Source organism: Sporosarcina thermotolerans, from assembly GCF_042658975.1.
GTDB classification, from domain to species: domain Bacteria; phylum Bacillota; class Bacilli; order Bacillales_A; family Planococcaceae; genus Sporosarcina; species Sporosarcina thermotolerans.
Genome location: NZ_JBHSRM010000002.1, coordinates 345,870 through 387,027, shown reverse-complemented (window position 1 = coordinate 387,027; position 41,158 = coordinate 345,870). Strand labels below are relative to the sequence as shown.

Below are 41,158 nucleotides of genomic sequence, written 5' to 3'. Positions count from 1 at the left end.
AGTATTGCCAAATATATTTATGTCTTAAAAAGAGATGAACGAAAACATTGAAAAGGGAATTTACACAAGAATAAGGACTTGACTTAAGAATACGCCTCCCGCGCTCAAGAAAGCCGTGCCGCGCTCAAGAATATGCCTTCTGCGCCCAAGAAAGCCGTGCCGCGCTCAAGAATACGCCTCCCGCGCTCAAGAAAGCCGTGCCGCGCTCAAGAATACGCCTTCCGCGCTCAAGAAAGCTGCCTCGCGCTCAAGCCTTCTATAGATTGATAGGTTTAGTCCTCTACGTTAATAGGAATAGAGATTAATAAATTACCTATTGAATGGAGGACGCGGAATGTACAGAGATATGTATTTTACGAATATGCTAAGCTATCTGCCTGAGTTGATTCTTGGACTCATCGTATTGCTCATCGGCTTCTTCATTGCAAAAGCGGTCGAGAACGCAGTTAGCAAACGTTTGAAGAAATCGAGAGTCAATGAAAGATTGAACGTTAAAGAAGGAAAATGGAATGTCGAGAAGATCATCAGTAAAGTAGTCTTCTTCGGTATTCTTTTACTGGCATTCCTTCTCTTCTTTAACATCATGAATGCATCCATGATCGCTTCTCCGTTCATGACGATGTATTCGGGAATTGGTGGGGCGGTTCTTAGCATCTTGAAAGCCGGACTGATTTTGCTCTTAGCGTGGGTCTTTGCATTGATTGGCAAAAAGGTGGTTTTGGCAATCGGTGGGAAGATGAAGTTGAATAAGTATGTAGTGAAAGTTGGGGCATCGCCGGATGAGATTGACAAGTCGAAATGGGTCGAAACTGCAGCGAATATTGCGTTTTACGTAGTATTGTTGCTGTTTGTACCAGCTGTACTGCACGCCCTCGGACTAAGCGGTATTAGTGGCCCATTTGAGGGAATGCTTTCAAGCTTCATGAGTTTCTTTCCGAAACTTGTTGGCGCAGCGTTGATATTCGCAGTTGGCTGGGTTGTTGCGAAAATCATTAGGACGATTGTTACGAAGCTGCTTGAGTCGGTTGGAGTCGATCGATTCTCTCATAAGTTGAAGCTTTCTTCTGGACAAGGGAAAGTAACAAGCATTTCGGACATTGTCGGCACAATCGTTTTTGTCCTAATCATGCTGCCAGTAACGATTTCTGCTCTGGAAGTATTGGATTTGGAAGGTATTTCACAACCGGCAATCGCCATGTTGAACGATATTATGACAATGCTGCCAAAAATTGCTGTCGCCATTGTACTCGTGCTTGTTGGAATTTATTTGGCGAAATGGGTAAAGGGCATCGTCGTTTCGCTACTCAATAATTTAGGGATTAACTCGATTTTCGGGAAGATGGGTGTACGCTCGGGAGCATCCACACCTTCATTCTCTCAAATCATCGGAACGATTGTCCAAGTGATTGTCATCCTACTATTTGTTGTTGAAGCACTACAGCTACTGAACTTGACGTTCATGGTGACATTAGCAACAGGCATTTTCGCATACTTGCCGATGGTTGTGGCGGCAGTCGTCATCTTGGCGATCGGATTTTGGCTTGCACACCTTGCTGAGAAATTTGTCGGAAGCATCCTTACGACGAAATCAGGATCCCCACATGTTTTGCGATATGTAGCGAAATATGCGATTTTGGCTTTCGCGTTCTTCATGGCACTCAGCCAGCTTGGCATCGCACCAGCGATCATCAATGCGGCATTCATCCTCATCCTTGGTGGTGTGGCACTCGCATTTGGACTTGCATTCGGTTTGGGCGGTCGTGAACACGCTTCCCGTTATTTGACGAAAATGGAAGGCAGCCTGCAAGAGGCGGATGTGTCGAAAGAGAAGTGGGAGCAGGAGAAGAGTGAGATGAAGCGGGAGGTAAAGCGATCGACGGATAAAGCTCAGCGTGCCGTGGATCGAACGGCGAAAGAGGACCATGTTCCATCAGTCGGGGACAAAGGATATCCGACTGAACAAGACTATGAACCGCGTACTGGTCAAACATTCTCAGATGAACTACCACTGTCCGATCCGGCCGATTCAAACACATCCGACGCATTTGAAGAAAATGATCCAACTCGATTCAATCAAACGAACAAAGACGGATACAATACGACGGATCCTGGTGAAGAATATCCGTATGATCCGAACCGTGGAAATAAATAAACTTGAAACTGCCCATCCATCGGAAAAACCGGTGAATGGGCAGTTTTTTTATTTACAAGAATGAAGTTATGCTCGAGTTCAGCCCCATTTTGCTCGTCTTGTTACTTTATACCTGCCCCCTGACGCCCCCTTAATTCACACAAAAAAAGCCGCATGCCCATTTCCAGGCAAGCGGCCATCTTTTCATTCCACTAAATCATTCTTAAACGCATAAATGACCGCCTGTGTCCGATCCTGCACTTCAAGTTTCGACAATAAATTACTCACATGCGTCTTCACTGTCTTAAGCGCAATGAACAGCTCATCAGCAATCTCCTGATTCGTTTTGCCTTTTGAGAGTAAGAGAAGGATCTCCAGCTCTCGCTCTGTCAAATCATCATGGAGTCGATGCGAATTGCCGGTCCTCATTTTCTGCATCATTTTCGATGTCACTTCGGGCTCCAAAACGGTCTGCCCCTTCAATGTGTCGCGAATGGCTTCGGCAATCCTCTTCGCATTCGATGTCTTCAATATGTAGCTGATTGCCCCGGCTTCAAGTGCGGGGTATACTTTATCGTCATCTAAAAAACTGGTGACAATGACAATTTTTGCTTCCGGCCATTGCTTAATAATCGCCGCAGTCGCCTCCGCGCCGTTCATTTCCGGCATCACCATATCCATTAAAATGATATCTGGCCGTAAAGCAAGCGCTTTTTCCACGGCTTCTTTTCCGTTGACCGCCTCGTCGACGACTTCCATATCTGGTTGTGTCTGCAAATAAGCGGAAACACCGATTCGCACCATCTCATGATCATCCACTAATAGAATCCGAATCACCCAACTCATCCCCCTTTTTCGTAGGCAATTTCACTTCGACTATTGTACCTTGCGAAGGAACTGAAACAATTTTACACGAACCGCCGATTTCAATCGCACGTTCCTTCACGTTTTGCAATCCGTAAGAACCGCCTTTGCTATCGGTTTCTTGGAATCCGACGCCATTATCCTGAACTCGGAAAATAGCTAACCCATCCCGTTCAACGAAAAGGACGTCGACTTCTGTCGCCTGTGCGTGACGCAATGTATTCGACAAAGTCTCCTGTGCAATGCGGAATAAATGATCCTCCGCTCCTTTAGACAACGACACCTCTTCCAACCTGAACCGGATATCAAACGAAACCTTCTCTTTTAATTCGACTAATAATTCCTCAAGTCCTTCAGCGAGCGATTTATCATTCAAGGCGGCTGGACGCAAATGAAGCAATAAAGCACGCATCTCAAGTTGTGCCTGTTGCACCATGCGTTCCACTTGTAAAAGCGGTTTTTCTACCGACTTTTCATGCTCCCGCTCATTAATCGCAGACATAAGCATCGACGCCGCGAAAAGCTGCTGCGAAACGGAATCATGCAGTTCCCGGGCAAGACGTTGACGTTCCTGAACAATACGTTCTTGTATCAACTTATCCTGTGCTTCAGCTCGTTCATCGGTTATGCGCTGCAAGCTTTTACGCTGGGTCGTCAAAATATTGGAGACGTCCTCAAGCGTTCTATCAATCTTCGGCGAAAACTTTTTATTGATCTTTACCGGTTCTTCATTCTGAATCAATCCCGTCAGTTGCTGCTCAAACGCTTTTTCCTTCGAACGACCGATGCTGCCCATCCAAATGGCAATCCAATTAGCTAACGCGATGCATGTGAAAATAATCCAGGCACCTAAAGGGACATTCGCATATTGGATTTCAAAAAAGAGAAATCCTACCTCACTTAACGGAAGGTCGATGATTAAATAGAAATAAAGTGCTGTAATAGTGATGAAAATTAAGGTTAGTGAGAGGCTGCGCCCGAATAAATTTTTCATTTCCGCACCACCTCGATATCACCAATCCACGTCGCAAGAGAAATGATCAGCTCCGAGCGGTAACCAATTTCTCCTTCATAGCCATCCTTGAAATGAAGTGTTTCATTTAGCATGCGTTTCGGACTGAGATCAAGGATACGGGCCTCTCCAAACAATGTGTTGTAATGGATGCGCACTGGAATTTCATAAGGCAAGTCTATCTTAATCCTCCCGAAACCTTGTCGGATAGAAATAAAAGATGTCCCTTTTGGCAGAACGGTGTCCGTTACGTCTACATGAATATCCCCGAAAAAACCTTGAATCTGGATATCCTCCCATTCATAAGATGAGAAAGGAGAAGTCTGTGTTGAAAACCATTTGTTCTTCCATATGCCATTGGGCGTCGGCTTTTGGAATTCTTTCAACGGGCGCATCATTTGCTCCGCCGGAACGCCTTTCCATAGGTGGAATAAAACATAGACGAATGCCGTGAACAACAGCATACGTAAACTCCATAACGTCATCAAAGCCATTATTATGAAAAAGATGCCTAAAAAAGTCATCCATTTCGAACGCTTTTTAAAGCCGTAATAAATAAATCCGGCACCAAGAAGGAGGAAGATGAAATTACCGTTTGAAAGAAATGTAGTCTCTACAAAAATAAGAAATAGAAATGCGGCAATCCAAAATATCACCTTGTTCGTTTCAAGTTTCTTCACATTTATTCCCCCTTCTTGATGTCAGATGAAAGAGGGAAGGTGGTACCTTCCCTTTGATAATTGAATGTTTCGTTTAAGGTCAAAGAGTGGACTTCTGTCAAGAAACGTACACTATAAAATGAGAGAATTTGCTTCAAAAACACTACCGCGCTTCGCTTGCTCGGACTTTGAAGGAAAAAGATTCCTTCGGAATAATTTTCCTCCAAAGTCTAAATGGTCAAGAAACGAGCGCTTGCTTTTGCTTTGCTCCTTGTTCCTCAAACTGAATCGGTGATAAATAGTCTAATCTTGAATGTCGCCTGGTTGGATTGTAAAAGCCGTCAATATATTTCCTGATTTCCTTTATTGCTTGTTTTCGCGTAATCTGGCCCCAACGATAAATCAACTCTTTCTTAATGGTGGCATGGAAAGATTCGATACAAGCGTTGTCATAAGGATCTCCCTTGCGACTCATGCTAATTTGGACATTTCGCTCTTCTAAGAGTTGTATGTATTCGTTTGAACAATACTGGCTTCCTCTATCGGAATGATGAAGGAAACCATCTGGTGGCTGACGAAGTATCAACGCTTTCTTTAAGGCGGTCAGAACCAATTCCACCTCCATTGACACTCCAATCGTATAGCCGACAATCCGGCGGGAATATAAATCCATAACACTGGCCAAATAGAGCCACCCATCACTTGTTCTTATATAGGTGATATCCGTTACCCATACCTTATTTATCTCTTTTACATCAAATTGTCGGTTTAACAAGTTTGGATAAATAAATTTGTCATGATCGGAATCCGTGGTCGTGACAAACATTTTGTGGAATTCTGCGGAAAGCCCCATTTCTCGCATGAGTGCAGCGACGTGGCTTTCACTCACTTGATGGCCGATCTCCAAAAGATCTTTGTGAATTCTGGGGCTACCATAGACACCGTAATTTTGGTGGTAGAGTACAGAAATATCCTGCTTTAATGCATCTCTTGCCTCTTGCCGCTTCTGCCATTCGTCAGTTAACGGACGTTGTTTCCAATCGTAAAAGCCACTTCGTGATACTTCCAGCACCTTGCACATCTTCGCCACGCTGTACTCATCCATGTGTTCATCTATGAATTGGTACCTTACGGCCGGTTTTTCGCGAAGACATGCATAGCCTTTTTTAAGATTTCATTCTCCTCACGCAAATCTTCTAACTCTTTTTCGACTGTGCGCAACTTCTTTTCCAAGTCAGACGGAGTCGCGATTCCTTCTTCAACTTTCCCCGCTGCTAACTTATTACGGTAATCCCCCACCCAACGCCTAATGGTGCCAATAGGCACATTTGTTTCGTAGGAAAGCTGAGTAACCTTTCTTCCTTCCTCAACAACTAACCTGCAGATATACTCCTTAAATTCCTGTGTTTGATGTTTACCCAATATATACACGTCCTTTTCATTGATATTTAGAATATAACAACAATGAGTAGTGTTGTGTACGTTTTTTATGATAGATCAAAGAGTTCTCGTTCTCACGTGAAGAGTTCTCATTCAAGGGCGAAGAGTTCTCGTTCTCGCATGAAGAGTTCTCATTTAAGGCCAAAGAGTTCTCGTTTCACCCTAAAGAGTTCTCATTCTCTACTATAGTTTACACAATCTCGGCATTCTTTGTAGCTTTTTTCTCAAGTAATTCCAATCTCCGCTCCATTGAGGAGGATTCGTACTCGCGGTTGATCTCTCCGCCAAGGTTTTCGATATAAGAATTCATTTCCTCCACGCTGGAAACTTGTTTATCGCCATTTTCCGGTGAGATGAATTTATCCATGCGGCGATGGGCGCGTGTGACGTTTTCTTTCCCCATCAATTGGAGCTGGCGTACTTTCATGTCCTTCACTTTATGTTTCATTTCCTCGAATTTCCGCTCTAATGCAACCAATTCCTTCGCGGATTCCGTTATGCTATTCGCCAGTTCAACTGCGCGTGTTTCGTAGGCTTGAACTTCATCTTGTGCAAACGCAACAAGATCCTCCTCGCCAGTTGACTCAGCCAGCGCCAATTGTTTGCTGCGCTTATCCAACATCGCTTTCGCTTCTGCATATTCCTTTTCAAGCGCAACCTTCAATTTCCCTTGACGTTCCAAAAGTTTTCCAACCGCATCCGTTTGTTTCTCTGCTTCTTTTACGTATTGATTCAACATTGCGATTGGGTTTTTCGATTCCTTCTTGTCGAGCACTGTATGCAAATCAGCTTGCACCGTGTATTTAATTCTGTTCCATAATGTGTTCATAATAGCTTCCTCCTTATTTTGTAATTTCATCCCATTGGCGTTCGAAATTAACGAATGGATCATCGGAATACTTAGCTTCGATTACATTGTCGTTTTTATTTTCATTCCACTTGCGCCACACATAATAGACACCAAGCAAAGCGATGATGCCGATGAAGGCAGGTACGTTTGTAACAGCTGTCACCAAGCCGATAACAAGCACCGTTCCCCAAAATAATTTAAGAAACGTGGAATCGCTCTTCTTGTAATAATGAATCCCTGCAAAAGCGATCAATGCGGAAATTGCCAACCCTAAAATCGACCCTAAGTTTGCAAGAACAACGATAGCTGCCACAATGCCAATTATCGTTAGACCAAATTTTTTCATATTGTTGTTCCTCCTTTCGTTGTATCTACATCATACAATCGATTCCGCCTCGTCCAAACGGGCGTAATGCGGATATTCGTCTACGACCTGAGACTGATTCTCTATACAGACCAACAAATTACGCGGTGGAAATTGATAATGCTTTCCTGTAAGCTATAACTATACGAACTATCAATCAATTCAGAGAATGGGGTGTAGATTTGAGAGAAGTTGTCATTGTTGAGGGTGTTAGAACTGCAGTCGCCAGAAGGAAAGGTGGTTTTTCGGAGTATCGACCAGACGAACTTGCTGCAGTCGTCCTTGAAGAATTAATTAATAGAGCTAAAATCGATAAAAACGAAGTGGAAGACGTCATTTTAGGGTGCGTTACTCAATTGGGCGAACAGGGAGGAAATATTGCGAGAACTGCAGCATTGATCGCAGGATTCCCGGTCCATGTCCCGGGCATAACTATCGACCGTCAATGCGGTTCAAGCCAACAAGCGGTACATTTCGCTTCACAGGCAATTGCTGCAGGGGATATGGATATCGTAATTGCTGGCGGGGTTGAAAGCATGACAAGGGTGCCGATGTTTTCAAATATCGGTGAAGTAAAGCCAAGCCCGAAGCTTACCGAAAAACATGAAATCATCAACCAAGGACTATCCGCCGAACGCATCGCGGAAAAATGGGGACTATCCCGTGAGGAACTTGATCGTTTTGCATACGAAAGCCATCAAAAAGCAATAAAGGCTATAGAAGAAGGCAAATTCAAAACCGAAATCGTGCCGGTTGTTGTGAGGCGCGCCGATGGTGTTGTTGAAACCGTAGTAAAAGATGAAGGCCCGCGTCCAGATTCCTCGCCCGAAGTGCTTGCTGGACTTAAGACAGTATTCGACGAAAATGGAGTCATTACTGCAGGAAACGCCAGTCAAATGAGTGACGGTGCTTCCGCTGTCTTGCTCATGTCGAAGGAGAAGGCGGAAGAACTCGGATTGAAGCCACTTGCACGGATCGTCGCTCGTACGGTTGTCGGATCTGACCCGACGTTGATGCTGACGGGACCAATAGAAGCAACGAAAAGAGTCTTAGAGAAAGCAGATCTTTCTATAGAAGACATCGACGTCTACGAAGTGAATGAAGCATTTGCACCTGTGCCACTTGCATGGTTAAAGGAAACGGGTGCTGATCCGGAAAAACTTAATCCGAACGGCGGCGCGATTGCACTTGGCCATCCGTTAGGCGCAACCGGTACAAAACTGTTTGTATCGATGGTGAATGAACTTCATCGGACGGGCGGGAAATATGGGCTACTTGCGATTTGTGAAGGAATGGGTATGGCGAACGCGACGATTATTGAACGTTTGTAAAAGGGGGAAAAGCCAATGGAAATGAAAGATACCGTAGCAATTGTCACTGGGGGAGCTTCCGGATTAGGAGAGGCGACGACAAGAAGAATCGTATCTAAGGGCGGAAAGGTTGCTATTTTTGATTTGAATGAAGAACGGGGTCACGCTTTGGTCGAGGAGTTGGGGAGTGACCATGTTTTATTCCTCAGAACGAATGTTGCGAGTTCGGAAGAGGTTGAACGGAATGTCACAGAAGTTGTTTCCACGTTCGAAAAAGTGAACGCAGTCGTGAACTGCGCAGGGATTGCGACGCCTGGGAAAGTGGTGTCGAAAGGTGGACCAATGCTGCTCGAACGCTTTGAACAGGTCATTCAAGTGAATTTGGTTGGAACATTCAACGTGATCCGGCTAACGGCGGCAGCCATGATGAAAAACGAACCGAATGAGGATGGAGAGCGCGGAGTCATCGTCAATACGGCTTCCGTTGCGGCGTTCGAAGGACAAATTGGGCAAGCGGCATATAGTGCATCAAAAGGTGGAGTAGTTGGAATGACATTGCCGATAGCACGGGAATTTGCGTCATCCGGGATTCGTGTAATGACAATTGCACCGGGTCTTGTCGAGACGCCTTTATTCGCGGGCCTCCCAGAACCGGCCCAACATGCACTTGTGGATATGACATTATTCCCGAAACGACTCGGACGGCCAGATGAGTATGCAAAATTAGTCGAAAGCATTTTCACGAACCCGCTATTGAACGGTGAAGTGATCAGGCTGGACGGAGCCATTCGGATGCAGGCGAAATAATAGGAGGGGTGTTCAATGGCACGCTATCGATTTGAAACAGATGAACATGTCTTGTTCAGGGAGACGCTTCGAAAATTCCTATTGAAAGAGGCAGCTCCGCATTACGATGAATGGGAAAAGAACCGGCTCATTCCTGTCAGTTTTTGGCGTAAGCTTGGTGAAATGGGCTTCCTTTGTCCGCAAGTGGAGGAGCAATACGGGGGCCTCGGACTCGACTTTAGCTACGGCGTCATCATTGGCGAAGAGATGGAACGTATCGGGGCGGGGTTGACAGGTGTCGGTCTACATAATGATATCGTCGTTCCCTATATTGAATCCTTCGGATCAGAGGAGCAGAAGAAGCGATGGTTACCGGGCTGCATATCTGCAGATTGGATAACCGGTGTAGCCATGACGGAACCGGGGACGGGCTCGGATCTTGCTAATATCCAGACGACCGCCATCAAGGAAGGCGATCATTATATTGTAAATGGTCAAAAGACATTCATTACAAATGGAGTGAATGGGAATCTATTCCTCGTCGTTGTTAAAACGAATCCGCAAGCGGAGCCGAAACACCGGGGCATCAGTCTACTAATGATTGAAGAAGGGACGCCCGGCTTCACAAAGGATAGAAAGTTAGACAAAGTCGGTATGCATTCTCAAGATACAGCCGAATTGTATTTTGAAGATTGCCGGGTGCCTGTTGCCAACTTGATTGGTGATGAGGGGAAGGGTTTTAGATATTTGATGGAGAAGCTTCAGCAAGAAAGATTGGTTGTCGCACTGGCGGCACAGACGGCTTCAGAAGATATGCTTCAAATGACGCTCGATTATGTGAAATCACGTGAGGCATTTGGGAAACCAATTGGTTCATTCCAAAATACACAATTTAAGTTGGCTGAAATTGCTACGAAAGTTGAACTTGGAAAGACATTTCTTGAATCTCTCATTGAGGACCATATAGCCGGTAAGGACGTTGTGACAAAAGTATCCATGGCAAAATACTGGATCACCGAGACGGCACGCGAAATTTCCGCGGAATGTATGCAACTTCATGGGGGTTATGGGTATATGGAAGAATACAAGATTGCAAGAAGGTATCGCGATATTCCAGTCGCATCGATTTACGCTGGGACGAATGAAATCATGAAAATGATCATTGCTAAGAATATGGGATTGTAAAAGGCATAGCCGGACGTTTGGGCACATATGATTATGGGGGACAAAGTGCCTGTCCGGCTGAAAATGGTTGTACAGGCTTCATACAATAAAAGCGCAAAAGGGGAGCGATTTAAATGATGCAAACACCATTATTACTGTCGTCGTTCATCAAAAGAGCGGAGCAATTCTTTCCGAACAAACTCATTATTTCACGCACTTCAGCAGACACAATCCACCGCATACCGTACCGGGAATGGGCGAAGCGGACGAGGAAATTGTCGAATGCATTGACGAAGCTTGGGATGAAGCATGGAACGAAGGTGGGGACTTTCGGTTGGAACCATCACAGGCATCTTGAAGCATATTTTGGTGTGCCGAGTACAGGGGCGATCCTTCATATGGTCAACATCCGCTTGTCACCCGAGCACCTCGTATATGTCATCAACCATGCGGAAGATGAAATCATGCTTGTGGATGATAATCTGTTCCCGCATTTTGAAAAGCTTGCACCCATGCTGAAGACGATAAAGCATATTGTCATCATGGGTGATAGCAAAGATGTTCCGGAAACATCTTTGGAAAATGTTTATTCCTATGAGGCGTTGTTGGCTGAGGCATCAGATGAATACGAATACCCCGAGGATTTGGATGAAAACACGTCGGCTGGGATGTGCTATACATCAGCTACAACGGGGAATCCGAAAGGGGTCGTCTATTCACACCGCGGAATTGTTCTTCATAGTTATGCACTTGGATTAGCGGATGCGATGGGAATGCGAGAAGGCGATGTCATTCTTCCTGTCGTCCCGATGTTCCACGTTAACGCATGGGGCATGCCGTTCGCAGCGGTTTTCTTCGGAACGACACAAGTGTTGCCGGGGCCAGGATTCACTCCGCAGCTCTTATTGGACTTGATTGAACAGGAAAAAGTAACGCTTACGGCGGGAGTACCAACGATTTGGTTGGCGATGTTGAAAGAGCAGGAGCGAAATCCGCGCGATCTCTCTACGCTTCGCGGAATCGTAAGTGGCGGTTCAGCATCTCCGAAAGGGTTGATCCGCGCATTCGAGGAGAAACTTGGAGTTCCGTTTTATGTTGGATACGGGATGACAGAAACTTCACCGCTCGTCAGCTTGTCGGTCTATACATCGGGAATGGAAGACTTGTCGATGGACGAACGGATCGATATTCGCGCGCTGCAAGGGCTGATCATGCCAGGGCTTGAAGTGAAAATTGTCAATGAAGATGGGGAAGTACCTTGGGATGGCAAGACAATGGGTGAGCTTGCGGTTCGCGGGCCTTGGATTGCGAGTGAATATTACAAGGATGACCGGACGGAAGAAGCATTCCGCGACGGCTGGCTCTACACGGGAGACATCGCGGTCATGACGGATATCGGTTATTTGAAGCTGATGGACCGGACAAAAGATTTGATCAAGAGTGGCGGCGAATGGATTTCTTCCGTCGATTTGGAGAACGCCTTGATGACACATCCGGATGTATTCGAAGCTGCGGTCATCGCCGTTCCGCATGAGAAGTGGCAAGAACGACCGCTTGCTTGCGTAGTTTTGAAAGACGGAAAAGTGGCGGATGACTCGAAGAAGGCAGAATTACTTGCTTACCTCGAAAGTCAATTTGCCAAGTGGTGGGTTCCAGACGATGTTGTTTTCTTGAATGAAATTCCTAAGACCTCCGTCGGCAAGTTCTTGAAAACCGCATTGCGCGAACAATTGAAAGGGCATGAGATGGAAGTTTGACGAATGAAGCCACCCGCTGCTGCGGGTGGCTTTTTAAAATGGAATAAAATCGTCTAATTATTGGCTGAGTGGTGATAAACCGGTCGTAAGCGGTGATAAAGTCATCCTAAGCGGTGATAACCAGTTGTTAAGTGGTGATAAAGCCATTATAAGTGGTGATAACACGACTCAAGTCGGGAGAAATTTAGCGAGTCGGTGATAAAGTCGCCCAAGTCGGTGATAAAGTCATCAAAGTCGGTGATAAACCCCCGAGAGTCGGTGATAACATGCAAAGAGTCGGTGATAAGGCCATCTGAGCGGTTGAACATTAGCGAGTCGGTGGTAAACCTCCACACTTTTTTGCTTCGTCAGCTTTAATTCCTTCAGAACAGGGAATAGCGTATATTGAGCGTGCTTATTGGAGAGTTTACTGAAATGAGCATTCAACATAGGAGGTTCAAATATGCCGATTCGAATTCCGAAATCTACTATTACATCCTGTTCCCTGACCGTTTATAGTGATGGCTTTGCGCTTGTGAAAGACACGCGTTCAATTCCCCAGATTCAAACAAATGATTGGGTTCATTTTATTGGTGTGTCGAAAAGGCTCGACAAGGATTCTATCATCGTTGAAGGGGCCGACGTATCGGAGCTTGTCTATGAATATGATTTGATGGATGAATTGCGGATATATGAAAGGTATCTTGGTCGTCAATTAATTATGAAAGATCCTTATTCAAAAGGGGATCGCAAGTACACTCTATTACGTGCAAATGGGCCAGTTGTCATGCAAGATGTTGAAACGAATGAACTCATCATCAATCCGAGAGGGGAAATTCGATTTCCGGAAATCGAGGGTGGGAATCACATAGAGCCGACGCTTGTATGGCAAGTTGAAGAGCAAAGAAGTGAGGAAGTGTGCGTATCCTATTTGACGGGCGGTGTCTCGTGGAAGGCTGATTACGTCATCTCCTTGCATGGCGACCAATTTGACCTATCGGGATGGCTAATGATGAAAAATTATTCCGGTGTCTCATTCAACGATGCAAAACTTCGACTCATTTCAGGAAAGCTTAGCAAGGCTGGCAATGAAACCGAAGAGAAAAGTAAAGAGTTGTCAAAGAATGAAAAAACGTCTGCGGATGCTTTTTCAGACTTTCATACGTATACTTTTCCTAAGCAGATCAACTTGGAGGATCGTCAACAGAAACAGCTGCGCCTACTCTCATCGACAAAATCACAAGCGCGAATGGTATATGAAATAAATCAACAGACTTCGAATCCGGATATTTTCATTGAATTTGATAATACGGTGGAAAATGGTCTTGGATTTCCATTGCCTGCAGGAGTTTTTAAAATGTACCGAACGAGTTCGCAGGATGGGAGCGCGGAATTTATCGGAGAATATAGGATCCAGCATACCGAAGCGGGCGAAAAGGTCCGTCTAAAATCCGGTGAGGCATGTGACATAAAAGTGAATAGTAAAAAGTCCGGTAAGTATAAAGAAGGCGGCTATGAGTACACGGAATATGAATATACAATTTGCAATACAAAAGACTCTCCAGTCGAAGCGATAATTCGTCAACAAGTTCCCGGACACTTGTGGACAGTGGATGAATCAACACATGAGTGGAATAAAAAACGTGACAAAATCTTACTCCCTGTACATGTACCTGTGAATAAAGAGGAAACAGTGAAATTCACCATCCGTCACGATCGATCTGCAAGAAGAACAATTGGTTTCTAATATAATAATTTAACCACATAAGTAGGCTTTTCTTCTATTGTAATAGTACATTACAAAATATTGGTGAACTGCGATAAAACAAGGTATATACAAATATGATCAATGCGCCCGCCATTAAAGTTACTCAAAATGGTAGGGTTTTTTTATTCGAAATTATTAACATGTGGATAGTTTTTGGCTCAAAGTACCAATTTTTCAGAAATTATCAACATATTAACCTTTCTATCCACAAGAAACGGTGAATAACTTGCTGTTTCCCGGGATATCCACAATTACTCATAATCAGTTGTCCAAGGACGTACAATTTATGAAGCGTTTTGAAACTTCGGGAGGCAAGTCGCCGTCCTGATTTTAGGCGTTGCACAATAGACAAAGTTTAATTGAAATAAATTAGCCTGAACAAGGAAGTGTCGTATGGAAAATTGGATAACGGAGTTTATTGGGGAGCATGGTTATTTCGGCGTCTGTTTTTTATTGCTGCTGGAAAATATATTCCCTCCGATTCCATCAGAAATTATATTGACATTCAGTGGTTTTGTCACTGGTTTTACTACAATGACGAAAACGGGCGTCATCATTGCCGCTACTATTGGTTCGGTTGTTGGTGCGATGGTTCTTTATAGTATTGGGATGCTTGTTGATACAAAAAGATTGGAAAGAATAGTGGAACGACGGGGGCGCTGGCTTCGCTTGACGAAAAAAGACTTGCGTCGGGCAGAGGGCTGGTTTGAAAAGCACGGCCCGTGGACAGTTTTTTTCTGTCGTCTCGTTCCTCTTGTGCGCAGTCTTATCTCCATTCCAGCAGGGATGTCGCATATGAACTTTCCCCTTTTTATTTTATTAACAACCATCGGGAGCTTCATTTGGAATGCAATTCTTGTTACAATAGGATTTAAAGTCGGTGAAAATTGGGAATCGATCATCCACTATATGGATGTCTACTCAATGATCGTTTATGTGCTATTAGCAACAAGCGGTTTTGCGGGTATCATCGGATACACTCGCTTCCGCAGAAAGAGGGCTTAGGAACTTATGGAATTATTTGATCTTATTAAAGCGTTAATACTTGGTTTTGTGGAGGGGATGACGGAGTTTGCACCGGTATCCTCGACGGGCCACCTCATCATCGTGGATGATATGTGGCTAAAAACGGAAGAGTTCCTTGGCAAATACCCCGCCAACACATTTAAAATCGTTATTCAACTTGGATCGATTTTAGCCGTTGTCGTCGTGTTTTGGAAGAGATTGCTTAGCCTGGTTGGGCTTTATAAAGTCGATGGGAAGAAGATGATCAAACGGTTTAATCTACTGCATGTCATCGTCGGCATGCTGCCAGCTGTTATTTTAGGTTTTGCGTTCAAAGACTTTATTGACGATCATTTATTTGGCGTCAAAACAGTAATTTTTGCGCTTGTTGCAGGGGCGATCCTCATGATTGTTGCGGACAAATTCGGTCCGAAACGGCCAAAAGTCCAATCATTGGACCAGATTACATATCGTCAGGCATTCACCGTCGGCCTTGTCCAATGCTTGTCGTTATGGCCAGGTTTTTCACGTTCCGGTGCAACGATTTCGGGTGGTGTTCTATTTGGGATGAGCCATAGGACAGCGGCTGACTTCACGTTCATCATGGCAGTTCCAATCATGGCGGGTGCAAGTCTTGTGTCTGTATTGAAAAACTGGGAATACATGTCGATGGACTATATTTCTTTTTACGTCGTCGGCTTTATAAGCGCATTCGTGTTCTCGCTCATTTCAATCCGCTTCTTCTTGAAATTAATTTCGAAAGTGAAGCTCGTTCCATTCGCGTTATACCGAATTGTCTTGGCAATTGTACTTGCAGCAATCGTGTTCCTATAATCATAAAAACGACTCCCATTATGGAGTCGTTTTTATGTGTAAATCAAACCTCATATACCTTACCGACAACCGCCAACTCCGCCGGACCATCATACACTTTAGACGCTGCATATAAAATTTCCGTTGGCTCACCATGCAAAGGCAAATGCGTTAGCAACAAATTTTTCGCGCCAGCCATCTTAGCTAATTTGCCCGCCTCGCTCCCCGCCATATGTCCCGGAGATTTGCCTAAATGCTCTTCGTATAAATTCGCTTCGCTAATCAACAGATCCGTCTCTTTCGCAAATTCAACGAGTTCATCTCGCCACTCAGTATCAGCGGTCAACGTTACGGAACGCTCGTTAACAGTGAATTTCATTGCCAAGCAATAAACCGGATGTGTCGTTTCACAGAAAGAAACTTCGAAAGGCCCAATTTTAACAACATCGTTTTCATGAATAGGAACGCCGATTGTCTGCTCTTTATAAGTCAGCTTGCTGAAATTCTCTTCATCTTGGTCATGACCGTAAATCGGCAGCGGGGGAGAAGGTTTCCCAAGATAGTAGTTGATGATCCGGCTAAACTGCAAGCTACCGATATCCGCAATATGATCCGCATGATAATGGCTGATGACGACCGCATCCAACATCTCAAGTGGGATAGTATTTTGCAATGATGAAAGGACACCGCTTCCACAATCCACAAGGCAATGAAACCCGTCATGCTCGATTAAAAAAGAGGACGTAGCGCTATTCGCCTTCGGATACCCGCCCCAAATACCAATTGGGATTACTTTCACAATAAGCACCTCCAGTAATAATTATTATTTGAGATACCATATCCTTACAAACTTCGGACTATTTTGTTCATTTAGAATGAGGTATACTACATGTTATACATGTAAAAAGGAGGAGATTCAAATGACAAATGTTGCAACGGTATATTCAACAACTACATGCCCTTACTGCACGATGATGAAAAACTATTTGACTGAGCAAAACATCGAATTTGAAGAAGTACTTTTGACTACAGATGAAGAGAAGCAAAAGCTTGTTGAAGAAACAGGCCAGAGGGGCGTTCCTCAAACAAAACTGAACGGCAAATGGATTTTGGGCTTCAACCCTGAAGCGGTTCAAGAGGTATTGAAAGGATAATTTGGTTTGAAAATCTTCTGCAAATCATGCGCTTCCCAAGACCCGTTGGAAGAGTCGAATAAAAATCTATTCCCGAAAATTTGTATCGGACATGTTCTGCTTTTTCTTACGGGTGTGTTTTTAGTTGTTATGGAACAGATCGTTAAATGAAATCCTCGTCGATTGAAGAGATCGACGAGGATTTTTCACTGGAAAAGCGGAAAAAAATTAGTCAAAGCATTGAGTCGGTGATAACATCCCGAGAGTCGATGAAAACATTGCAAACTCCATTATTTACTGAAGTCCACGCAATTATGGATGAAGACTTGTCCATAGAAGAAGCAATCCGAAACGCTATCGATCATTAGCGCGTGAAAACAAAAAAGGTGATGGAATTGTTTATAGAAAAAGAGTTGTAGGATACATTGGTTGCAATGATTTTGTTGAGTGTTGTTTTCATCGTCGTGCTAACGGCGGTAATCAAGGTTCATCCGTTTTTATCTTTGCTAGCGGGTGCGTTTTTCGTTTCGGACTCGCTGGCGGGCGAATGTACATGGCCAAGGCTGTTTGCATTGTTTCATTACGATGTGGTTGAGGTGAATAACATGTTTTCCTGTTTATCCTACTCTGGGGAAAGGTCATTGCTTTCCTGGATTAGATATGCCGTAAGTTCATTGTACGCGTGCACTTCTTCTGTTAATTTTTGGACGTATTCTTCAAGGATGCCGATAAGTTCCTGTTGTTTTGCATTCATGTTTTTAGACGTCTCCAATTCAAGCTGCACTTTGGTAAGTTTGCCTTCAGCGTATGAATGCTCGTTTTTGGGAGGAGTATTTTGAGGGAGAAGTGAATTTATTTTCATTTCAAGTCTCTCAATACTCTTCGGCGTTTCCAATTGCCGGTCACTGCCAATTGAGGCTAATACATCGCATAGTTGTTTATTCGCTGTACGTAAATCCTGTTCCGTACATTGCAAAAGTTCCATGGCAGAAAGCGATTCTTTCCTCTGAAATTCCAAGGAACGTATTCGTTGTTCGTATAGTTGGATCCGCTTTTCGTATTTTTTGTTTTGATGAAGAAGATCCCTATATTTATTTGTCAGTCTTTCATTTTCCATAATAAGTTCATCGAGTAGCGAAGAGGAGGTACGATTGTATTTGGTCTTATATTTATTCAGCTCGGAACGCAAATAAATGATTGTCTGTTGTAATAGTATAGGATCGTTGCTTTTTATCTCCCCTTGACTCAATTGTTCATCTCCTCTTCATTCGGATTTTCAATTATTTCGGGCTTCACTTAAAATCGATTCAAATGATTGCTTATTCTCTTTCATCATCCGTTCAATTTCTTCCACAATTGTCTTTTGAATACTCGAAGGGAGATTCCTATGTGTAAGCCTTGCCAGTTGTAAATCTTTATTCATAAGGATGTATAAAAGCAGAAGATTGATCGTCTTGGCATCCAAGAAGACGAAGCTTTTGGATGGCAGCTCCCTATCCTTTTCGTTCAGGGATTCTGTCAGTTCAGAGATGATTTGATGAAATACGTCATGAATTGAATTTTTTTCCATGTCAAATATCCCCCCCTATTGTCGATGTTCCGTTTACGTTAATTGAATTAAGTGCGGCTACACCATCCGGATGCTGATCGCAAAACAGGGTCCCTATCATGCTGCCGAAGTAGGAACTAGACGGCTTCCAGTTTAGTTGAAAATTGGAAAATGAAAGTGTTTCTCCTGGTAGGATACTTGTTTTACCAATCGGTCGTAAATGGAATTCGAAGCGATTGGCACGGTCATTGATACGTTCCCATCCACCTGTCAAATTTTTTGATAGAGTCAATTTATTGTTCACGAGTTTTCCTTGGAGGGAAAAAGGGGCATCTTGCGATAACGTAATGTGAATGAAAGGGTTTGTGAGTGGTTGATTGCCGATGTTTTGAATATGGAAGGAACCCAGACAGAAGCTTTCCTCTGCCGGATCGTGTGCGAGATGTAAGGAGTATGTAAAATAAGCGATGCAATCAAGGCGATTCCCCCGCGGTAAAAGCGCATCTTTCAACTCGTTCAAATAGAACTGATTCGACTGGTGGTACTCCATTAACTTACTCAATATGTCTGTGGAATCTGAATTCACTTATCCAACCTCCTAACAAGTAAATAAAGAGAGGGAAGGTCCCCCTCTTTATCGTATGTGTCCACTAGCACAGTTAGTACGGATTTTTGATAAGCATTAATCCGGATATACTGCTGGACACTGACGCGGCCTTGCTGGATGAGGGCAGGACCCAATTGCCAAGTCAGCACGCGGTTCGCAGAAATCTGCCAGGAATTCAACTGTAACCGGGAATGTGGATTGAATGCTTTGACATGTCATCACGGATACTACAAGACCTGTAAATGTCACTACCCCATCTCCCGGTACGGGTGTACCTGGTGCGCTGATGAAACAATCCAACTCCGTGAATGTCACAGTGACGTCTGTTCCTTCAGGTGCACAAAGAATGACTTGTTCGGACCGTGAGACAGGAATCGGGCTGCTTCGAAAAATAACACCAGTTGGCAAGGTAAGAACAAGCACAACAGAGAATGTCTTCTGGATAGTCAATTGCTGTAAGCAGACACTGTGGCCGTCAACAGTGAATTGCCGATTTTCACGTCTCAAAATGACGACGGGATTAGTTGTAGCAGGCGTCACCTCACATGTTACGGTAGCACCAGTCATGGGAGTTGTCGGAGTCATTCCTGGAAATGCCATTGGAGCTGTCGGGAAGAAATCAAACGAGTTTTCTTTCATCACCCAGTCGTATACTTTGTCGACATTAATACAGATCAATTCTTGATCTGGACATGGTAATCTCTCTTGCATAGTAGCTGTCACCTCCATATTTTAATTGTTCGTGCATTCGTATAATATGTACTTGCGACTGTTTTGCATAGGCAAAGAAAAGGCTTAGAAGCAAAAACTCTTTCATGATTCTAGTGGGTAGGCAAGCTATCCATATGTCACAGACAGATTGTTTATAAAATAGAATAGAAAAGAACGATTGTAAGTTGAAAGAGGTGAAAAAATGGAAAAATCTAACGAGGCTATGGAAATAGAGCAGCTTAAAAATAAAATTGAAAATTACCAGAGAGCTTTGGCTTCATTAAAGACGGAAAATTCCTCGGGAGACATCCATCTGAGAAGAAGGGTGGCGAGCATTGAGAAAAACGTTGAAAAAGTGAACGGGCAGGTACAAGAATTGGCAAAGCTTATTAATGAAGCGATTGTTGCCCTTTCAAATGAGATCAATGAACTAACAGAGAAGTGGAGCGAACAGCAGATTGAGAAAGAGGAAACAAATAATCAACAAATAGAACCAGCCCGAACTGAAAAGACCGAACATACGAACAGCAAATCAAAACAACCGGATACCTACACAACTGGTCAGCAGAACACCTTACCATCCTTTAGACAACTAAAACAGCTCGCGCAGCAGCCAACATTTCAAACAACTGATTCAACAAATTTTAACACCCCTCGGTTTTACACCCCTGCTATACCAATCGAAGCTACAGGATTACGTGAATTAGAACCGATCATATATGAAGAAAAAAAATCTCCAAGCAAAGGGGAAACGGTCGATACATCTGTCAGGCCTTTAAGTGGTCAAACAAGTGGAGCCCAGCAGGAAAGAAACGAGCCTCAATCTATTCAGCCAGTAAACCAATTGCATGGCAGTGATGAAAATCAAACTTCACCTTTTTGGAAAATGTTCAAAAAGAAATGAATAGCCTTATAGACAGAAAACCGATAGTTGCAAGCCCGTCCTTCTCCTTTCTCCGTGAATAGTATAACGGAGAAAGGAGGTGTTACTATGGCTTGTTTTCAAGGAGGCGGATGTGGAGGAGGGGTTGCAGGTTGTTGTGGAAACAACAATGGAATCTTCCAAAACAGATGCCATACATTAGGACCAATTCTTGCGGTTGATCAAAACTGTCTGCCGCCAGCAACTGCGCCAACTGCGCCAGCTGCGCAGGGCTCTATCATTCCGTTTGCATCTGGAGCAGTTCCCGTCGCATTGACAACGGTAGCCGGTGGCGTAGTCGGTGTACCATTCTTTTTAGGTTTCGGTACCGCCGTGCCAGGTACTATCACTGGTGGTGTTATTGTACTGCCGACTGTTGGGGGACTATTGAACGAAGCTTTTACAGTGCCTCGACCTGGTACGATAACATCGATTTCCGCTACATTTACAATAACGGTCGCATTGACTCTTGCCCCAACGGCAACGGTCAGAGCACAGATTTATCAAGCTCCTGCAGGAAGCGATACATTCAGCCCAACAGCTGCATTTGTCGATTTGACCCCTCAGCTCACAACTGGGCTGGCAGTGGGATCAATATTAACCGGATCGGCTGCCGCAGCTGTACCGGTAGCTACAGGTGATCGTCTATTAATGGTCTTCACATTATTAGGAGTAACAGTGATTGCGGCCGTTACGGGTACTGCAAGCGCTGGAATAGCGATAGCGTAAGCATAATAATAATAGGAATGCCCACTTTGACTAGTGGGCATTTTTTATAAGGTGCTAAAGGAGTCAGAGTGAGTGGATGATATTTTGCAAGTCAGTGGTAAAGTATCGAAAGTCGGTCCCCGTAAAAAAAATCCTTAATATAACTCGAAACTTCAACATAAAGTAGAATGTATTTTGATTTTCGAAACATAAAATTAAACACAAGTCTTATATATATTAAATTGGAGGTGCTTCCCATGAAAGTGATTTTGGCACCCGATTCATTCAAAGGAAGTTTGGCAGCGAGTGAAGCTGCCGAAGCAATGGCTAAAGGTGTATGTGACGTGAACTCAGATATAAGGACGGTTCTGCTGCCGGTAGCTGACGGCGGGGAAGGCACGATGAGGAGCTTGGTCGATGCGACAAAGGGGAAATATGTATCCATCAATGTAGAGGATCCGCTCGGCAGGCCCATTCGAGTGTCATATGGCATTCTTGGGGACGGCGAGACGTGCTCGATTGAAATTGCAGAGGCCTCAGGAATTATGAGACTGAAGGAAAACGAAAGAAATCCGCGTTTCGCGTCCTCTTATGGCACCGGTCAATTGATCGTACATGCATTGGACAGCGGCTATCGAAAATTCATTATCGGCCTTGGGGGAAGCGCAACGAATGATGGAGGGGCAGGAATCCTTCAGGCACTTGGTATGCGTTTGTTGGATAAAGAAGGGATCGAATTAGCGAAAGGGGGAGGGGGACTCCAGTATATTTACTCAATTAATAGAGAGAAATGGGATGAACGCATTGCAGATTGTGAGTTTTTAATAGCGAGTGATGTGAAAAACCCATTCATCGGTCATGAAGGTGCGTCGGTTGTTTTCGGTCCGCAGAAAGGGGCAAGCCCGACTGACGTGGACGAACTTGACCGGAATTTACGCAAATTCGCGGACGTAGTTGAAAAAGAAACAGGAATTTCCCTTCATTCGAAGGAAGGAGCAGGGGCTGCTGGGGGATTGGGAGGTGCGTTCCAAGCATTCTTCAATTGTGAAATGCAGCAAGGAATCGATGTTGTGCTCGAAGCAATCGATTTCGAAGAACATGTGAAAGATGCAGATTTAATCATCACTGGGGAAGGGAAAACCGATTTGCAGACACTTTCCGGGAAAGCGCCATTCGGCATTGCGAAAGTGGCGCATCGGTTAGCGTTGCCAATCATTCTTATTTCGGGGGCTGTGGATGAAGAAATCCGTGGTACATTAACGCCGTTGTTTACGGAAGTCCACGCCATCATGGATGAGAATATACCTGCGGAAGATGCAATTACAAACGCTTATGACCATTTGCGTAGGAAAACAAAAAAGGTATTGGAGCTCATTAGAGAAAAAGGGGTGTAGGGAATGTTAGTTGCAATGATTATCTTAAGTGTTGTCTTGATCGTAGTACTAACAGCGGTATTCAAGGTTCATCCGTTTTTATCATTATTGGCTGGAGCATTTTTCGTCGGTATCACGTCCGGCATGCCGCTGTTGACTGTTGTTGAGAATGTGAACGAAGGCTTCGGGGGATTAATGAAGGGGATTGGGCTCGTCATCGTTGCGGGTACGATTATCGGTGTCATTTTAGAAAAATCAGGTGCCGCGTACAGGATGGCGGAAGTTGTGTTGCGCGTGATTGGGGAGAAACGCCCTCAATTGGCGATGTCCATTATCGGATACATCGTATCGATTCCGGTTTTCTGTGATTCGGGCTTCATTATTTTATCCAGTTTAAAGAAAGCATTGGCGAAACGGGCAAAAGTTGCAATTGCATCGATGTCGGTTGCGCTCGCGACGGGACTATATGCAACCCATACATTAGTGCCACCGACACCGGGGCCGATTGCTGCTGCTGGAAATATCGGTGCGGAAAACTTCTTGGGCACTATTATTTTAATTGGTCTTATCGTTGCCATCCCGGCAGTCGTTGTTGGGTATTTATGGGCAGTGAGAGTCGGATCGAAAATTTCCGTGCCGGAAGATGTAGAGGATAATAACGGACTTGATTATGATGAAATCGTTAAGTCATTTGGCCATATGCCTTCGACTTTCAAAGCATTCCTGCCAATCGTTTTGCCAATCGTTCTGATCGGTGTCGGATCAATCGCGAAGTTGACAATGGCAGAAGGCAGCTTTAAAAACTTCCTTCAATTCTTAGGGGCTCCTACAGTTGCCTTGTTATTCGGTGTCTCTGCGGCATTCCTGCTCCTACCAAAATGGAATGAAGAGACATTAACGAAATGGATTGGAGAAGGATTGAAGGAAGCGGCACCAATTTTGCTAATCACAGGTGCGGGTGGCGCATTCGGGAAAGTGATTTCAAATTCTGGTGTAGCTGATTTGATCAGCGGCATGAACTTTGATGCAATAGCGGGCGGCGCCCTCTTCCTTCTTGTTCCGTTCTTCATCGCAGCTGCTTTGAAAACGGCGCAAGGTTCGACTACCGCTGCATTGGTCATCACATCGACATTGATTGCCCCGCTTCTTCCAGCAATGGGAATTGAAGGCGCAATTCCGCTCGCTCTTGTCGTCATGGCAGTTGGTGCCGGCGGAATGATGGTAAGCCACGTGAACGACAGCTTTTTCTGGGTCGTCACTCAGTTCAGTGGAATGACAGTGACAGACGCCTACAAAGCGCAAACAATGGCGACATTGCTACAAGGGGTTACGACAATTGTAGTAACGATGATTCTTTGGATGATATTGGTTTAAGAAAGGCGCTGATTCCTTTTGGGAATCAGCGTTTTTGCTTGCAAAATGGCCGAACGGTGATAAAAGCTGTCTGAGCGGTGATAAAGTGTCGCTGAGCGGTGATAAAGTGCCGCTGAGCGGTGATAAACCCACCTTAAGCGGTGATAACCGATTTCCACACACGCTTAGGTTTCCATTTTTCATTCCACTGCAACTGCCGCATCCCCCGCGTTAGCCTTTTTACCCGAAACCTTCTCAATTCTACGCAGATCTGGGTCAATCAGGAAGAAAAGTGATAGAAGCAGCACCCATATGCCAGCTCCGATGAATAACTGGTTGACGGGGATGCCCCACTCTGCGATAACCCCACCCGCGATGGCGAATCCCGGCATGAGAAAAGTGGCGATTGCGCCATTCAACGTATAGACCCGACCCCTGAATTTATCCTCTACTAATACGATTAGTAAAGAGTTATATAAAACACCATATACAGTCATCAGTGTATTCATCACCACGTATAGCGCAATGCCAACATAAAGGGCCGATGTAACACCCATATACATGAACGCAACCGCTGCAACCGACATGGAAGTGAACATGACAATGGAAGGTTTAGCAAAGGAAGTAACTTTATCCGCAACGAGCCCAATTAATATTCCACCAACAGCGGCGAAAGCACCGAACAAGCCAAATTGAAATGCGTTTCCTTCATAATGATCTGTAATCAATACGACCACCAAAGCCCCTGCTATCGTTGTCGCATTCATTAAAGAGGCTAAGATTGACAACTTTAAGATAGGGCGATTATTCCGCAAAACGGCCCAGCCATCTTTGAATTCGGAGAGCATGGATGGCTTTTTCGTAGGAGCAGCTTCAGATTCTTCTTCATCCCGGGCCAACGAAATATTAATTACGAAGATCAATAAGATGCTCGCGATAATGTACACCCCCGAATGCAACAGCATTACGCCAACAAACCCCATGATGGTAATCAATACACCGCTAATCCCCTGCCCAATTAAGTATGACGTCTCACTTGTGGAAGATATATAACCGTTCACTTTAACAATCCTGTCGACGCCAACAATCCGCGGCAACAGTTTATTTTTTGCCGGGCCAATGAATGTCATGCAAATATTGTGAACGATGAGCGCCACGTAGATTGCAAAAGCAACACCATCCAGCCAAAACAGGTAGGCGAGTGTCAATAGAACCCCGACTGACACCATGATGATATACCCGATTTGCATGGAAGACTTCGGTTCTTTTCGGTCGACAAGAACACCGATGAATGGTGCGATGAAAACGGCCGTCAATGCACTGACAGCGGTCACTAACGCTGAAGAGAGCGGCGACTGCGTAATATCGTACATATACCACATAATAGAAATGGTGAAAATACTGTCTGCAAGCACCGTCAAAAATTGGTTAGTCACAATCAATGACATATTTCTCTTAATCAATTCTCCCAACTCCCTGTGTTTAATATATTGAACATACCATGTTATGGAACCAAATTCAATATATTAAACAAAATTGTTTTAGTTATTGAACAATGCTATGATTAAGGTAATAAAACATGGTAAAGGGTGAAGTCAATTGACCCATGTAGGAGAAAATATTAGACGCATACGGACTGCTAAAAATATGACAATCTCTGACGTTGCAAACGAGCACGTCTCCAGAGGGATGATCAGTTTAATAGAAAATGGGAAAACGCAGCCTTCGATTGAGCGATTGCAGCATATTGCCAGGCAATTAGATGTAGATATTTCCGAACTGGTAGAGGAAGTGCCACGTGAAAAGATGAAGAGTACATTGAAACAGGCGATTGAGCTATGGCAACAACCGGGAATCCAGCCGAAAGTAGATGCAGCCACTTTACTCAGCCCAATCTTAGAGAAGGAACCTTCTGGCTACGAGGCTGCGAGGATGTATGAGATCTACGCAAGAATCCTTTACCACTTGTATGTTTTGGCGATTGACCAATACAACGAAATAGAAGAGAACGATTGGGAGGTTTTCATAGGAGAAGCGATCAATTTATACCGCGATTTGCAGATGGATTGGCGTGTAATCGAATGTCAGGGGTTTTTGGCGGATATCCAGTTTGACAAGGCAAATTACTTTGGAACCGTAGAGATTATTGACCAAGCGCTGGAAGAATTGTCAGTGATGGATAGTCTGGAGACGAAATCAATGTATATCAAGTTGCTGGGGACAAAAGCAATTGCATTGGTATCATTGGGTCAGTACGGAGAAGCGCATAAGCAGTTGGATGACGCAATCCATTTTGCGCGTGAGCAGTTGGTAATGGATCAGTATTACAATTTGCTGAATTTAAGAAGCTTTTTTTATTACGATAGCCAACAGCCAGAGAAAGCGCGAGAGTATGTTGAAGGGTGCTCGTTATTTGTCCAGTTGATCAAACATGAAAGCCTTTCGTTTGATTTTGAATTGAATCAGGTGTTCAGGGAGGAGTTCTATGAAAAGGATTATTTGAAAGCCCTTGCGATTGCTGAACAGCTGATTGGCAAAATTGAAGCCTCAGTCAAGTTCCCGAAAGAAGTCAAGGGTGAATTTATTACAATGCCTAAAAGTTTGCTGGCAAGAGTGCTGACAAGATTGGAACGATATGAGGAGGCACTATCTTTATTTGAAGAAAATCCGATTATCCTTCCTGAACGCATCCAACTAAATCCGATTGATGCTGCGCTGAGGGTTTTATCGAACAGCTATGAAGCACTTTGCCACTATCACTTAGGCAACCCGAAAAAGGCTGAGGAACTTGCAAGATCCACTGTAGAACAGTTACACAATATGCCTCATTCTTCCCTTTATCATTTCGGACGCGAGGTATTATCCAAGGTGATGTCGAAGTAGAATGGTAACGAATGAAGAGGGGGGTACTTGTATGAAAGTTGTCATCCATTTCACGACAGGGAAAGCATGGAAAGAGGGCAAGCCGCATTGGGAACAAGGGCTTGTCCCGCATCGAGAGTATGTGAAGGAAGAAGCATTGGCGAAAGGGATTTTGATTGCGGGCGGGCCGTTCATGGATCACACAGGGGGATTGATCATTCTGGAAGTTGATAGTCCGGAAGAGGCTAAGCACTTTGCTGACAATGATCCCGCGGTGATTGAGGAGAAATTTGAAGCAACAATCTATCCGTGGGAGCCGTTGGAAGGAATTTTTAATTAATAGTCTGATTTTTGTTGACATTCAGATGTGCGATTTGTTATGTTCTATTTATAACCAAATGGTTATATGACATGGAGGCTTTGACATGACGGATATTTATCGGGCAATTGCAGACCCCACACGAAGAAAAATACTAACTTTATTGTCGTTACATGAATATACGCAGTCCCAATTGGTTGATCGATTTACCATTTCGCAGCCCGCCTTGAAGAAGCATCTTGCGATTTTAGTGGAAGAGGATTTGGTAGCGGAGAGGAAAGAGGGGAGGTATCGTGTTTATAGTTTAAAAAGGGACAATTTCAAGGATCAGTACGAAAAGCTTCAACAGGAAATCGGAAGCGTATTGGACGGCAAGTTGATGAAATTGAAAGCATATTTGGAGGGAGAAAGCGATGGAGAAAGTCATTGATTCGGTAAAACGGGAGATTTTTGTGAAAGCATCGCCAGAAAAGGTGTGGAATGCGCTCACTGTACCTGAAGAACGAAATCGGTGGGAAACGCGGAACTGCGAACTTGATATCCGTGTTGGGGGGACAGTTAGCCTCGATTATGGCTGGGGTGTCAGCTATGTCTGCGCAGTTGTTGAGATTGAGGAAAATCGGAAGCTTGTTCTTAAAGGAGAAGATGAGGGGCTGACCACTTGGACAATTACACCGCAAGATGGGGGATCTGTTGTGGCGATTGAATATACAGGTATCTGGTCAGGCGATTTCGAAATGATGCAAGCGGATAATATGGCGTTTGGCACGTATCAATTCATGAGAAACTTGAAAAGTGTATATGAAGGGAAAGATGATTTGCGCTCCCGTTTTTGGAGAAGTTGGATTGGCGTTTTGCATCGGACGAATCCAAGCGGCATTCCTGGGGTGAAAGTGGTCAAAGTTCAACCGAATACGCCAGCAGACGGGCTAATTAATGATGGTGACATTATAACGAATGTCAATGGTATCCAAACTGACTCATATGATGAATTGGAAATCATCGTTTCGGAAACGGAGCCTGATAAACCAATTACGCTTACTGTAATGAGGGATGGCCAACAACTTGAGGTGGAGCTGATGACCGTTCCTTATGGGCAGACGGTACAGTGAGTAATGGAAATCACAGGGAGTAGATAAAATGGATAATTTACAAGCAGTCTTTATCGACCGTGATGGAACAATCGGGGGTACCGGACATTTCATTCATCCAAGAGATTTCACTCCCTATCCCTTCACCGAAGAAGCCCTAAAGCTCTTGAAGGCATATGGCATCAGGACATTCGCCTGTACAAACCAGCATAGGATCAGCAAAGGGGAGGCGGGTCTTGAAGATTTCGTTAATGAATTCAAGATATTTGGTTTTGAAGATGCATTCATATGCCCCCACGGCTCCTCGGAAGGATGCGAGTGCCGTAAACCAAGTCCAGGATTGCTTCGTGAGGCTGCCGAAAAGCATAGGTTAGATTTAACAAAAACAGCTTTCATCGGCGATGTCGGGTCAACTGATATGTTAGCTGCTGACGCAGTCGGCGCGAAGAAAATCCTCGTTCTGACTGGGTGGGGTGAGGGGTCATTAACCCAATATCGGCATAAATGGGCTGACATAGAGCCGGATTATATCGCTGAAAATCTGTTGGATGCTGTGAAATGGCTGCTTCATAAATGAAGAAAGTTAATGGATCCGAATAAGCAAAAACAGGTGCAAATCCATGTCATGGAAATGCACCTGTTATTTTATTTACCAATTATCAACTTCATTCTTCCAGCTTAATTCGTCAATTCAAAGGACAAGAAATCAGGAAGTTGTCGTTCACGCTTATCGAGCATAATCTGTTCCGGCTTAATGCCCTGCTCGCGCAGTACTGCAATGTTCTGTACGAGGAATTCATCGCTGCCGACAATATAGAAGAGTCCATCTTTATCTGCAGTAAGATTTTTAACTTCATCATAATAGTCTTTACGGTTATCGACGAACTGGGATGTGAACTTCTTGTCAGGTGCAGACTCAAAAATATCAGGGAATAGGAAATCCTTCGATGAATCGATGTTCAATGAATGGATTTGATTGACGTTGTCTGCACGTTCGAAATAGTCAAGTACAAGCGGTCTGAATGTAGCCAGGCCGACACCTGACGACAATAGGTAAACATTATTATCTTCTCTTTTAAGCGGTACATTCGAATGAGTTTTAAATAATGCAACCTCATCACCGACTTTATGATTTCTTAAAGTCATTTTAAACTCAGAACCTATCTTTCTGATTCGTGTTGTGATCCCAATCGAATTTTCATTCGGTAAAGTAGAAATTGACATATGGCGAATCAGGCCACGATTTGGCTTCTCTCCTGCATTAAAACCTTTCAGCGCGAAGTGAGTGTGAGAACCTTCTTCCCAGGTAAAGCCTTCCGGACAGTCAAGCAGGTACGTTTTCACCTCAGACGTTTCATCAATGATCTTATTTATTTTAGTCCAATATATTTGCACTATAATCCCCCTCACATCATTAAATGCATCAATACTATACAATATACCACGAATGATTATCATTCTCAATTAAGGGAGTTTTTACTTTCGGATAATTTATGTGAATTGAATTTTGGACAAATAAAAAAAGGGTATTCGATTACCCTTTCTTTACACATTTTATAATTAAAGTAGTCGGTATCATCTTCGCCTTCTCAAACGAGTACCACCGGTTTACATGCCTTTCCCGATCCTCCTCCGTCAATGATACGTCCTCGATGATCTTCTCGATTTCAAATCCACACTCAATCAATGTATTTATATATGTACTCACCCTGTACTGCTGCATGATCGCAGGCGCATGCCAAGCTTCATGATCATATGCCCCTTCTTCGTGATAGGATTTATTGAAATGAAGTTCTTCACCCTCCCAGCTTGCTCGGCTGTGCAATGGATGCTCCCAGCTGAAAACGAAAATGCCACCCGGTTTCAAATAGTCATGGACATTAGTGAGTGTTTGACGCAAATCGCTCGTCCAACCTAACGCATAAATGGAATAGACGATATCAAAATACGTAAAAGGAATTCCGGGGTTTTCCTCCATTGGCGATTCAAATAAATGGACAGGCGCCTTGCTGTCCTTAAGCAATTCCTTCGCCGTTTCAATTTGTGTCTTTGAAAGATCGACTCCCCATAACTCCGCGGTACTTCGTCGATCCATATATTGCAAAGAATGCCCGCTACCGCATCCGATATCCAATACCTTCATGCCAGACACATCACCAAGTAAATTCAATTCATCTTCCCGCGGCGCAAGCGGCCCATATTCAGGCAAAGGATTTCGCCCGAAAAACCGCGGTGCCACCTCATCCCAACTTTTTTTATTCAATACTAGTGATTCATTTCTCAAAATCATCCCTCCATGGGAATGTATATTCGACATTGAAATCTTATTCTCCTTTATTTGAAATAAAGGACATTGCTTCGTGCAAGGAGAATTCATATTAAGAATGGGGGAGATATGGTGAATACGATTGCTGAATTACGAATCAAAGGATTTATTGGAAGCGAAGCAGAAATCAAACAATTGACGAGCGGAACAACTGATGGACAGGTTTATGCAGTTTTAGAAAACGGCAGTCCTTCTTGCATTATAAAATACGATCACCCGACTAATATCGGGATTGTCGCACGATTTCTTGAATCGTATAAGGGTATTGGGATGTTACCTAATCTTTATGATGTCGATTCGGATAAGAAATATTTTCTCTATGAATATATTGAAGGGACAACGCATTTCAATCGTGGAAAGAAAGCGGATTGGATGAAGCTTCTCGTTGAAGGGATGTTCAACCATTATGAAAAATGCAATCCACAAGCACCGTGGGGCAGGGTAGGTGGGACGCCTCGGCAATCCTGGTTCGAGTTCAACAGAATAAGCTTGGAATATGCGTATGAAAATGTCGGGAATCTGCTGCCCGGTGATGATTATTTGCGAATGAAAGAATTAGCAGAGCGACTTGCAACGAATGAAATTAAGGAAGAAAAATATTACCTACATGGGGACACGGGTGTCCATAACTTTGTGTTTCATCAAAATCAACTGGTCGGCGTGATTGATCCTGACCCATTGATTGGTCCCTTAATTTATGATTTTACATACGCATTTTGTTCTTCTCCGGATGATTTAGATATGGAGACGTTGCTTGCTTCATTTGCTTTATTGAAAAACGTGCGGATGGATACGCAACGATTAATCGAAGAAGTTGTTTTTCAGCTTTATACGCGGATCGGAATTTGTAAAAAAGCGCATCCTCATGATTTAGAGGAGTATTTGCAGGCGTGGGAGTATTGGAAACGGAAATTGAAAGAGAATAATTAAATTTTGAAAAATCCATTTACTATTATCTGAATGTAGAGTAGAATGCAAGTAGTTGGGAAATTCTTGTAAAAGGAAGGTGATATCATGAGTCGGTTTTTAAATTCATACGAGAACAATAAGATTCACGATGTCCAATTATGTAACTTCCTTTGGCGATGAGATATGACTTTCATTCATCCAAGACTATCGTAGATCGATAGTCTTTTTTTCATCCGTAAAAGACTGGATAATTGGCTCGTTATCCTGACATCTTTGTTCTCACAATCATAGGAGGAAGAGAATAGATGATGAAATTGTCCATTATGAGAGACTTTCTTGAGTCTGGTGCAAGTGAGGAACTCGTTCATAGTTTGTTGGAAAACTGGGGATTTGAACAGGACTCGGTCCAGTTTTTGAGGGCGAGCAGTAATTTCGTTTTTGTATTTGAAAGAAACGGTGAGAAATACATTTTACGGGTAACTCCAAACGGTAATCGAAATAAGCTGATGGAGGAAGTTTCCCTTTTATCTTTCTTGTCGATGAACGAGGTTAGAGTAAACATGCCTGTCCAATCGAAGCATGGCAATATGGTTGAAGAAGCGAAGAGTGACTTCGGAATTTTCCAGGCTGTGGTATTCCGCTTTCTGTCCGGAACCCAATATGAAATTGAAGAACTATCGGAAAGGCAATTGTACTTATGGGGAGAAGCTTTAGGAAATCTCCACAGTTGCTCAAAGCAATTTTTAAATACGAATACGCACAGTGTGAGAAATGATACAGTTCAACAACTTGCCGAATTAAATAGCTCTTTGCCTCAAAGTGAAAGCTTGGCGCGAAGGGAACTTGAAGCGATAAAAACACGGTTAATGACTCTTGAAATTAATCAAGACAATTATGGAATCATTCACTTTGACTTTGAACTCGATAATCTAATTTGGGATGGCGACAATGTTCAAATTATTGACTTTGAGAGCAGTGTCGGACATTGGTACACAGCGGATATAGCATTTGCCTTACGTGATTTATTTGAAGGGAATGTTGATTTTTCAAATAAATCTTTTCAACTTTATCTTGAAGGTTATAGAAGTAAAATGCATGTAACAGATGGAGAAATCAATGTGATTCCTATGTTTTTAAGGTTGCATGAATTAATTACTTTTGCTAGTTTGCTTCGAATAGTTGATGTTGAAAACGATTTGAATAATCCTCAATGGGTTACTGCGTTACGTAAAAAGTTACAATCTAAAATAGATGATTATAGAGATGGGTTAAAGCGGAGGGGGAAATGATAATGGGTAATCAAGAATTATACGTAATTGATCAAAAAGATGGCTTAAGCTTGGAGTTTAGCAAATTGGCAACCATGATGGAATATACGAGGATGACAACATTGGCCGAAGTGAAAGATCTAACAGTGAACCAATTGGATTTCCTCATTAACGACGAGGCCAACTCCATCGGCATGCTTTTAGCCCATCTGGTGTCAGTTGAAAAAGCATATCAAATCGATACATTTGAAAACCGAGATTTCACGGATGAGGATATCCAACTACTGAATCCTGCACTGGATCTTGGAGATGCTGCAAGGGAACAAATTAAAGGGAATCCAATTGAGTACTACCTTGAAGAGCTTGAACAAACGAGAAAAAAGACAATCGACACTTTTGGGACATTGCCGGATTCGTGGCTATTCGAACAATCCCCATTTTGGTATGGGAAGCCTACAAATAATTACTTCAAATGGTTCCATGTGTTTGAGGACGAATTGAATCACCGCGGGCAAATTCGCGTGATTAAGAAGTTGATGAGTACTTCAGAAAAATAAGTGCGAAACAATTTTTGGACCAACAATTATGCCAATCTGTTGGTCCTTTTTTTGGGGGGGTGCGAATTGCGAAAAGTTGAAGTTGTACCATTTTCGGAAGGCTGGGTGCTTGATTTCGAAAAGGAAGCGGCTAAATTGCATGAGATATTTGGTGCGGAAATAATCGAAATTCACCATATCGGCAGCACATCGGTACCCGGATTGTCAGCAAAGCCGATCATCGACATTATGCCTGTTGTGAAGGATATTTTGAAAGTGGATTGGTATAACGACAGTATGGCAACGATTGGCTATGAAGCGAAAGGTGAGAATGGCATTCCGGGGCGCCGCTATTTCCAAAAAGGAGGGGATGAGCGAACGCATCATGTCCATATTTACGGTGAAGGTTCATTGGAAATCGATCGTCATCTTGCATTTCGTGACTTTCTTCGCGTGCATCCAGAGAGGGCAAGGGTCTATGGGAACCTGAAAGAAAAGCTATCAATGCGATTTCCGTATGATATTGAATCGTACATAAAAGGAAAAGAGCAGCTTGCATCAGAGATTGAACGGGAAGCAATCGTTTGGTATAGGAAAACGATGGGGAAGGGATGAAACGTTGATGGAAAAGCCTCAATTACAGATCCACATGGAATCACCGTTGCTTGATAGGCCAGTTAGTATACGAGTGACAGGACTAAGTGGTGGACAGAATGTGACCTTGAGATTTCAACGGAAGTCATATTGGGGAAGTACGATTTATTCTATGGAATCCCATGGGACATATATGGCGGATGAAGAAGGCGTCGTTGATTTACAGCAAATTTCCCCAATAGAGGGTACATATAAAGGCATCGATGGAATGGGACTGTTTTGGTCTTTGCGGATAAAACATACAGAAGAAAACTCCAAGGAAGTCTTTACTAAACTACAACCTCAATCCCTAACAATCTTGCTCGAGAATGATGGAAAGGTGATCGACACGAAAATCATTACTCGCAAGTGGATCGATGATGACGTGATAAGAACCCCGGTAAATGAAAAAGGGGTGGTAGGAACATTTTTTCATGTTGACAATACCTCGCCAAGACCTACGATTATCGTCGTCGGAGGATCGGAAGGTGGGATTTATGAGTTTCCTGCTGCTTTATTAGCCTCCCGCGGATTCAACGTACTTGCTTTAGGATATTGGGGACAAGACCCCCTTCCTAAACAACTTGTCGAAATACCACTTGAGTATGTAGAAGGGGCAATTCTTTGGCTGAAGAATAGACCGGAAGTTGCCGAGGGGTGGTTAGGGATGCATGGAACGTCTAAGGGAGGAGAACTTGCTTTACTAGCAGCAACCTACTTTGAAGACATCAAAGCTGTCGTTTCATTAAGCGGTTCGCCTGTAGTTTGCTGCGGAATCGTTCCATGGACGAATCAAAAAGAATTGCCTCCTTCATGGACCTATGAAGGTAAAGCAATCCCTTATGCCCGCCCAGACAATTCAGTTGAAATTTCGAATACATGTAGAACTATGCGGCAAGCAGGGGAGAATCCGCTTCGCATCTGGTACGACTATCTAACTTCCGACCCTCAAATAACAGAACAGGCAACCATTCCCGTTGAAAAGATAAAAGGCTCAATTTTGTTGATTTCCGGAACGGATGATGCTTGTTTCGATTCTGTCAGGTTGAATGAGAAGGCGATGGAAAGGCTTCGGAAGTACAATTTTAAGAATGAATACAATCATCTTGTATACGAAGGCGCGGGGCATGAGATTGGTATTCCTTTCATTCCTGTATCCGCCAGTCCCTTCACCGGCGGGAATAAATATGATATCGCCCGGGCAAGCAGGGATTCATGGGAAAAGACGTTGGATTTCTTTTGGATGGGTATCCCTGAGCATAAAATAAAATATGATCAGGTAAGCGGGGGCTGGGGTAATGAATAATAATCGTGCTGTATTCTTCTTTATCATTTTAACTATTTTACTAACTTTTAGTTCAGCTACATTGTTTTATTATTTTGAGTTGGATATGTTATCACCATTCCTTATGTTGATTCCGTTAATAACAGGATTATTTATTCAAAAAGCAGTGTTGAAACGACCTATATTTGGTCATTCGGGCTTGGGTTTTCGATTAGGTAAAAAAAGGTTTTTGATTTGGGCTCCTTTGTTTAGCTTCTTGTTTATGGTCATTGTGTATGGCATTTCATTTGTACTTAATCCCAGTCTGTTTTCGATTGATCAAGCAAATACAGTAATTCAAGATTTGGTTACATATAAAGTGGGCTCTTCGCTATTGATGAATATTCTTATAGCTGCGCTTTTACAATTATTATTAGCACCGATATTAAATATTCTAATTTTCATAGGTGAAGAAGTAGGCTGGCGGGGATTCTTGTATCCGAACTTAGTGTCCATGTACGGAAAAAAAGGTCTTATCTATGGCGGCATCATTTGGGGAGTTTGGCATGCTCCGATGATATACTTTTACGATTTGAATTTCGGGAAGAATCATCATTTAGGCTTGGTTTTCATGACAATCTTTTGCATTTTAGCTGGTATTATTCTTCAATACGTTTTCGAAAAAAGTAAATCCATATACTCGGTTGCTTTAATGCACGGTATGTTAAATATTTCTGGAACGTTTATTTTTTACTTTTCAGTAACGGAGGAACACAGATATTTCATTGACGGTGGAACGGGAATTGTCGGTCTGCTAATTTTATTGCCCATCGCTATTATGTGTTATCGCCGATTTCCGGTGAATCAAAAGATTTGATTAGTAAAGCCTTTTTAGAAACGGAATGTGGAAAATGAAAATCTTCATCATGGGTATCGTTGCGAGCGGGAAAACAACATACGCGAAGGAGTTGTCAAAGCAAATGGGTTTGCCCTTTGTTGAATTGGATACGGTCGTATACCATAACGTGGATGGCATTCGGGTGAAGCGAACGCCTCAAGAGCAAGTGCAAGTTATTCACCAAATGAATGCAAAAGGATGCTGGATTGCGGAAGGTGTATACCGTCCGTCCTATCATCTTCTTTTGGATTTGGCTGACATTATCATTTGGCTTGACCCGCCATTATGGAAACGGAAATACCGGATTTTGAGCAGGCATATGAAGCAAGTGATTGGTGTGGAAGAATGTGCGTATGAACCGGATTTTCAAATGCTACGGAATATGTATAAATGGACGAAGCAGTTTGAAGGAAAACGTGGAGAGCTTGACGGGCTCCTTCAACCTTATTTGGATAAGTTGATAGTTGTAAGGGATGACCCTGCAAAAAATCAATTGATTGCAAGCAGTATATTAGGGGGAATGCATCATGAATATAGAGCTGACAAGATTTCGGGTAAAGAGCGGGAAATCTGAGCGGGTTGACGAGTGGCTAACGTTTTTAAGAGAAAATATGAAGGCTGTTCTTGTAACGTTAGAGGGTGAAAGAATGTATGTAGAGACTATTTTTCGTGAAAACTTAAACGGTGAGGAATTTTTGTATTGGTATTCTGTCCAAGGTGAGGGTGGACAAGAGGTAGAGCAATCGGACCATTGGTTAGACAAGAAGCATATGGAGTTCTGGAATGAATGTATCGATGAAACATTTCCCCCAGTTGACTTGAAGACAGAGGTTGTTATGATACCTGAAAAAGTAAGAAATGTGATGAAAGAATGAGTCATAACATATTTGAAAAAAACCTCGAAAAGTACGCAGACCCTGAAATGTATGATCATTTGTATGACAGATATCAAAAGGACTTGAACATCATTTTGAAATGGGCAGAAAAAGATCAAACAATAATTGAATTGGCATGTGGTACGGGCAGATTGACGATTCCGATGGCTCAGCGCGGATTCCAAATGATTGGAGTTGACTTGCACGAAGGCATGTTGGCACGAGCGAGACAAAAAGCTGAAGAGCAAGGGATAGCAATCGATTTTGTACAGCAAGATTGCACGGAATTGAACTTGCCTGTGAAAAGTTCGCTTGCTTTTATGACAGGAAATTCCTTTCAACATTTTCTAACGAATGAAGCGCAGGATGCTTTATTCCAATCTGTCCGCAAGCACCTAAAGGATGGAGGCATCTTCATTTTCGATACGCGAAATCCAGTATTAAAGGAACTCTCTGTAGTTGATGAGTACGAGGATAAGTACGTTGATAAAAACGGCAAACAAGTAATTGAAAGCCATCGTGATGGGTATGACCATTTGACACAAATCTTGGATTGCCGGACGCATCGTCGGTTTTATAGAGACAGTACATTAATAGCAGAGGAGCAAGATGGCATTTCTCTCCGTTATTCATTTCCAAAAGAAATGGAACGACTCATAGCTGCGAATGGATTTGATATTGTACATATATTTGGAGATTGGGATGGGGATGAATTGCATGCGAATAGTGTTTCGATGGTATATGTATGCAGAATAAAAACGGTATAAATCTAATAAATCCTGCGGGAGATGACGTCCCGCAGGATTGTTAATCATAGTTCAATAATATTTATCTTTCTCCGACTTCTGGCGATCATTCTGCGTCATCGGCTCATGCTTCGGTTTCAAGTTGCCAAGCTCGGCCAATTCCATTGAAATCTCTTCTTTTACTTCTTGTCGATTCCCCGGTGTTTTTGGGTTTGTGTATAAATTGCTGTGTGCACCTTGTTTCATTATGAAAACCTCCCATATCAAATTTACATTCTTAATATGGTCAAGTTTATTCGTTTTGATGTACTTATCGTTTTTACTTGCTTTCAGCTATCCTCTTCAATTCATTCGCACGATTGGCAATAAACCTCGTCATGTAATTCTCCAAAAATAGCCTGTCTGCCATTATTCCTAAAAAGCCAAGAGGGGATTTGTATGAAAACGTATCTTTCATAATTGTTCCCTCACCACTTTCTACAAATTCATGTATGTGTATAAATGAATGGAAAGCGCCTTTCACCATAACATCAGTGAAACTATGAGGATCATTCATCTCGATAATCTTTGCTGTTAACTTTTGTTTTATTCCAAAATGAACGGCTTCCCAAGTAACCGTATCGCCCTTTTCCATTAATCCAGTCGTAACACCGCCAATTGCTCTTTCCTTCGTATCTGCTGTTGTTTCTGTGTGGACATCCACATTTCTGGCAAGATCAAAACAGGTTTGGATCGGCGCGTTAATATGAATTTCGTGTTTGATGGTTGGCATGGTTCACATTCCTTACCTTAGGAGCTTAGTTGTACTGATCCTAGGGAGATATTTTCTAATAAGTGTGATAACATGGATGCGAAAGAGTTGTCAGAAAATTAATGGGGGTGTATTTGTGATTGTTCATTCAGTAGTGTTGGAGGAACAAGCATCTTATATAAAACACGACAAATTGTTCAAGGAGCTAATCCATACATTCTTTGAAGAGTTTCTTGAAGTATTTTTCCCAGATGCTCATAAAGAGATAGATTTCAGTTCAATTCAACCCATTTCTGAAGAGGTACATTCTGATTTGATCAAGGGGAATACTCGGAGGCTTGATATTGTCATAGAGACGAAGTTGAAAAAGGAAGATGCTGTCGTCATTGTGCACGTGGAACCGCAGAATAGCAAGCAAGAAGATTTCAATAGTCGCATGTTCCAGTACTACAGTTTGCTATACAATACTTATCGCAAACCTATTTTGCCAATTGCGGTTTTTAGTTATCCTCAAGATTGGGAAAAACGAGAGTTCATGATATCATTTTCTTCATTTGAAGTTTTACGTTTCCAGTATAAAACATTGCACTTAAAAAAGAAAAACTGGCGTGAATTTGTTCATTCCAACAACCCGGCCGCCGCAGCACTTCTTAGTAAAATGGGATATGATGAAAAAGAGAAAGTATCTGTCAAATTGGAATTTTTGAGGATGATGGCAAACATGGAACTCGATGAAGCGAGACAACGGCTTCTTTACGGCTTTTTTGAAACATATTTGAAATTAACTGAAGAAGAGGAGGAACAGCTAATGGGTGAAATTAAGCAATCCCCGGAAGCAGAAAAGCTTTTGGAGTTACCAGTATCCTATGAGGAACGTGGGATTCGGAAAGGGATCGAGCAAGGGGTTGTAAAAGTCGCGAAGGAAATGTTGCGCAAAGGTATGGAGATAGAACTGATTGTCGAATTGACCGGTCTCTCGTCAGAAGCCATCAAAGAATTAAGCAAAAAAATATAAAAATGAGTACCGGAAACTACATAGTTTCCAGGCACTCTTTTTTTTCGCTTCATTCAATAGCACTAATGTTGCTTCTTATTGTGTGTCCTTTCCACATAATCGAAGATGCTTATGTGCATCTACAACCGTGTCGCTACAAGTGATAGATCCTCCACCAACAACTTATATAAATTTGGCCGACGTCTGACAGCGAGCGGGTGATAAGCGACGGTTGTTTGATAGCCTTTCACCTCATGCCAGCTACCCCGCAAGCCTTTTACATCGACCTCGTTGTTTTCAAAGAATGATTGCACTGCGACATTGCCTAAACAAATGATGAGTTTTGGTTTTTGGAGGTTAAGCTGTTCATCCAAATGACGATGCATGCAAATCTCACGGGTAACCTCTTTATCGTATTTTTTAATGGGCCTTCTTTTTATAATATATGTAACGTAAATCTGTTCTTTATCCAAACCGACTTCATGAACGGCTTGTTGCAATGCATGCCTCGTGCCGCACACATATGCATTTCCTTCGCGGTCTTCCCTCGCTCCGGGATTGTCTAAAATCACCATAATTGGTGCCTTTGGATTCCCTTCTCCCCAAACCATACGTGTCCCTTGCTTATAAAGTCCGCAATCCTCGCAATTCTTTTGGCTCTCAGGCGTAGGATCCTCCGGCCAAATTTCCGGGCAAAATGATGTCATTTTAATCATCCTCCTGATAGCTTAAAGTACCCTTTGTTGGAAAAACCATTCATGGAAGCAGATTGGCTGAAACTAACATTGCTAATTAGTTTGAAAGCTATATAATAGGATAGAAAATCTATGTAAAATACATCGGTAGAAAGAGGAAAACATCTTGAAGAAAATCAGCATCTTAGCCGTCTCTCTTTTACTGTTTTTGTCAGGATTCACATCAACAAACGTAGTACATGCAGACACAGTGCTGCCTTTTAATACAACTGTCTCAGGGAGTATTTCGGAACAAGCTCCAATGGACGCGTATACAGTAATTGTCCCGAAAGCAGGGACGTTGACGATTACTGTGAAGGCGTATTTTTCTGCTGCATTAATGGAGCTTCGTGATTCCAATAATGAGCTCGTTGGCCATTATGAAGGAGTGTATAATGGTCGTCCGGAAAACCCGACTACTCTTAATAAAGAAATTAACGTCGAACCGGGTGTTTATACTTTATTTATCAAAGATGCTAATAAAACAAGTTTCGGGAACTATGATGTGAGTGTTTCATTTGAACCGGCAAATAATATTGAAATCGAGCCAAATCAGACATTTACTGAGGCCATGCCGATTAATGTGAATGGGGAACGGATTAGAGGGTTTATCAGCTGGAATGATACTGCAGACTTTTACAAAGTTGAATTGGATGAACCGGGTCGTTTGGAAATTGATATTGACTCAAAAATG

General features: G+C 43.1%; 48 protein-coding genes (1 of these 48 running past the window's edge). 30 read left to right on the top strand and 18 right to left on the bottom strand.

Annotated features, from left to right (window positions below):
• Positions 1 to 334 precede the first annotated feature (334 nt).
• Positions 335 to 2,152 (top strand): mechanosensitive ion channel, encoded by a 1,818-nt coding sequence (locus tag ACFPZG_RS02935; protein WP_283733242.1) that lies wholly within the window; start codon positions 335 to 337, stop codon positions 2,150 to 2,152.
• Between the two features lie 183 nt (positions 2,153 to 2,335).
• Here ACFPZG_RS02935 and ACFPZG_RS02930 read toward each other — a convergent pair whose 3' ends face one another.
• The 7 genes from ACFPZG_RS02930 to ACFPZG_RS02900 all read right to left on the bottom strand — a co-directional run bounded on the left by ACFPZG_RS02930 (position 2,336) and on the right by ACFPZG_RS02900 (position 7,302).
• A complete protein-coding gene (locus ACFPZG_RS02930; protein WP_283733241.1) occupies positions 2,336 to 2,968 on the bottom strand; it encodes a response regulator transcription factor in 633 nt (210 codons plus the stop codon).
• Complete coding sequence (locus ACFPZG_RS02925) at positions 2,943 to 3,989, bottom strand: sensor histidine kinase (protein ID WP_283733240.1); 1,047 nt, start codon at positions 3,987 to 3,989, stop codon at positions 2,943 to 2,945. The genes ACFPZG_RS02930 and ACFPZG_RS02925 overlap by 26 nt, the downstream gene beginning before the upstream one ends.
• Positions 3,986 to 4,687, bottom strand: a complete 702-nt coding sequence (gene liaF / locus ACFPZG_RS02920) for a cell wall-active antibiotics response protein LiaF (protein WP_283733239.1) — start codon at positions 4,685 to 4,687, stop codon at positions 3,986 to 3,988. Before liaF ends, ACFPZG_RS02925 begins: the two co-directional genes overlap by 4 nt.
• 217 nt (positions 4,688 to 4,904) lie before the next feature.
• On the bottom strand, positions 4,905 to 5,783 hold the full coding sequence (locus ACFPZG_RS02915; RefSeq protein WP_283734538.1) for an IS3 family transposase: 879 nt from the start codon (positions 5,781 to 5,783) through the stop codon (positions 4,905 to 4,907).
• Positions 5,784 to 5,794: 11 nt separating this feature from the next.
• The gene (locus ACFPZG_RS02910; RefSeq protein ID WP_317941385.1) at positions 5,795 to 6,097 is read right to left on the bottom strand and encodes a transposase; all 303 of its coding nucleotides are present in this window, start codon (positions 6,095 to 6,097) and stop codon (positions 5,795 to 5,797) included.
• 199 nt (positions 6,098 to 6,296) lie between these two features.
• The gene (locus tag ACFPZG_RS02905; protein WP_283733237.1) at positions 6,297 to 6,935 is read right to left on the bottom strand and encodes a PspA/IM30 family protein; all 639 of its coding nucleotides are present in this window, start codon (positions 6,933 to 6,935) and stop codon (positions 6,297 to 6,299) included.
• A 13-nt stretch (positions 6,936 to 6,948) separates the two neighbouring features.
• On the bottom strand, positions 6,949 to 7,302 hold the full coding sequence (locus ACFPZG_RS02900; protein WP_283733236.1) for a lmo0954 family membrane protein: 354 nt from the start codon (positions 7,300 to 7,302) through the stop codon (positions 6,949 to 6,951).
• A gap of 200 nt (positions 7,303 to 7,502) precedes the next feature.
• Between ACFPZG_RS02900 and ACFPZG_RS02895 the strand changes: the two genes are divergently transcribed.
• The 7 genes from ACFPZG_RS02895 to ACFPZG_RS02865 all read left to right on the top strand — a co-directional run bounded on the left by ACFPZG_RS02895 (position 7,503) and on the right by ACFPZG_RS02865 (position 15,923).
• Positions 7,503 to 8,651 (top strand): thiolase family protein, encoded by a 1,149-nt coding sequence (locus ACFPZG_RS02895; protein ID WP_317941384.1) that lies wholly within the window; start codon positions 7,503 to 7,505, stop codon positions 8,649 to 8,651.
• A 15-nt stretch (positions 8,652 to 8,666) separates the two neighbouring features.
• A complete protein-coding gene (locus ACFPZG_RS02890) occupies positions 8,667 to 9,437 on the top strand; it encodes a 3-hydroxyacyl-CoA dehydrogenase (protein ID WP_317941383.1) in 771 nt (256 codons plus the stop codon).
• 15 nt (positions 9,438 to 9,452) lie between these two features.
• Positions 9,453 to 10,601 carry an acyl-CoA dehydrogenase family protein gene (locus ACFPZG_RS02885; RefSeq protein ID WP_283733234.1) on the top strand — a complete coding sequence of 383 codons (1,149 nt, stop codon included), beginning with the start codon at positions 9,453 to 9,455 and terminating at the stop codon, positions 10,599 to 10,601.
• Between the two features lie 113 nt (positions 10,602 to 10,714).
• A complete protein-coding gene (locus tag ACFPZG_RS02880) occupies positions 10,715 to 12,337 on the top strand; it encodes a long-chain fatty acid--CoA ligase (protein WP_283733233.1) in 1,623 nt (540 codons plus the stop codon).
• Between the two features lie 442 nt (positions 12,338 to 12,779).
• A complete protein-coding gene (locus ACFPZG_RS02875; protein ID WP_283733232.1) occupies positions 12,780 to 14,063 on the top strand; it encodes a DUF4139 domain-containing protein in 1,284 nt (427 codons plus the stop codon).
• A 414-nt stretch (positions 14,064 to 14,477) separates the two neighbouring features.
• Entirely contained in the window at positions 14,478 to 15,089 is a 612-nt protein-coding gene (locus tag ACFPZG_RS02870) for a DedA family protein (protein ID WP_283733231.1), read from the top strand.
• Between the two features lie 6 nt (positions 15,090 to 15,095).
• Complete coding sequence (locus ACFPZG_RS02865; protein ID WP_283733230.1) at positions 15,096 to 15,923, top strand: undecaprenyl-diphosphate phosphatase; 828 nt, start codon at positions 15,096 to 15,098, stop codon at positions 15,921 to 15,923.
• A gap of 43 nt (positions 15,924 to 15,966) precedes the next feature.
• Here the strand turns inward: ACFPZG_RS02865 and ACFPZG_RS02860 are convergent, their stop codons facing one another.
• Positions 15,967 to 16,701, bottom strand: a complete 735-nt coding sequence (locus ACFPZG_RS02860; protein ID WP_283733229.1) for an MBL fold metallo-hydrolase — start codon at positions 16,699 to 16,701, stop codon at positions 15,967 to 15,969.
• Positions 16,702 to 16,822: 121 nt separating this feature from the next.
• Between ACFPZG_RS02860 and ACFPZG_RS02855 the strand changes: the two genes are divergently transcribed.
• Positions 16,823 to 17,056, top strand: a complete 234-nt coding sequence (locus ACFPZG_RS02855; RefSeq protein WP_283733228.1) for a glutaredoxin family protein — start codon at positions 16,823 to 16,825, stop codon at positions 17,054 to 17,056.
• Between the two features lie 146 nt (positions 17,057 to 17,202).
• Positions 17,203 to 17,403: a hypothetical protein gene (locus tag ACFPZG_RS02850; protein ID WP_283733227.1), complete on the top strand. Its 201-nt coding sequence runs from the start codon at positions 17,203 to 17,205 to the stop codon at positions 17,401 to 17,403.
• 254 nt (positions 17,404 to 17,657) lie between these two features.
• On the opposite strand, the gene ACFPZG_RS02845 is transcribed toward ACFPZG_RS02850, so the two are convergent.
• The 4 genes from ACFPZG_RS02845 to ACFPZG_RS02830 form a co-directional block, all read right to left on the bottom strand.
• Complete coding sequence (locus tag ACFPZG_RS02845) at positions 17,658 to 18,284, bottom strand: hypothetical protein (RefSeq protein WP_283733226.1); 627 nt, start codon at positions 18,282 to 18,284, stop codon at positions 17,658 to 17,660.
• Between the two features lie 27 nt (positions 18,285 to 18,311).
• Positions 18,312 to 18,605 carry a hypothetical protein gene (locus ACFPZG_RS02840; RefSeq protein ID WP_283733225.1) on the bottom strand — a complete coding sequence of 98 codons (294 nt, stop codon included), beginning with the start codon at positions 18,603 to 18,605 and terminating at the stop codon, positions 18,312 to 18,314.
• A 1-nt stretch (position 18,606) separates the two neighbouring features.
• The gene (locus ACFPZG_RS02835) at positions 18,607 to 19,170 is read right to left on the bottom strand and encodes a hypothetical protein (RefSeq protein WP_317941382.1); all 564 of its coding nucleotides are present in this window, start codon (positions 19,168 to 19,170) and stop codon (positions 18,607 to 18,609) included.
• 96 nt (positions 19,171 to 19,266) lie between these two features.
• Positions 19,267 to 19,902: a BMQ_0737 family morphogenetic spore coat protein gene (locus ACFPZG_RS02830; protein ID WP_283733222.1), complete on the bottom strand. Its 636-nt coding sequence runs from the start codon at positions 19,900 to 19,902 to the stop codon at positions 19,267 to 19,269.
• Positions 19,903 to 20,104: 202 nt separating this feature from the next.
• Here ACFPZG_RS02830 and ACFPZG_RS02825 point away from each other — a divergent pair, with 202 nt between their 5' ends.
• The 4 genes from ACFPZG_RS02825 (at position 20,105) to ACFPZG_RS02810 (ending at position 24,279) form a co-directional block, all read left to right on the top strand.
• Positions 20,105 to 20,806: a hypothetical protein gene (locus ACFPZG_RS02825; RefSeq protein ID WP_317941381.1), complete on the top strand. Its 702-nt coding sequence runs from the start codon at positions 20,105 to 20,107 to the stop codon at positions 20,804 to 20,806.
• 87 nt (positions 20,807 to 20,893) lie between these two features.
• Positions 20,894 to 21,553, top strand: a complete 660-nt coding sequence (locus ACFPZG_RS02820) for an exosporium glycoprotein BclB-related protein (protein ID WP_283733220.1) — start codon at positions 20,894 to 20,896, stop codon at positions 21,551 to 21,553.
• A gap of 236 nt (positions 21,554 to 21,789) precedes the next feature.
• Positions 21,790 to 22,926 (top strand): glycerate kinase, encoded by a 1,137-nt coding sequence (locus tag ACFPZG_RS02815; RefSeq protein ID WP_317941380.1) that lies wholly within the window; start codon positions 21,790 to 21,792, stop codon positions 22,924 to 22,926.
• Between the two features lie 3 nt (positions 22,927 to 22,929).
• Entirely contained in the window at positions 22,930 to 24,279 is a 1,350-nt protein-coding gene (locus tag ACFPZG_RS02810; protein WP_283733219.1) for a GntP family permease, read from the top strand.
• A gap of 179 nt (positions 24,280 to 24,458) precedes the next feature.
• Here ACFPZG_RS02810 and ACFPZG_RS02805 read toward each other — a convergent pair whose 3' ends face one another.
• Positions 24,459 to 25,721 (bottom strand): MFS transporter, encoded by a 1,263-nt coding sequence (locus ACFPZG_RS02805; protein WP_283733218.1) that lies wholly within the window; start codon positions 25,719 to 25,721, stop codon positions 24,459 to 24,461.
• Between the two features lie 136 nt (positions 25,722 to 25,857).
• Between ACFPZG_RS02805 and ACFPZG_RS02800 the strand changes: the two genes are divergently transcribed.
• From ACFPZG_RS02800 to ACFPZG_RS02780, 5 genes are all read left to right on the top strand, one after another.
• Positions 25,858 to 27,141 carry a helix-turn-helix domain-containing protein gene (locus tag ACFPZG_RS02800; RefSeq protein ID WP_283733217.1) on the top strand — a complete coding sequence of 428 codons (1,284 nt, stop codon included), beginning with the start codon at positions 25,858 to 25,860 and terminating at the stop codon, positions 27,139 to 27,141.
• 31 nt (positions 27,142 to 27,172) lie between these two features.
• The gene (locus ACFPZG_RS02795) at positions 27,173 to 27,460 is read left to right on the top strand and encodes a YciI family protein (RefSeq protein ID WP_283733216.1); all 288 of its coding nucleotides are present in this window, start codon (positions 27,173 to 27,175) and stop codon (positions 27,458 to 27,460) included.
• A gap of 85 nt (positions 27,461 to 27,545) precedes the next feature.
• Complete coding sequence (locus ACFPZG_RS02790; protein WP_283733215.1) at positions 27,546 to 27,869, top strand: ArsR/SmtB family transcription factor; 324 nt, start codon at positions 27,546 to 27,548, stop codon at positions 27,867 to 27,869.
• Complete coding sequence (locus ACFPZG_RS02785) at positions 27,853 to 28,551, top strand: SRPBCC domain-containing protein (RefSeq protein WP_317941379.1); 699 nt, start codon at positions 27,853 to 27,855, stop codon at positions 28,549 to 28,551. Before ACFPZG_RS02790 ends, ACFPZG_RS02785 begins: the two co-directional genes overlap by 17 nt.
• Before the next feature lie 28 nt (positions 28,552 to 28,579).
• Complete coding sequence (locus tag ACFPZG_RS02780) at positions 28,580 to 29,107, top strand: HAD-IIIA family hydrolase (protein ID WP_283733211.1); 528 nt, start codon at positions 28,580 to 28,582, stop codon at positions 29,105 to 29,107.
• 101 nt (positions 29,108 to 29,208) lie between these two features.
• Here ACFPZG_RS02780 and ACFPZG_RS02775 read toward each other — a convergent pair whose 3' ends face one another.
• Positions 29,209 to 29,925 (bottom strand): dihydropteridine reductase, encoded by a 717-nt coding sequence (locus tag ACFPZG_RS02775; RefSeq protein ID WP_283733210.1) that lies wholly within the window; start codon positions 29,923 to 29,925, stop codon positions 29,209 to 29,211.
• A 139-nt stretch (positions 29,926 to 30,064) separates the two neighbouring features.
• A complete protein-coding gene (locus ACFPZG_RS02770; protein WP_381426398.1) occupies positions 30,065 to 30,820 on the bottom strand; it encodes a class I SAM-dependent methyltransferase in 756 nt (251 codons plus the stop codon).
• A 105-nt stretch (positions 30,821 to 30,925) separates the two neighbouring features.
• Here ACFPZG_RS02770 and ACFPZG_RS02765 point away from each other — a divergent pair, with 105 nt between their 5' ends.
• The 9 genes from ACFPZG_RS02765 (at position 30,926) to ACFPZG_RS02725 (ending at position 38,006) form a co-directional block, all read left to right on the top strand.
• Positions 30,926 to 31,786, top strand: coding sequence for a phosphotransferase (locus tag ACFPZG_RS02765; RefSeq protein WP_283733208.1), 861 nt, complete (start codon positions 30,926 to 30,928; stop codon positions 31,784 to 31,786).
• 284 nt (positions 31,787 to 32,070) lie between these two features.
• On the top strand, positions 32,071 to 33,054 hold the full coding sequence (locus ACFPZG_RS02760; RefSeq protein ID WP_317941378.1) for a phosphotransferase enzyme family protein: 984 nt from the start codon (positions 32,071 to 32,073) through the stop codon (positions 33,052 to 33,054).
• Between the two features lie 2 nt (positions 33,055 to 33,056).
• Positions 33,057 to 33,590, top strand: a complete 534-nt coding sequence (locus ACFPZG_RS02755; protein WP_283733205.1) for a DinB family protein — start codon at positions 33,057 to 33,059, stop codon at positions 33,588 to 33,590.
• A gap of 66 nt (positions 33,591 to 33,656) precedes the next feature.
• Positions 33,657 to 34,184, top strand: a complete 528-nt coding sequence (locus ACFPZG_RS02750) for a GrpB family protein (RefSeq protein ID WP_283733204.1) — start codon at positions 33,657 to 33,659, stop codon at positions 34,182 to 34,184.
• Positions 34,135 to 35,508: an acyl-CoA thioesterase/bile acid-CoA:amino acid N-acyltransferase family protein gene (locus tag ACFPZG_RS02745; RefSeq protein ID WP_381426393.1), complete on the top strand. Its 1,374-nt coding sequence runs from the start codon at positions 34,135 to 34,137 to the stop codon at positions 35,506 to 35,508. The genes ACFPZG_RS02750 and ACFPZG_RS02745 overlap by 50 nt, the downstream gene beginning before the upstream one ends.
• Positions 35,501 to 36,343 (top strand): CPBP family intramembrane glutamic endopeptidase, encoded by an 843-nt coding sequence (locus tag ACFPZG_RS02740; protein WP_317941376.1) that lies wholly within the window; start codon positions 35,501 to 35,503, stop codon positions 36,341 to 36,343. The genes ACFPZG_RS02745 and ACFPZG_RS02740 overlap by 8 nt, the downstream gene beginning before the upstream one ends.
• A gap of 34 nt (positions 36,344 to 36,377) precedes the next feature.
• Positions 36,378 to 36,938 carry a P-loop NTPase family protein gene (locus ACFPZG_RS02735; RefSeq protein ID WP_283733199.1) on the top strand — a complete coding sequence of 187 codons (561 nt, stop codon included), beginning with the start codon at positions 36,378 to 36,380 and terminating at the stop codon, positions 36,936 to 36,938.
• Positions 36,892 to 37,239: a DUF6176 family protein gene (locus tag ACFPZG_RS02730; RefSeq protein WP_283733198.1), complete on the top strand. Its 348-nt coding sequence runs from the start codon at positions 36,892 to 36,894 to the stop codon at positions 37,237 to 37,239. Before ACFPZG_RS02735 ends, ACFPZG_RS02730 begins: the two co-directional genes overlap by 47 nt.
• Entirely contained in the window at positions 37,236 to 38,006 is a 771-nt protein-coding gene (locus ACFPZG_RS02725) for a class I SAM-dependent methyltransferase (protein WP_317941375.1), read from the top strand. The genes ACFPZG_RS02730 and ACFPZG_RS02725 overlap by 4 nt, the downstream gene beginning before the upstream one ends.
• Positions 38,007 to 38,057: 51 nt before the next feature.
• On the opposite strand, the gene ACFPZG_RS02720 is transcribed toward ACFPZG_RS02725, so the two are convergent.
• Positions 38,058 to 38,231, bottom strand: a complete 174-nt coding sequence (locus ACFPZG_RS02720) for a hypothetical protein (RefSeq protein ID WP_283733196.1) — start codon at positions 38,229 to 38,231, stop codon at positions 38,058 to 38,060.
• A gap of 73 nt (positions 38,232 to 38,304) precedes the next feature.
• Positions 38,305 to 38,757 carry an SRPBCC family protein gene (locus tag ACFPZG_RS02715; protein WP_283733195.1) on the bottom strand — a complete coding sequence of 151 codons (453 nt, stop codon included), beginning with the start codon at positions 38,755 to 38,757 and terminating at the stop codon, positions 38,305 to 38,307.
• Between the two features lie 115 nt (positions 38,758 to 38,872).
• Here ACFPZG_RS02715 and ACFPZG_RS02710 point away from each other — a divergent pair, with 115 nt between their 5' ends.
• Positions 38,873 to 39,751, top strand: coding sequence for an RpnC/YadD family protein (locus ACFPZG_RS02710; protein ID WP_317941374.1), 879 nt, complete (start codon positions 38,873 to 38,875; stop codon positions 39,749 to 39,751).
• 119 nt (positions 39,752 to 39,870) lie between these two features.
• On the opposite strand, the gene ACFPZG_RS02705 is transcribed toward ACFPZG_RS02710, so the two are convergent.
• Positions 39,871 to 40,437 carry a uracil-DNA glycosylase gene (locus ACFPZG_RS02705; RefSeq protein ID WP_283733194.1) on the bottom strand — a complete coding sequence of 189 codons (567 nt, stop codon included), beginning with the start codon at positions 40,435 to 40,437 and terminating at the stop codon, positions 39,871 to 39,873.
• Positions 40,438 to 40,591: 154 nt separating this feature from the next.
• On the opposite strand from ACFPZG_RS02705, the gene ACFPZG_RS02700 reads away from it, so the two are divergent.
• A protein-coding gene (locus ACFPZG_RS02700) for an S-layer homology domain-containing protein (protein WP_283733193.1) crosses the window boundary here: on the top strand, positions 40,592 to 41,158 show its start. The gene runs 1,053 nt beyond the window's last position; 567 of the gene's 1,620 nt are visible here — the first part of the coding sequence; the start codon lies at positions 40,592 to 40,594; its stop codon lies off the right edge, out of view.

Coding starts and splice junctions, on each gene's coding strand:
- ACFPZG_RS02760 (WP_317941378.1), top strand. CDS start 32,071: ATGATGAAATTGTCCATTATGAGAGACTTTCTTGAGTCTGGTGCAAGT.
- ACFPZG_RS02840 (WP_283733225.1), bottom strand. CDS start 18,605: ATGGAAAAAAATTCAATTCATGACGTATTTCATCAAATCATCTCTGAA.
- ACFPZG_RS02850 (WP_283733227.1), top strand. CDS start 17,203: ATGAAATCCTCGTCGATTGAAGAGATCGACGAGGATTTTTCACTGGAA.
- ACFPZG_RS02925 (WP_283733240.1), bottom strand. CDS start 3,989: ATGAAAAATTTATTCGGGCGCAGCCTCTCACTAACCTTAATTTTCATC.
- ACFPZG_RS02855 (WP_283733228.1), top strand. CDS start 16,823: ATGACAAATGTTGCAACGGTATATTCAACAACTACATGCCCTTACTGC.
- ACFPZG_RS02885 (WP_283733234.1), top strand. CDS start 9,453: ATGGCACGCTATCGATTTGAAACAGATGAACATGTCTTGTTCAGGGAG.
- ACFPZG_RS02735 (WP_283733199.1), top strand. CDS start 36,378: ATGAAAATCTTCATCATGGGTATCGTTGCGAGCGGGAAAACAACATAC.
- ACFPZG_RS02755 (WP_283733205.1), top strand. CDS start 33,057: ATGGGTAATCAAGAATTATACGTAATTGATCAAAAAGATGGCTTAAGC.
- ACFPZG_RS02820 (WP_283733220.1), top strand. CDS start 20,894: ATGGCTTGTTTTCAAGGAGGCGGATGTGGAGGAGGGGTTGCAGGTTGT.
- ACFPZG_RS02715 (WP_283733195.1), bottom strand. CDS start 38,757: ATGCCAACCATCAAACACGAAATTCATATTAACGCGCCGATCCAAACC.
- ACFPZG_RS02790 (WP_283733215.1), top strand. CDS start 27,546: ATGACGGATATTTATCGGGCAATTGCAGACCCCACACGAAGAAAAATA.
- ACFPZG_RS02900 (WP_283733236.1), bottom strand. CDS start 7,302: ATGAAAAAATTTGGTCTAACGATAATTGGCATTGTGGCAGCTATCGTT.
- ACFPZG_RS02795 (WP_283733216.1), top strand. CDS start 27,173: ATGAAAGTTGTCATCCATTTCACGACAGGGAAAGCATGGAAAGAGGGC.
- ACFPZG_RS02730 (WP_283733198.1), top strand. CDS start 36,892: ATGAATATAGAGCTGACAAGATTTCGGGTAAAGAGCGGGAAATCTGAG.
- ACFPZG_RS02865 (WP_283733230.1), top strand. CDS start 15,096: ATGGAATTATTTGATCTTATTAAAGCGTTAATACTTGGTTTTGTGGAG.
- ACFPZG_RS02810 (WP_283733219.1), top strand. CDS start 22,930: ATGTTAGTTGCAATGATTATCTTAAGTGTTGTCTTGATCGTAGTACTA.
- ACFPZG_RS02720 (WP_283733196.1), bottom strand. CDS start 38,231: ATGAAACAAGGTGCACACAGCAATTTATACACAAACCCAAAAACACCG.
- ACFPZG_RS02905 (WP_283733237.1), bottom strand. CDS start 6,935: ATGAACACATTATGGAACAGAATTAAATACACGGTGCAAGCTGATTTG.
- ACFPZG_RS02825 (WP_317941381.1), top strand. CDS start 20,105: ATGGAAAAATCTAACGAGGCTATGGAAATAGAGCAGCTTAAAAATAAA.
- ACFPZG_RS02815 (WP_317941380.1), top strand. CDS start 21,790: ATGAAAGTGATTTTGGCACCCGATTCATTCAAAGGAAGTTTGGCAGCG.
- ACFPZG_RS02740 (WP_317941376.1), top strand. CDS start 35,501: ATGAATAATAATCGTGCTGTATTCTTCTTTATCATTTTAACTATTTTA.
- ACFPZG_RS02935 (WP_283733242.1), top strand. CDS start 335: ATGTACAGAGATATGTATTTTACGAATATGCTAAGCTATCTGCCTGAG.
- ACFPZG_RS02765 (WP_283733208.1), top strand. CDS start 30,926: ATGGTGAATACGATTGCTGAATTACGAATCAAAGGATTTATTGGAAGC.
- ACFPZG_RS02830 (WP_283733222.1), bottom strand. CDS start 19,902: ATGCAAGAGAGATTACCATGTCCAGATCAAGAATTGATCTGTATTAAT.
- ACFPZG_RS02705 (WP_283733194.1), bottom strand. CDS start 40,437: ATGACATCATTTTGCCCGGAAATTTGGCCGGAGGATCCTACGCCTGAG.
- ACFPZG_RS02770 (WP_381426398.1), bottom strand. CDS start 30,820: ATGATTTTGAGAAATGAATCACTAGTATTGAATAAAAAAAGTTGGGAT.
- ACFPZG_RS02875 (WP_283733232.1), top strand. CDS start 12,780: ATGCCGATTCGAATTCCGAAATCTACTATTACATCCTGTTCCCTGACC.
- ACFPZG_RS02780 (WP_283733211.1), top strand. CDS start 28,580: ATGGATAATTTACAAGCAGTCTTTATCGACCGTGATGGAACAATCGGG.
- ACFPZG_RS02880 (WP_283733233.1), top strand. CDS start 10,715: ATGATGCAAACACCATTATTACTGTCGTCGTTCATCAAAAGAGCGGAG.
- ACFPZG_RS02725 (WP_317941375.1), top strand. CDS start 37,236: ATGAGTCATAACATATTTGAAAAAAACCTCGAAAAGTACGCAGACCCT.
- ACFPZG_RS02785 (WP_317941379.1), top strand. CDS start 27,853: ATGGAGAAAGTCATTGATTCGGTAAAACGGGAGATTTTTGTGAAAGCA.
- ACFPZG_RS02890 (WP_317941383.1), top strand. CDS start 8,667: ATGGAAATGAAAGATACCGTAGCAATTGTCACTGGGGGAGCTTCCGGA.
- ACFPZG_RS02870 (WP_283733231.1), top strand. CDS start 14,478: ATGGAAAATTGGATAACGGAGTTTATTGGGGAGCATGGTTATTTCGGC.